Origin of the sequence: Oerskovia merdavium (genome assembly GCF_014836755.1) — a bacterium.
Taxonomy (GTDB): domain Bacteria; phylum Actinomycetota; class Actinomycetes; order Actinomycetales; family Cellulomonadaceae; genus Oerskovia; species Oerskovia merdavium.
This window is the reverse complement of the sequence record NZ_JACSQF010000015.1, coordinates 52,127-109,797: the sequence shown is the minus strand read 5'-3', so window position 1 is coordinate 109,797 and position 57,671 is coordinate 52,127. Positions and strand designations below refer to the sequence as shown.

Here is a 57,671-nt window from a genome sequence, read left to right as displayed (position 1 = left end):
CAGCCCCGAGTGTAGCCACAGGTGTGGCCCCGTATGACCTTGCGTGGAGGTACGAAAACCGCTCTGACCTGGGGTTATGCTATACGGCCAACCCTACACCGAGAAGTACTTCGCCTCTGCGTGGTGGAACACGAACGCGTCCGTCGACTGCTCCGGGTGCAGCTGCAGCTCGTCCGAGAGCACCACACCCGCTCGCTCGGGCCGCAGCAGCTCGACGACCTTGCGCCGGTCCTCCATGTCGGGGCACGCGGGGTATCCCAGCGAGAACCTCGCCCCGCGGTACTTGAGGTCGAACATCCCTTGGACGTCGTCGGGCTCCTCGTCCGCGAACCCGAGCTCGGTGCGCACGCGCGAGTGCCACATCTCGGCGAGCGCCTCGGTGAGCTGCACGGACAGGCCATGCAGCTCCATGTACTCGCGGTACTTGTTGGCTGCGAAGAGCTTGGCCGTGTGCACGTCGACGGTGTCGCCCATGGTCACGAGCTGGACGGGCAGGACGTCGTAGCGTCCGGTCTCCTCGACCCACGAGCGGGGCTTGACGAAGTCCGCGAGGCACAGGTGACGGTCGCGCCGTTGCCGGGGGAACGTGAAGCGCAGCCGCTCGGTCCCCACGGGACCGCCCGAGCCGCCGTCGGGCCCGTCGTGGTGCCCGACGACCACGTCGTTGCCCTCCGACCACACCGGGAAGTACCCGTAGATCACCGACGGGTCGACGATCCCGTCGGTGCGGATCTGCTCGAGCCACGCGTTGAGGCGCGGGCGCCCCTCGGTCTCGACGAGCTCCTCGTACGACGCCCCGGCGGCGCCTTCCGCACCGGACGAGCGCCCAGGCTTGAGCCCCCACTGACCCATGAACGTCGCGCGCTCGTCGAGGAACGCCGCGTAGTCGGCGAGCTGGATGCCCTTGACGATGCGCGTGCCCCAGAAGGGCGGGTCGGGGACCAGGTTGTCGGCCGCGACGTCCGAGCGGGCGGGCAGGTCCTCCTCGGGCGTCTGCGTCACGGTCACGGTCGCGTGCCGGCGCTTCTTGAGGGGAGGCAGCCCGACGGCGTCGCGCGCCTCTCCCCGCGCCACGCGGACGAGCGGTTCCATGAGTCGCAGGCCCTCGAACGCGTCGCGGGCGTAGCGGACCTCGCCCTGGTAGACGTCGGCCAGGTCGTCCTCGACGTACGTGCGCGTCAGGGCCGCGCCGCCCAGCAGGACGGGCCAGCGCTGCGCGTACCCGCGGGCGTTGAGCTCCTCGAGGTTCTCCTTCATGACCACGGTCGACTTCACGAGCAGCCCGCTCATGCCGATCACGTCGGCGTCGTGGGCCTCGGCGGCCTCGATCATCGCGGCGATGGGCTGCTTGATGCCGATGTTCACCACGGTGTAGCCGTTGTTGGTCAGGATGATGTCGACCAGGTTCTTGCCGATGTCGTGCACGTCGCCACGCACGGTGCCGATCACGATGGTGCCCTTGGACCGGCCGCTCGCGTCCTCGGACTTCTCCATGTGCGGCTCGAGGTAGGCCACGGCGGTCTTCATGGCCTCGGCCGACTGCAGCACGAACGGGAGCTGCATCTCGCCCTTGCCGAACAGCTCGCCCACGACCTTCATGCCCTCGAGCAGGTGGTCGTTGACGATGTCGAGGGCCTTCCAGCCCTCGTCGAGCGCAGCCTGCAGGTCGGTGTCGAGCCCCTTGAGCTCGCCGTCGACGATGCGCCGCTCGAGGCGCTCGCCCAGCGGCAGGGCCGCCATCTCGGCCGCGCGGGCGTCCTTGAGCGACGCCGAGTCGACGCCGGCGAACAGGTCGAGCAGCCGGGCCAGGGGGTCGACCGTCATGTTCCCCTCGGCGTCGAACTCGCGACGGTCCCACACGAGGTCGAGCGCGGCCTGGCGCTGCTCGTCGGGGATCTTCGCGAGCGGCAGGATCTTGGCCGCGTGCACGATCGCGGAGTCGAGCCCGGCCTCGACGGCCTCGTGCAGGAACACCGAGTTGAGGACGACGCGCGCGGCGGGGTTGAGCCCGAACGACACGTTGGAGACGCCGAGCGTGGTGTGCACGCCCGGATAGGCGGCCTTGAGCGCGCGGATGGCCTCGATGGTCTCGATCGCGTCGCGGCGAGTCTCCTCCTGCCCGGTCGCGATGGGGAACGTCAGGGTGTCGACGACGATGTCCTCGATGCGCATGCCCCAGGTGCCCACGAGGTCGTCGATCAGGCGGCTCGCGATGGCCACCTTCGCGTCGGCCGTGCGGGCCTGGCCGTCCTCGTCGATCGTCAGCGCGATGACCGCGGCGCCGTGCTCCTTGACGAGCGGCATGATCCGCGCGTAGCGCGAGGTCGGGCCGTCGCCGTCCTCGAAGTTCACCGAGTTCACGACTGCGCGCCCGCCGATGAGCTCGAGGCCCGCCTGGATCACGGGCGGCTCGGTCGAGTCGATCACGAGCGGCAGCGTCGAGGCGCTCGCGAGCCGCGAGACGACCGCGCGGGCGTCCGCGACGCCGTCGCGCCCCACGTAGTCGATGCACACGTCCAGCAGGTGCGCGCCGTCACGCGTCTGGGCGCGCGCGATCGCGACGCACTCGTCCCAGCTCTCGGCGAGCATGGCCTCGCGGAACGCCTTGGACCCGTTGGCGTTGGTCCGCTCGCCGATCGCGAGGAACGAGGCGTCCTGGTCGAAGTCGACGTGCGAGTACAGGCTCGCGACGCCGATCTCGCGGGCAGGGTCTCGCGGGGTCACGGGTCGGGCGCGGACGGCCTCGACGACCTGGCGCAGGTGCTCGGGCGTGGTGCCGCAGCACCCGCCCACGAGGCCCAGACCGAACTCGGTGACGAACTGGGCGTGCGCCGCCGCGAGCTCGCTCGGCGTGAGCGGGTAGGAGGCGCCGTTCTTGCCCAGCACGGGCAGGCCCGCGTTGGGCATGCACGTCACGGGGATCTCGGCGTGCTTGGACAGGTGGCGCAGGTGCTCGCTCATCTCGGCGGGTCCCGTGGCGCAGTTCAGGCCGATCGCGTCCACGCCGAGCGACTGGAGCGTGGTCAGCGCCGCGCCGATCTCCGAGCCCATGAGCATGGTGCCCGTGGTCTCGACCGTGACCTGCACGATGACCGGCACCGACCGCCCCTCCGCGGCCATCGCGGCGCGCGAGCCGTTGACCGCGGCCTTGGCCTGGAGCAGGTCCTGGCTCGTCTCGACGAGGATCGCGTCGACCCCGCCCTCGCGCAGGCCCGCGGCCTGCTCGGCGAACGTGTCGCGCAGGTTCGCGTACGTCGTGTGCCCCAGGCTCGGCAGCTTGGTCCCGGGGCCCATCGAGCCCAGCACCCAGCGCGGCTGCTCGGGGGTCGAGAACGCGTCCGCGCGCTCGCGCGCGATGCGTGCCCCGGCCGCGGCGAGCTCGCGGATGCGGTCCTCGATGTCGTAGTCCGACAGGTTGGACCAGTTGGCGCCGAACGTGTTGGTCTCGACGCAGTCGACGCCGACCTCGAGGTAGGCGTCGTGGACGGCGGCGATGATGTCGGGGCGCGAGACGTTGAGGATCTCGTTGCAGCCCTCGAGCTGCTGGTAGTCCTCGAGGCTCGGGTCCTGCTCCTGGATCATGGTCCCCATGGCGCCGTCGGCGACGACCACGCGGGTGCGCAGAGCCTCGGCGAAGGCGGCGGATCGGGCGTTGGCGACGTCGTGGGGCATGAGGCGAACTGTAGCGCCGGGCCGCGTGCGGGGACCCGGGCGTCCGGAAAACAGGATGCTGCGCGTCACCTCGCGACCTAGCGTGGTGCGCATGAGCACCGAACCGCCCGCCCCGCCCACGTTGGCCCCGATCGCCGAGCGCGTGGCCGCACCGGCCCACCTGCCGCTCCCCGAGGTCGACGGCCTCGTCTGGCGCTCCCTGACGCTCGAGGACGCCCCGGCCCTGTTCGGGCTGACCGCGGCCGTCGAGGAGCACGACCAGCACCCGTTCCGCACCTCGCTCGAGGAGACCGAGGAGATGTTCGAGGGGGAGTGGCGCGACCTCGCGCGCGACACCCTGGTGGGCCTGGACGCCGACGGCGAGCCGCGCGCCTACGCGTCGGTCGACACCCGTCCCGGGGACGCGAGCGTCGTCCGCGCGTTCGTCCAGGGTGCGGTCCACCCGCGGTGGCGGGGACGCGGTGTCGGTCGGCAGGTCCTGGCCTGGTCGACGGGGCGGGCCCGGCAGCTCCTCGCAGCCTCGGGCAAGGAGCTGCCCGCGCGCATCGCGGGCTACGTCCAGGACGACGACGCGTCCGAGTGCCGTCTGTTCGAGGCTGCGGGCTATACGGCCAACCGCTACTACTCGACCCTGCGCCGCGACCTGTCGCTGCCCGTCCCGGAGGTCGCGCTGGGCGACGGCCTGCGCGTCGTGCCATGGTCTCCCGAGCTCGACGAGGCCACGCGCCTGGCCCACAACGACGCGTTCCGCGACCACTGGGGCAGCGAGCCCGCGACGCCCGAGTCGTGGGTGCACGGGCGCAGCATGTTCGCCCCCGAGTGGAGCGTGCTCGTCGTCGACGACGTCGCCCCTGCTCCCGGTGCAGTCGACGGTTCGGAGTCGGTGAGCGAGACGCCCAACGGCGCGGCTCCCGCCCTCATCACGGCCGGCGGTCCCGTCGTGGCCGGCTACCTCCTGTCCGGCCGGTACGAGCAGGACTGGCCCGTCGCGGGGTACTCGAGCGGCTACACCGAGACCCTCGGGGTGCGCCGGGAGTACCGCGGGCGCAGGATCGCGCTCGCGCTGCTCAGCGCGGGCATGGCCGCGTACCAGGCGGGCGGGGTCGAGTACGCCGAGCTCGACGTCGACACCGAGAACCCGTCCGGCGCCCACGGGCTCTACGCGAGCCTCGGCTACGAGAAGAAGGACGGCTCCCGGATGTACTCGATCGAGCTCTGAGGCCCTACCGTGTCCCCAGGTCAGCGCGGCAACGGTGCCGCGCGCCAGGGCGCCCGTGACCCGGGTCGCCCTTCCTGGAAAGGGAACGACGTGGTCTCCTCGACTCCTCGCGTCTCGCACGCACCCACCTCGCACCGGACGGTCCCGATCATGACCGTGCTGCGGCGCCGCCCCCTGGCGGCGCTCGCGGCCGGTGCCTTCCTGCTGCTCTCCGTGGTGCACCTGGTCGCCCACCTGGCCGGAGCGGAGCAGGTCGCGAACGTGACCCAGTGGTTCGTCATGCCGCTCCTGGCGCTCGTCGTCTGGACCGCGACGGGATCGCCCCGCGGCGCGGCCGCCGCACCGGCCGCAGGGTCGCGCGGGCGGTCCCGGCTCGTGCGGTGGACGCTCGTCGCGCTCGGGTTCTCCTGGCTCGGTGACTCCGCGCCCGACCTGTCGAGCGGCGACGCCTCGTTCCTGACCATGGTCGGGTTCTTCCTGCTCGCGCAGCTCGCGTACGTCGCGGCCTTCTGGCCGTCGCGCGGGTCGAGCGTGCTGCGCCGCCCGGTCCTGCTCGTGCCCTACGCGCTCGCCCTCGTGGCGCTCGTGGTCCTGTGCGCCCCGCACGCGGGCGCGCTGCTGGTCCCGGTGGTGCTCTACGGCCTGTGCCTGACGATCATGGCGGTGCTGTCGACCGGCGTGCACCGGGTCGCGGGCATCGGCGGGGCGATCTTCCTGGTCTCCGACGCGCTCATCGCGCTCGGGGCGTTCGTCCCGGGCTTCGAGGTCCCGGGGCCGCTGTCGTCGGGGTTCTGGGTCATGCTCACCTACCTCGCGGGCCAGGCGCTGCTCGCGGTCGGGATCCTGCGCCGCGACGCGGGCGAGGCCGGGGAGTCCTAGTCGGCGTGCCCTGTGCGCCGTGCGGGCCGCACGAGACGGCCGAGGGGCCGACCGGAGACACCGGTCGGCCCCTCGGCCGTTCGCCGCGCGACGCGGCGAGGTCGTGCTGTGCTCAGCCGACGCCGATCGCGGTGATCGGGACGTCGAGCGGTGCGCCCGAGCCGTCGCGTCGCTGGTCGACCGGTGGGAGGTCGACCGGCTGCCCGGCGGACCCGACGGCCCGGCCGGGGCCGCGGCCCACCCACGCGAAGATGAGCGAGTCCTCGCCCTTGAGGAAGCGCTGGGCGCGGACGCCGCCCGTCGCGCGTCCCTTGCCCGGGTACAGCTCGTACGGCGTGACCTTCCCGGCGCCCGCCTGCGTGCCCGGCAGGGCGTCGGACGACCCGGCGATGGTCACGACGGTCATGAGGTCGCGGCTGTCGGCCTCGACGACCCCGAAGAACGTGACGCGCTGGTCCGGGCCGAGCTTGATGCCCGCCATGCCGGCCGCGCTGCGCCCCTGGGGGCGCACGGCCGACGCGTCGAAGTGCAGCAGGTTCGCGTCCGAGCTGACGAACACGAGCTCGTCCTGGTCGGTGACCGGTGCCGCTCCGACCACGCGGTCGCCCTCCTTGAGGGAGATGACCTCCCAGGCGTCGCGGTTGGTCGGCACGTCGCCTGCGATGACGCGCTTGACCACGCCGCCTGCGGTACCGAGCGCCAGGGTGGGCGCGTCGGGGTCGAGCGAGACGATCGTCAACGGCTCCTCGCCCGGCTCGAGGCTCACGATCTCGCTCAGCGGGACACCGCCGGACAGGCTCGGGGCGCCGTCGGTCGGGGGCAGGGTCGGCAGGTCCAGCACGGAGAGACGCACGATCCGTCCGCGGCTCGTGACGAGCCCGACGTCGCTGCGCACGCTCGCGAGCACGGTGCCGCGCAGCGCGTCGTGCGAGTGACGGCGCCCGCCCGTGCCGGGCTCGGTCGCGTCGCTCGTGCGGGCCAGGAGCCCCGTCGCGGACATGAGCGCCCAGCAGGGGGTGTCCTCGACCTCGAGGGGCACGGCCGAGACGGTCCCGAGCACGCCCTGGGCCGAGGTGGGCGAGGCGCCCGCCGACTCGAGCAGGATGGTGCGGCGGGGCGTGCCGTAGGTCTTGGCGACCTCCTTCATCTCCGCCGAGACGACCGCGCGCAGCTTGGCGTCGTCGCCGAGGATCTCCTCGAGCTGGGCGATCTCGAGGCGCAGGGCCTCCTGCTCCTTCTCGAGCTCGAGGCGCGAGAACTTGGTGAGGCGGCGCAGCCGCAGCTCGAGGATGTACTCGGCCTGGGGCTCGGAGAGGTCGAAGACCTCGCGCAGGCGGGTCCGGGCCGTGTCCGCGTCGTCGCTCGTGCGGATGACCTGGATGACCTCGTCGATGTCGACGATCGCGAGCAGCAGGCCCTCGACCAGGTGCAGCCGTTCCTTGCGCTTGGCGAGCCGGTACGCGCTGCGACGTCGCACGACGTCGATCCGGTGGTCGACCCAGACCTGGAGCAGCTCGCGCAGGCCCAGCGTGCGGGGCTGGCCCTCGACGAGCGCGACGTTGTTGATGCCGAACGAGTCCTCGAGCGGCGTGACCTTGTAGAGCTGCTCGAGCACGGCCTCGGGGTTGAAGCCCGTCTTGATCTCCACGACCAGGCGCAGTCCGTGCGCGCGGTCGGTCAGGTCGGTCGCGTTGGTGATGCCCACGAGCTTCTTCGACTTCACGCCCTCGGCGATCTTCTCGATGACCTTCTCCGGCCCCACGAGGTAGGGGAGCTCGGTGAAGACAATGCCCTTGCGCTTGGCCGTGATGTTCTCGATGCGCGCCGTGGCCCGCGTGCGGAACGAGCCGCGGCCCGTGCGGTAGGCGTCGCGGATGCCGTCGAGGCCGACGATCTTGCCGCCCCCGGGCAGGTCCGGGCCGGGGATGAAGCGCATGAGCGCCTCGAGGTCCGCGGTGGGGTGCTTGATGAGGTGCTGGGCCGCGGCGACGACCTCCACCAGGTTGTGGGGCGCCATGTTGGTCGCCATGCCGACCGCGATGCCCGCGGCTCCGTTGACCAGGAGGTTCGGGATGGCCGAGGGCAGGACCTCGGGCTGGGTCAGCTTGTTGTCGTAGTTCGGGATGAAGTCGACGACGTCCTCGTCGAGCCCGACGGTCATGGCCATGGCCGAGGTCGCGAGGCGGGCCTCGGTGTACCGGGGGGCCGCGGGGCCGTCGTCGAGCGACCCGAAGTTCCCGTGCCCGTCGACGAGGGGCAGCCGCAGCGAGAAGGGCTGGGCCAGACGGACCAGCGCGTCGTAGATCGCGGTGTCGCCGTGCGGGTGGAGCTTGCCCATGACCTCGCCGACGACGCGCGCCGACTTGACGTGGCCGCGGTCCGGACGCAGGCCCATGTCGGACATCTGGAACAGGATGCGGCGCTGGACGGGCTTGAGCCCGTCGCGCGCGTCCGGCAGGGCACGGGCGTAGATGACCGAGTACGCGTACTCGAGGAAGGACCCCTCCATCTCCGTCGTGACGTCGATGTCGATGATCTTCTCGTGGACCTCGCTCGGGTCGAGCGGGGCTTTCGAGGCGGACGGTCTGCGCGCCATGGGTCGTCGGGCTCCTGCGGGTCGGTGGGTCGGGGACAGCGGTCGTCGCGTGGCGAAGGCTCGGGTGCGGCACAGCGGGCACCGCGGGCACGGGTGCGGCCTGGTCGGGACGTGCTGCGGGTGCCCCGCAGTACCAGCGAACGATACTGCGGGGCACCGACACCCGGGCCTCATTCTCCCGCGAACCGGGCGTGCCGCTGACCAGCGGTGCCGCGACCCACGTAGCCTAGGGCGGGTGAGCGGACACGACGTCCCGGCGGAGCCCGACGCGGGGCCCCACGACGCCGGCCAGGGGGAGTACCCGGTCGAGTGGGAGGCAGACGTGGTGCTGCGCGACGGCAGCACGACGCACGTGCGCCCCATCCGCCCGTCCGACGCCCCGGCCCTCCAGCGCTTCCACATGGGGCAGTCCGAGCGTTCGACCTACCTGCGTTTCTTCGCGAACATCGAGCGGCTCTCGGACCGTGACCTCGCGCGCTTCACGGTCGTCGACCACGACGAGCGCGTGGCCCTGGTCGCGGTCAAGCGCGTGGGGGAGGGGTCGCGCGAGGACATCATCGGCGTCGCGCGCTTCGACAAGGTCACGCCGCACGAGGCCGAGGTCGCGTTCAACATCGCCGACGCCGAGCAGGGGCGCGGGCTGGGCTCGGTGCTGCTCGAGCACCTCGCGGTCGCCGCGAGGGAGCGCGGGGTGCGGAGGTTCAGCGCCGAGGTGCTGCCGCAGAACGGCAAGATGCTCGCCGTCTTCCAGGAGGCCGGGTACGCCACGAGCCAGCACGTCGACGACGGGATCGTCGCCGTCAGCGTCGACCTCGACCCGACCGAGCGCTCGCGGGCGGTCATGGCGGACCGTGAGCACCGCGCCGAGGCGCGCTCGATGCACGGCCTGCTCACGGCGCGTCGCGTCCTGCTCGTCGGACCGGGCCCGACGGCGGAGCCCGGCACCGCGAGCCGTCTCATGGCCGAGCGCGTGCTCGCCAACGCGCTGACGGACCCGGGGGACGGCACGTTCGACGTCGTGGGCGTGGCTCCCCCCGCAGGCTTCGACGACCCTTCCTCGGAGCCCACGGAGCCCACGGAGCGAGGGGCCGAGCCCGACAGCGCCGACAGCGCCGACGACGACGGTGCGGCAGGGAGTCCGGCCGTCCGGTTCTTCGCGCGCCTCGCGGACGTCCCCGGGCCCGTGGACCTCGCGCTCCTGGCGCTGCCCCCGCACGAGGCGATCGCGGCCACGGCCGAGCTCGAGCGCCTGGGCGTGCGCGCCGTCGTCGTGCTCTCGGCGGGCTACGCCGAGACCGGGCCCGAGGGCGTGGCCCTGCGGCGCGAGCTGCTGCGCACCGCGCACGCGGCGGGGATGCGCGTGGTCGGTCCCGCGACGTACGGGCTCTTCACGACCCACGTCGAGCACCGGCTCAACGCGAGCCTGGCCGAGGTGCTGCCGCCCGCCGGGAGCATCGGGATCTTCTGCCAGTCGGCGCCCACCGCGGTCACGCTCCTGGCGACCGCCCTGCGCCGCGGGATCGGGGTCTCGTCGTTCGTGTCGGCCGGGCACCGGGCCGACGTCTCGGGCAACGACCTCATGCAGTTCTGGCAGGACGACCCCGAGACCTCGGTCGTGTGCCTGTACCTCGAGTCGATCGGCAACCCCCGCAAGTTCTCCCGCATCGCGCGCAGGCTCGCGTCGGTCAAACCCGTCGTGGTGGTGACCGCGGGGCGCTCGGGGCAGGTCGTGCCGCCCGGGCACGCGGTGCGCTCGACGCGCGCCCCGCGCCGCACGCTCGACGAGATGCTGCGCCAGTCGGGCGTGATCCACGCCGAGAACACCCACCACCTGGTCGACATCGCCCAGCTCCTGGCGTACCAGCCGCTGCCGAGCGGCCGGCGCATCGGGCTGCTCACGTCCTCGGCGGCGCTCACCGCGCTCGTCGCGGAGGCCGTGGGGTCGGCGGGGCTCGTGGTCTCGGACCGGTCGGGCTTCGTGGCCGAGGACGCCGACGACGACGAGGTCGAGGCCGCTGTCGCGGCGATCTTCGCTCCCGACGCGTGCGACGTCGTGGTCGCGGTGCACGTGCCCACGGTGCGCCCGCGCGGGGAGGCGTTCTCGCGGGCGGTCGCGCGCGCGGCCGCGGCGAGCGGGCGCACCACGGTCGCGAGCGTCCTGGGCATGCACGGGCTCGCCGAGGAGCTCTCGGCCCCCGACCCGACGAACCCCGACGGACCACCCGTGCACGTGCCCGCCTACTCGACGCCCGAGGACGCGGTCGCCGCGGTCGGGGCCGTGGTCGGGTACGCCCGCTGGCGCGAGGCCGACCACGGCACGGTCGAGCGACCGACGGGCGTCGACTCCGACGGGGCGCGTGCCCTGGTCGAAGGGGCGCTCGTCGGGGACACCGTGGTGGACCTCGAACCCCAGGACGTCGGGCGCCTGCTCGCGGCCTACGGGATCGAGCTGTGGCCCTCGCGCCGCGTGCGCACGGCCGACGAGGCCGTCGCGGCAGCCCACGAGATCGGTTGGCCCGTGGCCCTCAAGAGCACCGCCGAGTCGCTGCGGCACCGTGCGGACCTGGGGGGCGTGCGCCTCGACATCGGCGACGAGGACGAGCTGCGCGACGACGTCGAGCAGATGCGCGAGACGCTCGCGGCCGTGCTGCCGGGGGTGCTCGGCCCGGGAGCCGGCACGGACGGGCACGGGGAGCAGGGCGGCCCCGCGCCCTTCGAGGTCCAGCGCATGAGCGACGCCGGCGTGGCGTGCGTCGTGCGCTCGACCGAGGACCAGCTCTTCGGTCCGGTCGTCTCGTTCGGGCTCGCGGGCGACGCGGTCGACCTCCTGGGCGACGTGAGCTACGGCGTGCCACCTCTCACGGACGTCGACGTCGCGACCATGGTCCGCTCGATCCGCGCCGCGCCCCGCCTGTTCGGGTACATGGGCGCGCCCGTCGCGGACACCGCTGCCCTCGAGGACCTGATCGCGCGCGTGTCCCTCATGGCGGACGAGCTGCCCGAGCTGCGCAGCGTCGAGATCTACCCGGTCGTGGTCGCCGAGCACGGCGCCGCGGTGCGGGCGCCCGGGTCCAGGTCGCGGGCGCCCAGCGCGCCGACACCCTGCGCAGGGCCCTGCCGGGCTGAGGCGTCCACAGGCCGCCGCGGGGCCCGGGCACCCACAGCCCGGGGCGGACTGGCCCCGCCGTGTCGAGCGGTGGGAGAATGCCCGGGTGCCATCTGCTGAATCTGCCTCCCGGACCGACCTGACCTCCCAGCTGCGCCGCGCGGGCTACTACCCCGAGCTGGTCCAGGACGTCCTCGACGTCGCGATCGCCGGCGAGGAGCTCGTGTCCCACCTGGTGTACGTCGAGACGACGTTCGACACCGAGGTCCGTCGCCACCTGACCGTCCTGGTCCTGACCCCGACGCGCCTCATCACGGCCCACGTCGACGACCACCCCGCGGACAGCGAGAACCCCTCGGCCTCCGCAGCGGCGACCACCGAGTCCGTGCCGATCACCGAGCTGCGCTCGGTCTCGCTCACGCACGTCGTCCTCGACCCGGAGAAGCACCGCAGCGGCACACCCCCCATCGAGGTCACGCTCGCGATCGGCTGGGGGGCGGTCTCGCGCGTGGACCTCGAGCCCGCGCAGTGCCCCGACCCGGGCTGCGAGGCCGACCACGGCCTGACGGGCCAGATCACGCCCGACGACATCGTGGTGCGTGTGAGCGCCGAGGCCGAGGGGCGTGACGCCGTCCGCAACGCGCTCGCGTTCGCGCGCGAGCTCTCGACGGCCACGGCCCGCCGCGACGCAGGCCGGGCGAGCCGGTGACGGTCCTGCCCGAGGTCCTGCCCGACGGCCTGCTCGCCCCCCGCTACGACGGCCTCGCGCTCAGCTCGGTCCTGCCCGCGGCGGCCGGCGCGCTCGGGGTCGACCTGACGACCGCCACGGGGACCCGCTCGACCCAGGCGCGCACCGACCTCGCGCTGCCCACCGCGGACAGGGTGTGCGTCGTCCTGGTCGACGGGCTCGGCCACGCCAACCTCACCGAGCGCGCGGGGCACGCCCCGTTCCTGCGCTCGCTCCTGGCGTCCTCGCGCGTGCTCACCTCGAGCTTCCCCAGCACGACCGCCGCGGCGATCGGGACCTTCGGCACGGGCACCTCGCCCGGGCGGACGGGCATGCTGGGGTACACCCAGCGCAACGCCGTCACGGGGCGCCTGGCGAACATGGTCTCGTGGGAGGGCGCCGCCCCGCCCCAGGAGCTCCAGCAGGAGCCGCCCGTCCTCGAGCAGGTCGCGGCCACGGGGCGCGAGGTCCTGTCGGTGGGCCCCGCGCGCTTCGCGGGCTCGGGGATGACGGTGGCCGCCCTGCGCGGCGCGCGCTACGTCGCGGCCGAGTCCATCGCGGACCGCGTCGACACGGTCGCCTGGGAGCTCACGGCCCCCGGGCTGGTGTACCTGTACTGGGGAGACGTCGACAAGGCGGGTCACCATCACGGCTGGCGCTCGCGGCAGTGGGGCGACGCGCTCTCGGACCTCGACCGCGAGCTCGGTCGCCTGGCCCGGGCGCTGCCCCACGGCACGCTGCTGCTCGTCACGGCCGACCACGGGATGGTCGACGTCGACCGCTCGCAGCGCTGGGACGTCGCGAGGACGCCCGCGCTCGACCGCGGGGTCGCGCTCGTGGGCGGCGAGCCGCGCGCCGTGCACGTCTACACGCACGCGGACCAGGCGTCGGCCGTGGCCGGTCGCTGGTCCGAGGTCCTCGGGGACGCGGCCCTCGTCGCGCTGCGCGAGGACGCGGTCGCTGCGGGCTGGTTCGGTCCCGTCGCAGAGCACGTGCTGCCGACGATCGGCGACGTCGTGGTCGCGATGCGGGGCAGGGCCACGGTCGTGGACTCACGGACCCAGACGCCGGCCTCGATGCAGCTCGTGGGCGTCCACGGCTCGCTCACCCGCACCGAGATGCAGGTCCCGCTGCTCGTCACGACCACCTGAGCACCACGCCTCCGCCCGGGCGTCGCGAGCCCCCGGGCGCCTCCTTCCGGGGACCTGTTCCCCCGCACCGAAAGGCCCACGACCGTGGCTGAGCTCGTCTTCTTCTCCGGGACGATGGACTGCGGCAAGTCCACCCTCGCCCTCCAGCTCGACCACAACCACACCGCTCGGGGTCGTTGCGGGCTGATCTTCTCGCGCAACGACCGCGCGGGGACCGACCGCCTGTCCTCGCGCCTGGGTCTCGAGGTCGCCGCGCACGAGGTCCGCGACGACACCGACTTCTGGTCCTTCGTGGTCGCCGAGCGCATGCGCGGCACCACGGTCGACTACCTGATCTGCGACGAGGCCCAGTTCTACTCGACGACCCAGGTCGAGCAGCTGGCCCGCCTGGTCGACGAGGTCGAGATCGACGTCTACGCGTTCGGCATCACGGCCGACTTCCGCACGCGGCTCTTCCCCGGCTCGGCGCGGCTCATCGAGCTCGCCGACCGCGTGGAGGTGCTCCAGGTGCAGTCGCTGTGCTGGTGCGGGGCCCGCGCGACGCACAACGCGCGCACGATCGACGGCTGGATGGTCGTCGAGGGGGCCCAGGTCGTGGTCGGCAACACGGGGGAGAGCGCGAGCGAGGTCGCGTACGAGGTCCTGTGCCGCCGGCACCACATGCGCCGCATGACGTCGGTCTCCGCGCGGCTGCGCTCGACGACCGGGGACGGGCTCGCGCTCGACCTGCCGGGGGCTGCGGGGTAGGGGCGGCACCAGGACGTCGTCGCACCCCGCGGCGCGGGGGAGAGCCGGTCAGTGCTCGGGCTTGGCGCCGAACACGATCTCGTCCCACGACGGGACGCTGGCCCGCGTCTTGCGCGGGCGTCGCGGCTCGCCCGTGCGCGGTGCGGGGCGTTCGCCGTGCTCACCGGTCGCGTCGGGCCCGTCGCGCCCGTCGCGCTCGTCGCGCACCGTCCCGACGACGTCGCGCCCTCCGTGCGAGGCCGCGCCAGGTCGGGTGGTGCTCGTCTCGGCGCCCCCTTCCCTCGCAGGGTGCGCGTCGGTCGAGCCGTGGTCGTCGTCGGTCTCGCGCGACCCCCGATGGCCCGTGCCCGCGGGGTGACCCGTGTCCCGGTGCGACGACGCCGCGTCGTGCGCTCCGCCGTCGGGCTCCGGACGCTGCTCCTTGCGGCTCGCCTTGCTCAGCGAGAAGACCTTGGCCCCCGCGGGCTCCTCGTCTTCCGGGGCCTCGTCCCGGCGCCCCGAGCGCTCGCCGAGGTCGAACGTCTGGGGCGGTCCGAACCCCTCGAACGGTGCCGAGGGCTCGTCGCGGTGCTGGCGGACGCCGCGACGCTGGCTGAGGTCGTCGAGCATCGACGAGGTCGAGTCGGTCTCCTCGCGCAGCGGGGAGGGCACGTCCTCGCGGTCCACCGGGTCCGCGGGTGACGAGGCGGACGGTGCCGACTGCGCTGTCGACGACGACGGTCCCGCCGACGCCTGCCCGCCCCGGGCCGAGTGGTCGAAGAGCGCGCCGCGGACCCCGCGGACGGGCTCCTCGGCGACGTCGGTGCCCGACAACCAGCGAGCCTCGTCCTCGAGCGCGTGCAAGGTGCGGTTCTGGGAGTCGTACGACCAGCGCGCGCTGCGCGCACGGTCGCCGATGAGGAAGAGCGCCGTGACGGTCCACGGGCCCGCGTGCGTGCGCGCGGCGGACCACTCGACGTCGTCCTCGGCGACGCCGCGCGCCGTGAGCCGCTCGGAGACCACCTCGCCCAGCGTGGGGGAGTCCTCGTCGTGGCCCGCGCGGTTCTTGAGCACCTGACCCACGACGTACTCCTGCTCGGCGAGCACGGGGCCCTCGAACCGATGGACCTGCTCGATCGGGATGCCGGCCTTCTCGGCCACCTCGCGGGCGCTGAGCCCCGCGCGCAGCTGCGCCTGGATCTCGCGCACGGGCAGCACGTCGGGGGACTGCGAGCGCAGCTGTTCGAGCTGGGCGCGGTCGCGGCGCATGGCGGCGCGGAGCGCGTCGTCGACGGGCAGGGTGAAGCGCGCACCGTCCGGTCCGGCGAGGACGAGATGCTCCCCGTCCTCGTGCACCCTCACCAGCTCAAGCTCACTCATGAATCCTCCAACGACGTCGCAGACCGGCTCGTCGCCGGTGGGCCTGCACTCCCGAGAGTGCCACCCCGGCGCGCCGGGACGGCGCAGGCGGCTCGGTGTGCCGCCCGGTGAGGTCTGCTGGGATGATTCTCCCCGTGATCGAGTTCCCCCTGGACGACGTCCTCGAGCTGGGCGCGGTGTTCTGCGCCGCGCTGTCCGGCGGGCTGGCCGCCATCCGCAAGTCGTTCGACATCTTCGGCGTCCTGGTGCTGGCCTGGGCGACCGGGCTGGGCGGCGGGATGCTGCGCGACGTGCTCATCGGCGCACTGCCCCCCGTGGGGATCTCGAGCTGGAAGCTCGTGGTCGCGGCGCTCGCGGCCGGAGTGTTCATCTACTTCTTCCACCCACGCCTCGAACGCATGCGCCGGGGCATCGTCGTGCTCGACGCGGGAGCGCTCGCGCTCTTCGTCGTGATCGGGACGACCAAGGGCCTGGACTACGGCGTCGGCATGATGGCCGCGGTCATCGTGGGCACGCTCACGGGGATCGGGGGCGGGATCCTGCGCGACCTGCTGAGCAGCGAGGCCCCGCTCATCCTCCAGGACCGCCAGCTCTACGCGGTCCCTGCGATCGTCGGTGCCTCGATCACGGCCGTGCTGTGGCACGAGGGGTGGCTCACGCTGTGGACCCAGCTCGCGACGATCGGCCTGGTGTTCGGCTTCCGGCTGGTCTCGCTCCGGCTCGGGTGGACGGTCCCCGGGCCGTGGTCGGGTCGTCGCGGGGGTGCGGGGTCGGGCAGGATGTGAGCCGTGACCTTCTTCATCGATGACCCCCGCCTGCCCGACGACGTCACGATCGCCGCACTGCGCGCGCTCGCCGAGAGCATGGCCAGGGAGGCGGGCGCGCTCGTGCGCGAGGGCCGTCCCGAGCACGTCGAGGTGGCCTCGACCAAGTCGAGCGCAGTCGACGTCGTGACGGCCATGGATGCCGAGTCCGAGGCCCTGCTGCGCCGGATCATCGCGCGCGAGCGGCCCGACGACGCCATCCTCGGCGAGGAGGAGGGGGCCTCCGAGGGGACGTCCGGTCTCACCTGGGTCATCGACCCGATCGACGGCACCGTGAACTACCTCTACTCGGTGGCCTCGTACGCGATCTCGGTCGCGGTCGTCGCAGGGCCTGCGGACCCCGCGCAGTGGACCGTGCTCGCCGGCGCCGTGCACTCGATCGTCGACGGCCGCACCTGGACCGCGGGGCTCGGGGCGGGTGCGACGCTCGACGGCGAGGCCGTGCACGTCAACCCTGCGGGCCCGCTCGCGACCTCGCTGGTCGGCACCGGGTTCGGGTACGACGCCGAGCGGCGCCGTCACCAGGCCGAGGTCCTGACGACGGTCCTGCCGCAGGTCCGAGACATCCGCCGGCTGGGGTCCGCGGCGATCGACCTGTGCCTGGTCGCGACCGGGAGCCTCGACCTGTACTACGAGCGCGGGCTCAACCCGTGGGACCTCGCGGCAGGGGCGCTCGTGGCCCAGGAGGCCGGGGCGCTCGTGACCGGCCTGCGGGGGCGCCCGGCAGGGACGGACATGACGGTCGCGGGGCCGCCCGCCGCGGTCGAGGCGCTGGTCGCGATCCTCGAGGCGGCAGGAGCCGATTCGGGGGTCTGATCCGCGGGCCTCCACGGGGGTGACGAGGAACACCCCGCGCTGAGGGTGCGCTCGCGCGGTATTTGGTGCAGAATCCGGGGGCCACCGGGAACAATTCCGGGTGGCGGAGCATTACACCGCGTACACCAGTCAGGACGTCTCGCGAAGCGTCCTACGGAGTGCCAGTTCGACGGCCTTCGCCGGACCGAACGACCCCCATGTTCGACCACGACGTTCCGGAGTGTGACCCCACAGATGGCAACTGACTACGACGCCCCCCGCAAGAGCGAAGAGGATCTCAGCGAGGACTCGATCCAAGAGCTGCAGGCTCGTCGCTCCGACAAGAGCTCGGGCGTTGTGGACGAGGACGAGACCGAAGCGGCCGAAGGGTTCGAGCTCCCGGGCGCGGACCTGTCCGGCGAAGAGTTCTCGGTTCGTGTGCTTCCTCGACAGGCTGACGAGTTCACCTGCTCGAGCTGCTTCCTCGTGCACCACCGCAGCCAGCTCGCGTACGAGAAGAACGGGCAGCAGATCTGCTCGGAGTGCGCGGCCTGAGCGCCGAACCCTCTCACGACGAACGGCCGTCACCCCTCGGGGTGGCGGCCGTCCGCGTGTCCTGGGTGGCGCCCGGTCTCCGGTGGCCCGGCCCGGCGTCGGCGGCTCAGGCCGAGGCGGACCGGGCCGTGGACGCGATCGCGGCGGCGAGCGCGGGGGCGTCGCGCGTGGAGACGAGCCAGTACGGCGTCGGGTCGGCCGGGTCGTCGACCTCGACCCGGACCCCGGTGCGGGCCCAGGCCCGCAGGCAGACGTACGCGCGCGCGTCGAGTCCCGGGCCGAGCTCGTGCGTCATCGCCTCGCGGTCCAGGACAGTGACGTCGCGCAGCAGCGAGGTGGGGATGACGGCCCGTCCGGCGCGCAGGTGGGGCGTGCCGTCGGCGCCCGGCCCGACCGAGACCACGGGCGACGTCCACCAGAGCAGGCCCACCAGGACCACCAGGGCGATGCCGGCGGTGACGTAGGACAGGACCTCGTCCACGGGCCACAGGGCGATGCCCAGGATGACGGCGAAGGCGAGGGCGGCGGACCAGCCGCCGGGTCCGGGCAGGAGGCGTTCGCGGTAGGCGGCGTCAGGCTGAGGCATGGGTCCATCATCCCAGGTCCGTGAGGTGCCCCGTGGTGGTGTTCGCCGCCCCGCCCGTCGAGCACTAGGCTCTGCGGGTGCCCATCGAAGAACCAGCGCCCTCGCGCGTTCCCGTTCCCTCGTCCGCCCGTCCGGGCGACGTCGAGGTGCTCGTCCAGCTGCTCGACGACGTCGCGACGGTCCCGTCGTACGCCCACCCGGGTGACGCCGGGGCGGACCTCGTGACGACCGTCGACGTGGAGATCGCACCGCAGGGCCGGGTGACCGTGCCCACGGGGCTCGCGATCGCGCTCCCGGACGGGTACGCGGCGTTCGTGCACCCGCGGTCGGGCCTCGCGGCCCGGCACGGCCTGACGATCGTCAACGCGCCCGGGACGGTCGACGCGGGGTACCGGGGCGAGATCAAGGTGATCCTGCACAACACCGACCCGTCCACGCCGGTCGTCCTGCACCGCGGGGACCGCATCGCGCAGCTCGTGATCCAGAAGGTCGAGCATGCACGCTTCCTCCAGGCGGAGAGGCTGCCGGGCTCGCACCGGGGCGAGGGCGGCTTCGGGTCGAGCGGCGGGTGGGCCGCCGGGCGGTGAGCCCGGAGCGGCGTCGTGTTCGCTGGTGGCCGAGGACGGTCACGGGAGCGGCGCGGCGGTCTAGTGTGGTGGGGACGGGGATCGGTGCACGCCGTCCCGTACGAGTCGCGGTCGATGGTCGACGCGGCGAAGAGCTGAAGGAGAGCTTCCGTGGGTTTGTTCCGGCGTAGTGCGTCGCAGCAGTCGAGCGACGAGGCGGTCGTCGCCGAGGGCTCCGGGTCCGTGGAGGCTCCGGCGGGTGCGGACGAGAGCTCGGCCCCCGTGGCCCCGGCCGCGGGCACCCGTGGCCCGTTCGACTCCTCGCAGGTCAGCGAGCTCGGTGCCCGTGCGGACCTCGGGGCCATCTGGCTCCCGGGCGTCCCGGGCATGGAGCTGCGCATGGAGGTCGACAAGAAGACCCAGAAGATCACGGGGGCGGCCGCGGCGGTCAACGGCTCGGCGCTCCAGGTCCAGGCGTTCGCCGCCCCCAAGACCATGGGCATCTGGGACGAGATCCGCGAGGAGATCGCCGAGTCGGTGACCCAGCAGGGCGGGACGGTCGACGACATCCCCGGCCCGTTCGGTCGCGAGCTGCTCGCGAAGCTCCCGGTCACGGGTCCGGACGGTCAGCGCGGCTTCCGCGCGGCCCGGTTCGTGGGCGTCGACGGCCCCCGCTGGTTCCTGCGCGGGGTCCTGACGGGCAAGGCTGCCGTGGACCCGGAGGCGGCGCGACTGCTCGAGTCGGTCTTCGCCAACATCGTCGTGGTCCGCGACAGCAACGCCCGCCCGCCGCGCGACCTGCTGGCCATGCACCTGCCCGGTCAGGCGCCGCGTCCTGCGGTCGCGGCCCCGGAGGGTGCGGCCCCGTCGCTCCCGGCCTTCGACCCGCTGACCCGCGGGCCGGAGATCACCGAGAGGCGCTGACCCGAGATGTCGCTACGTCAGGCGCTGCACTCCGTACTGGCCTCCCAGGAGGAGATCGCCGCGGACGAGGAACGTCACGAGGCCTCTCAGCAGACGGGGTGCTCGGCGGTCGCGGACCTCGCGAACCGCAAGCGCGCCCACGTCTCGGGGGTCCTTCGGTCCGTGATCCTGCGCCCTCGCGAGGGCGTGCCGACGGTCGAGGCCGAGCTGTACGACGGCTCGGGCTCGCTCGACCTGGTCTGGCTCGGGCGTCGGCGCATCGCCGGCATCGAGCCGGGGCGTCGCGTCCGTGTCGAGGGCCTGGTCTGCGAGATCGCCGGTCGGCGCACCATGTTCAACCCCCGTTACGAGCTGCGCCCTCGCGCCGGCGAGTGAGCCCGTGTCCCACCCCGCAGGCGAGAGAGACGACATGACGCACGAGCACCCTGCCGCCCCCGAGCCGCTCGCCCGGGAGGTGGAGGAGGTCGCGGACGCGATCGACGACGTCGTCCCCCCGGACGAGGGCGCCGCGCGGGGCGTGCGCGCCCTGACGGGTGAGTCGTTCTCGCTCGCCGACTCGATCGGCGGGGTGCGCGGGCTCGTGGAGTCCATGGCCCCGGGGCTCGTGTTCGTGGTCGTGTTCATCGCGACGGGCAACACGCTCCAGCCGGCGCTGATCGCGTCGGTCGCGGTGGCGCTCGTGGCCGTGGCGGCGCGGCTGGTGCAGCGCACCCCCATCACGCAGGCCTTCGGAGGCTTCCTGGGGGTCGCGATCGGCGTGCTGTGGGCGTGGAAGTCGGGCGAGGCGCAGAACTACTACGCCGCGGGCCTCCTGACGAACGCGGCGTACCTGGTCGCCATGGCGGTCTCGGTGCTGGTGCGCTGGCCCGTGGTCGGGCTGGTCGTCGAGGCGCTGCGCAGCGGGTGGACGGACGGGGACAAGGTCAAGGCCGCGGTCGCGGCGAACGAGGAGCCCGACGCCGGAGCCGCCTCGGCAGCGCCGGTCACCCCGGGCGAGACACCCGTCCCGCGCGGGGAGGACGGCGAGCCCGCCCCGGGGGCCTTCACGGTGTGGGCCCGTCGCTGGCGCGGGGACCCCGCGCTCATGCGCCGCTACGCGCTCGCGACGTGGCTGTGGGTCGGCATGTTCGCGCTGCGGCTGGCCGTGCAGGTCCCGCTGTTCATGGCCGGCGAGGACGCGGTCGCATGGCTCGGCACGGCTCGCCTCGTCATGGGCATCCCGTTGTGGGCGCTCACGCTCTGGGTGACCTGGCTGCTGGTCCGGCGCCCGCGGGTCGCGGACGAGGAGCCCGCAGCCCCTGCGTCCGCCTGAGCCGAGCCGCTGCTGCGACCCGTGAACTGAACCGCGCGCCTTGCACGAGGATTCGACGCGATGACGCGATGACGCGATGACGCGATGACGCGACCCGCGCCCGAACGGTCCGGGCGCGGGCCGTTCACCCGTCGTCAGACGGGCAGGCCGGTGGTCTCGTCGATCACCCCGGTGCCGCCGTCGTCGTCGGTCGGGTCGACCAGCACCCGGAGGAGCGCGGCCTCGTCGACGTCGCGACCCGTCACGATGAGCAGCTCGTCGCCCACCTCGAGGGTGTCGTCGATGCTGGGCGTGATGGGCTGGGTCCCGCGCACGATCGCCGCGAGCACGGTGTCCTGGGGCCACGCGACCTGACCGACCCTGGTGCCGATGAGCGGGGAGTCCGGGGGGAGCGTGAGCTCGAGGATGTCCGCCCCCGACTGGTGGAACGTGAAGATCCGCACCAGGTCGCCGACCGCGACGGCCTCCTCGACCATCGACGTCATGATGCGCGGGGTCGACACCGCGACGTCCACGCCCCACGACTCGTCGAACATCCACTCGTTCTTGGGGTTGTTGACGCGGGCGACCGTGCGCGGCACGCCGAACTCGGTCTTGGCGAGCAGTGAGACGACGAGGTTGACCTTGTCGTCGCCGGTCGCGGCGACGATCACGTCGCACTCGTCGACCTTGGCCTCCGACAGGGTCGAGAGCTCGCACGCGTCCGCGAGGAGCCAGTCCGCGTCGGCCACCTGCGCGACCCGCATCGCCGCGGGCTGCTTGTCGATGATGGTGACCTCGTGGTCATGGCTGAGCAGCTCGCGGGCGATCGAGCGCCCGACCGAACCTGCTCCGACGACGACGACGCGCATCAGTTCTCCTTGAGTGAGGGGGCGTGCGTGAGGACGCGCTCGACCGTGGGGGCGTCGGTGCTTCGCATGAGCACGTGCAGCACGTCGTTCTCCTGCAGGACGGTGCTGGGGGTCGCCAGGACCCCCTCGCCGAACCGGCCGAGGAACGCGACACGGGCGCCGGTCGCCGACTCGATGGTCCCGACCGCGTGGCCGACCCAGCCCGGGTGGAAGTCGGTCTGCGCGAGGCGGACCTGGCCCGAGGGGTCGCGGTACTCGTCGGTCGCGCCGAGCGGGAGCATTCGACGCAGGACCTGGTCCGAGGTCCAGCGGACGGTCGCGACCGTCGGGATCCCCAGCCGCTGGTAGATCTCGGCGCGGTGAGGGTCGTAGATGCGGGCCACGACGTTGTCGACGCCGTACGTCTCGCGCACCACGCGCGCGGCGAGGATGTTCGAGTTGTCGCCGTCGGAGACCGCGGCGAACGCGTAGGCGTCCTCGATGCCCGCCTGGACGAGCGTGTCGCGGTCGAACCCGAGGCCCGTGACCTTCTTGCCGGAGAACTCCGCGGACAGCCGTCGGAAGGCGTCGGGGTTCTGGTCGACCACGGCCACCGAGTGGCCGCGGTTCTCGAGAGACTGGGCGAGGGTGGCGCCGACACGGCCACATCCCATGATCACGAAGTGCACGAGCGAAACGCTACCGTGACGGCGTCGCGTCCACGTACAGGAGCGAGCGGCAAGATCCGTGGGGCCGTGGACGCGTCAAGGGCCCTCCGAGGGCCTAGCATGGACCAACGTGTCGGATATCGCTGATGCCGCCAAACGATTGCTGCTCGGACGTCCCGTCCGCAGCGACGACCTGGGGCACACCCTGCTACCGAAGCGCATCGCGCTCCCGGTCTTCGCCTCGGACGCGCTCTCGTCCGTCGCGTACGCCCCGGACGAGATCCTGCTGACCCTCTCGATCGCCGGCCTGGCTGCCACGACCATCTCCCCGTGGGTCGGGCTGGCCGTCGTCGTCGTCCTGCTGACCGTGGTGGCGTCCTACCGCCAGAACGTGCACGCCTACCCCTCGGGGGGCGGGGACTACGAGGTCGCCACGGTCAACCTGGGACCGACCGCGGGCGTCGGTGTCGCGTCGGCGCTCATGGTCGACTACATCCTGACGGTGGCGGTCTCGATCTCCTCGGGGACCCAGTACGCCGCGGCCGCGCTGCCGTTCCTGCGCGGCCACGAGGCTGCGTTCGCGATCACCCTGGTCGTGCTGCTGACCCTGATCAACCTGCGTGGGGTCAAGGAGTCGGGCTCGTTCTTCGCGATCCCTGTGTACCTGTTCATGTTCGCGATCGGGATGACCGCGGTGGTCGGCTTCGTCCGGTCGGCCATGGGTACCCTGCCCATGGCCGAGAGCTCGACCTACGAGCTCGTCGCCGAGAGCCACTTCGACCAGGGGCTGACCGGCCTCGCGGGGGCGTTCCTCGTGGCGCGCGCCTTCGCGTCGGGCTGTGCGGCCCTCACGGGCGTCGAGGCGATCAGCAACGGGGTGCCGGCGTTCAAGAAGCCCAAGTCGCGCAACGCCGCCACGACGCTCGCGCTGCTCGGCACGATCTCCGCCTTCATGATCATGGCGATCCTCTTCCTCGCGCAGAAGACCGGTGTCCACTTCGCCGAGAACCCCTCCGAGCAGCTCACGATCAACGGCCAGCCCGTGCCCGACGACTTCGTGCAGGACCCGGTCATCGGCCAGCTCGCGCAGGTCGTGTTCCAAGGCTTCCCGATCGCGTTCTACGCCGTGGCAGCGGTCACCGGGCTCATCCTCGTCTTCGCCGCCAACACCGCGTTCAACGGCTTCCCGGTCCTGGCCTCGATCCTCGCCAAGGACGGCTACCTCCCGCGCCAGCTCCACACGCGGGGCGACCGTCTCGCGTTCTCGAACGGCATCGTGACGCTCGCGGTCGCGGCGATCGCCCTCATCTGGGCGTTCGACGCCCAGGTCACGCGACTGATCCAGCTCTACATCGTGGGCGTGTTCGTGTCCTTCACGCTGTCCCAGCTCGGGATGATCAAGCACTGGACCCGCGAGCTGCGCACCACCCCCGACCCGCGCTTCCGCACCAAGATGAAGCGCTCGCGGGTCGTCAACGCGATCGGCTTCGGGATGACCGGGACCGTCCTGGTCATCGTGCTGCTCACCAAGTTCACGCACGGGGCCTGGATCGCGATCCTCGCGATGGCGGTCGTGTTCGTGCTCATGCGGGCGATCCGCAAGCACTACGACTCGGTGCGCGACGAGCTCACCCTGGGCGAGGACCCTGCGGCGGCACGCGCTCTGCCGAGCCGGGTCCACGCGCTCGTCCTGGTCTCCAAGCTCCACAAGCCCACCATGCGTGCCCTGGCCTACGCGCGGGCCTCGCGACCCTCGGTGCTCGAGGCCGTGACGGTGGGTGTCGACGCGGACGAGGTCGCCGAGTTCACCGCGGAGTGGGAGGCGCTCGACATCCCGGTCCCGCTGCGCGTCCTGGACTCGCCGTTCCGTGAGATCACCCGACCGATCCTGTCCTACGTGCGCTCGATCCACCGCGAGAGCCCGCGCGACCTGGTCGTGGTCTACATCCCCGAGTACGTCGTGGGGCACTGGTGGGAGCACCTGCTGCACAACCAGAGCGCGCTGCGCCTCAAGGGGCGGCTCCTGTTCACCCCGGGCGTGGTCGTGGCCTCGGTGCCGTGGCAGCTGTCCTCGACCAAGGGACAGACCGGCCTCGAGAAGGAGAGCTTCGCGGCGCAGAAGCGGATCAACCGCCGCTACTGAGCCGGACGTGTGCGGTCCCACGCAGCGCCCGGGACCGGATCGGGGACGAAGTCCGTCCGCGTCCGGGATACTAGGGGAGTGTCTGAAACCCTGAACTCCACTCCCACCGCCCCTGAGTCTCAACCTCTGGTCGAGCTCGAGGTCGGGCCGGTCGCGCACGGTGGCCACTGCGTCGCGAGGCTCGACGGGCGCGTCGTCTTCGTCCGGCACGCGCTGCCGGGGGAGCGGGTGCTCGCGCGACTCACCGAGGACGGCGACTCCGCGAAGTTCTGGCGCGCCGACGCGATCGAGATCCTCGAGCCCTCGCCGGACCGCGTTCCCGCGGCCTGGCCCGCGGCCGGTGCCGGGGGTGCAGGGGGCGGCGAGCTCTCGCACGTCTCCCTGCCGGCCCAGCGTCGCTGGAAGGCCGCGGTCCTCCAGGAGCAGCTCAAGCGCCTGGCCGGGCTTGACCTTCAGGTAGAGGTTGAGGGTGCGCCGGGTGACGACGAGCGCGGGGGCCTCGGCTACCGCACGCGGATCGACCTGGTCGCGGACGACGAGGGTCGCGCGGGCATGCGTGTCTTCCGCTCGCACGCCGTCGTCCCGCTCGACGAGATGCCGCTCGCGACCCCGGAGGTCGCGGCGCTCGCCGAGGCCGAAGAGGTCTTCACGCGCCGCTGGCGTCCGAGCACCCGGCTCGAGCTCGTCGCCCCGGCCGGGGGCAGCGACCCGATCCTGCTCGTCGACGGGGTCGTCTGGCACTCGGGTCACATCGACCGCCGCCCCCACGCGCGCCGCGCAGTGACCGAGTCCGTCACGGTCGCCGGCACCGAGCACACCTTCCGCGTCGCGGCCGACGGGTTCTGGCAGGTCCACCGTGAGGCGCCCGCGCTGCTCGCCGAGGCCGTGCTGGCTGCCGCGGGACCGCTCGAGGAGGCGACCGTCGTCGACCTGTACTCGGGGGCTGGACTCTTCACGCTCCCGCTCGCCGACGCCGTCGGCGAGACGGGACGCGTCGTCGCGATCGAGGGTGACGAGCGGGCCGTCAAGGACGCGCGTCGCAACGCGTTCGAGAAGCCCCAGGTCGAGCTGCACCACGGCCCGGTCGAGAAGGTCCTCGCGGCCAAGGACCACGCGGCGCCCACGGCCGACGTCGTGGTGCTCGACCCGCCGCGGACCGGGGCGGGCCGCAAGGTCGTCGACGCGGTCGCCGCGCTGAAGGCCCCGCGCGTCGTGTACGTCGCGTGCGACCCTGCCGCGCTCGCACGCGACATCGCCTACTTCGCGAAGCACGGCTACACCGTCGAGTCCGTCAGGGGATACGACCTGTTCCCCCACACCCACCACGTCGAGGCGATCGCGGTCCTGACGCGCTGACCGCCCCGGGCAGACCGCACAGGGGCCGTACAGGCGCGCCCCAGGTCCGCCCGGAAGACTGTCGTCAGCGGTGGTTCACCTGTCGCCCGGACCGGATCCGGGCGACGATGGACTGATGTGCGCCGGGAGCCACCGGCGATGGGCAGAGCGGAAGAGGGCGCATGCAGGTCACCGTGGTCGTGCCGACGTTCAACGAGGGGCCGAACGTCGAGGAGCTCGTGGGGCGGCTCGCCGTCGCGGTCGAGAGGATCGACGCGGAGGTGCTTTTCGTCGACGACTCGACGGACGACACGCCCGCGGTGGTCGACCGCGTGGCCGAGGCCTCGGCCCTGCCGGTCCGCCTGCTCCGTCGCGACGAGCCGGTCGGTGGTCTGAGCGGGGCGGTCGTCGAGGGCTTGGGGCAGGCGCGCGGGGAGTGGGTCGTGGTCATGGACGGCGACCTGCAGCATCCGCCGGAGATGGTGCCGGTCCTGCTCGAGACGGCGGCGTCCACGGGCGCGGACCTCGTGGTGGCCTCGCGGTACACGGGCAACGGCGACGCAGGTGGCCTCGACGGGAGGTGGCGGCACCTCGTCTCGTCGGCGTCCTCGTTGCTCGCTCGCTCGATGTTCCCGGTGCGGCTGCGCAACGTGACCGACCCCATGACGGGGTTTTTCGCGGTGCGTACGGCCGCGATCGACGTCGCGGCGCTGCGGCCGCGGGGGTTCAAGATCCTGCTGGAGATCCTGGCGCGCAACAAGGTCGAGGTCGTCGAGGAACCGTTCGTGTTCGGGGAGCGGTTCGCGGGGGAGTCCAAGGCGACGTTCGCGAACGGGCTGCGGTACCTGCAGCAGCTCACCGCGCTGCGGTTCGGGCGGATGTCCACGTTCGCGCTCGTCGGTGCGTTCGGGGCCGTGCTGAACCTGGCGATCATGTGGGGTCTCGAGCAGTTCGGGGTGCACTACATGCCCGCCGCGGTGGTCTCGGCGGCCGTCACGATCGTGACGAACTTCCTGCTGCTCGAACACTTCGTGTTCCACGACCTGCGCGACGAGGGGCGCAACGTGTGGAAACGTGCCGCGCAGTCGTTCACGTTCAACGGCATCGAGGCCGCGGTACGTCTGCCGTTCCTGCACTGGCTCGTGGTCCTGACGGGCATGCCGCCGGTCCTCGCCCAGGCGTTGACCCTGGTGGTCGCGTTCCTGCTGCGCTTCGTCTTCCACGCCCAGGTCGTGTACCGGCCCCGCAAGAGCGAGCCCGCGCCCGTCGTCCCGCTCACGGGGGAGAAGGCGGCCCCCGCGGCCGACGAGGACTAGGCGGCCGCTCAGGCGGTGCGCACGGGCGCGCCCGCCGTGGGACCCGGACCGCGAGGGCCGGCACGGCTGTCATGATGGTCGCCACGGCCGGCCCCCGGCCGCGGCGACCTGAGGAGGGCCACCAGCATGGGCATCGTCGACAACGCGGTCTACGTCGACGGGCGGCGCACGGCCAAGCCGTCGAGCCTCGACGAGACGTTCGAGACCATGCGTGAGCGGCACGGGCTCGCATGGGTCGGTCTGTACCGGCCGAGCGAGGCCGAGATCCGCGCGGTCGCCGAGGAGCTCTCGCTGCACCACCTCGCGGTCGACGACGCGATCGCAGCCCATCAGCGCCCCAAGCTCGAGCGCTACGACGACAACCTCTTCGTGGTCCTGCGCCCGGCCCGCTATCTCGATGCCGAGGAGCGGGTCGAGTTCGGTGAGCTGCACGTCTTCGTGGGCCCAGACTTCGTCGTCACGGTCCGGCACGCCGAGTCGCCGGACGTGGGGGCCGTCCGCCGTCGGCTCGAGTCGACGCCCGAGCTCCTGCGGCTCGGTCCCGAGGCCATCCTCTACGCGGTGCTCGACCAGGTCGTCGACGAGTACGCCCCCGTGGTCGCGGGGCTGCAGAACGACATCGACGAGATCGAGGACCAGCTCTTCAGCGGGGACCCGGCCGTCTCTCGGCGCATCTACGAGCTCTCGCGCGAGGTCATCGCCTTCCAGCGGGCCACCCATCCCGTCGTGGGCATCCTCCAGTCGCTCGAGCGCGGCTCGGAGAAGTACGGCGTCGACATCGAGCTCCAGCGCAACCTGCGCGACGTGCTCGACCACTCGCTGCGCCTCGCCGAGCAGGCCGACTCGTTCCGGGTCCTCCTGCAGAACGCGCTCATGGTCCAGGCCACGCTCGTGGCCCAGCACCAGAACGAGGAGATGCGCCGCCTGTCGGAGACGAGCCTCGCCCAGGGCGAGGAGGTCAAGAAGATCTCGTCCTGGGCGGCGATCCTCTTCGCGCCCACGCTCGTCGGCACGATCTACGGCATGAACTTCGAGCGCATGCCCGAGCTCGGCTGGGGCCTCGGCTACCCGGCGGCGGTCGCGGCCATGGTCGCCATGGGGTTCGCGCTCTACCTGATCTTCAAGCGCCACAAGTGGCTCTGACCCGCTCCGGCGGGCTGCACCCCGCTCCGACAGGGCAGAACCGGCGCTGACGGGCACAATCGACGGGTGAGCACCTCTGCCGACGACGGCGCCCCCGCGACCGGACCCGACCGCCCACCGGGCGCTCCGTCGTCGGGCACCGTGACCGCCGGCCACCGCGGGCTGAGCGCCCAGGAGGTGGCAGCGCGCGTCGAGGCCGGGCAGACCAACCGCACCTCGCAGGCGACCTCGCGCTCGCTGAGCGCGATCCTGCGGTCCAACGTCTTCACGCTCTTCAACCTGATCCTCGCGATCGCCGTGACCCTCGTGCTCCTCACGGGCCGCTGGCCCGACGCGGTCTTCGGGTTCGTCGTGGTCATCAACGCGGGGATCGGGATCGTCACCGAGTACCGCGCCAAGCGGACCCTCGACCGGCTCTCGATCCTCACCGCCCCCTCGGCCCGCGTCGTGCGCGACGGGACCGAGCAGGAGGTCGCGCTCGACGAGGTGGTGCTCGACGACGTGATGCTCGTGAGCATCGGCGACCAGGTGCCGGCCGACGCCCAGGTCCTCGAGGTCACGGGGCTCGAGGTCGACGAGTCCATGCTCACGGGCGAGTCGCGCCCCGTGCACAAGGCGGTCGGCGACGAGGTGCTCTCGGGCTCGTCCGTGGTGGCGGGGCACGCGGTGTGCCGTGTGGTCCGCGTGGGCGAGGCCGGGTACGCGCAGCGCATCACGGCCGAGGCCAAGAAGTTCTCGGTCGTGCGCTCGGAGCTGCGCGAGGGGGTCGACAAGATCCTCAAGGTCGTCTCGATCGGGATCGTGCCCATCTCGCTCCTGCTGTTCTGGAGCCAGCTCTACTACACGGGCGGCGTGCGCGAGTCGATCGCGGACGGGACGTGGCGCGACGGCGTGGTCGCGGCCGTCGCGGGCGTCGTCGGGATGATCCCCGAGGGGCTCGTGCTGCTGACCTCGCTCAACTTCGCGATCGCCGCGATGCTCCTCGCGCGCCAGGAGGTCCTGGTCCAGGAGCTGCCCGCGGTCGAGATCCTCGCGCGCGTCGACGTGCTGTGCCTCGACAAGACCGGCACCATCACCGACGGGCACGTGGCACTGGACGAGCTGCGCGCGCTCGCGCACGTCGAGGGGGCCCGGGAGGCGCTCGCGGCCGTCGCGGCCGACCCCGAGGGCAACGCGACGTCGCAGGCTCTCGCCGAGGGGCTCACGGACGTCGAGGCCGCAGCGGTGCTCGACTCGGTCCCGTTCTCCTCGGCCCGCAAGTGGAGCGCGCTGCGCACGGGCGCGGGCGCGTTCGTGCTGGGCGCCCCCGAGATCCTGCTCGCGGGGCGTGCGGACGCCCCCGCGACCGCGGCGCTCGCGGAGGTCCGCGAGGCTGCCGACACCGGCGCGCGCGTGGTCCTGCTCGCGCACGCCCCGTCCGGGCTCCCGGCGACCGAGGCGCCGCTCCCGGACGACCTGGTGCCCGCGCTGCTCGCGGTGCTGGGCGAGCGCATCCGCCCCGACGCGGCCCAGACCCTCGAGTACTTCCGGCGTCAGGGCGTCCGGGCCAAGGTCATCTCGGGCGACAACCCGGACACGGTCGCGGCCATCGCGACCAAGGTCGCGCTGCACGGCGACGGCGAACGGGTCGAGGGCTTCGACGCGCGCCGGCTCCCCGAGGACCCTGCCGAGCTCGCCGAGGTCGTCGACGCGCACGACGTCTACGGGCGCGTGACGCCCGAGCAGAAGCGCGCGATCGTGCACGCGCTCCAGTCGCGCGGCCACGTGGTCGGCATGACGGGCGACGGCGTCAACGACGCCCTGGCGCTCAAGGACGCCGACCTCGGGATCGCGATGGGCAACGGTGCCCCGGCGACCAAGGCCGTCGCCCGGGTCGTGCTGGTCGACGGGCGGTTCGCGACGCTGCCCGGCGTCCTGGGACAGGGGCGGCGGGTCATGGCCAACATGGAGCGGGTCGCGAGCCTGTTCCTCGCGAAGACGACGTACGCGGCGATCCTCGCGGTGGCCGTGGTGCTGCTCGTGTGGCCCTACCCGTTCCTGCCGCGCCACATGACCATCGCCGGCTCGCTGACGATCGGCATCCCGGCGTTCTTCCTCGCTCTGCCGCCCAACAACCGGCGCTACGTCGCGGGCTTCCTGCGCCGGGTGCTGAGCTTCGCGATCCCCGCGGGGGTCGTGATCGGGGCGGTCATCCTGCTCGTCTACGGGTACCTGCGGCCGCTCGTGGGGACGGGCGACGCACGCTCGGCCTCGACGCTCGTGCTGATCGGCGTCTCGCTGTGGGTCGTGGGCATCCAGGCGAGGCCGCTCAACGGGTGGAAGCTTCTCCTGATCGCGGCGCTCGCGGCGTGCGCGGCGCTCGCCGTGGCGGTCCCGTGGGTCCGGGACTTCTTCGCGCTGCAGGTCCCGACGGCGCAGGAGGCCGTGGTCATCACCGTCGCCGTGCTCGTGGGCTGGGCCGCGATCGAGGCCGTGTACCGGTTCCTGGTCCCGTTGCTCCTGCGGTGGCACCGCGCGTGAATATCTTGACGTCAAGATAAATGCGGTATGCTGTGTGTCGGCGGCATTTCGGTGCGTCGCCCGGCCCGGCGTACGCTGGGCAAAGCCCCCAGAACCATCTTGATCGTCATCCGACGACCTGCCACGTCGGGCGTGCGACGTGGGCCACAGAGCCCGCGCGGTGCCCCAGGCGAGGTGGTCGTCACCCACCCTCGCCAGGTAGAAGGAGCAACCGTGAGCAGCGTCGACACGTTCGGGTCGAAGGGAACACTGGAGGTCGGTGAGAACTCGTACGAGATCTTCCGCCTCTCCGCGGTAGAAGGCGCCGAGCGCCTCCCGTACAGCTTGAAGATCCTCGCCGAGAACCTCCTGCGCACCGAGGACGGCGCGAACATCACCGCGGACCACGTGCGCGCGATCGCCGCCTGGGACCCGGACGCTCAGCCTGACACCGAGATCCAGTTCACCCCGGGTCGCGTCATCATGCAGGACTTCACGGGCGTCCCGTGCGTCGTGGACCTCGCGACCATGCGCGAGGCCGTCGCGGACCTCGGTGGCGACCCGTCGCGCATCAACCCGCTCGCTCCCGCCGAGATGGTCATCGACCACTCGGTGCAGATCGACGTCGCGGGTCGCCGTGACGCGTTCGAGCGCAACGTCGAGTTCGAGTACCAGCGCAACCACGAGCGCTACCAGTTCCTGCGCTGGGGCCAGACGGCGTTCGACGACTTCAAGGTCGTCCCCCCGGGCACCGGCATCGTCCACCAGGTCAACATCGAGTTCCTGGCGCGCACCATCATGACGCGCGAGGTCGGCGGTGTGCTCCGTGCGTACCCCGACACGTGCGTCGGCACCGACTCGCACACGACCATGGTCAACGGCCTGGGCGTGCTCGGCTGGGGCGTGGGCGGCATCGAGGCCGAGGCAGCGATGCTCGGCCAGCCCGTCTCGATGCTCATCCCGCGCGTCGTCGGCTTCAAGCTCAGCGGCCAGATCCCCTCGGGCGTCACGGCGACCGACGTGGTCCTCACGATCACGCAGATGCTGCGCCAGCACGGCGTCGTCGGCAAGTTCGTCGAGTTCTACGGCGCCGGTGTCGCGGCCGTGCCGCTGGCCAACCGCGCCACGATCGGCAACATGAGCCCCGAGTTCGGCTCGACCGCCGCGATCTTCCCGATCGACTCGGTCACGGTCGACTACCTGCGCCTGACGGGTCGTTCCGAGGAGCAGCTCGCGCTCGTCGAGGCCTACGCCAAGGAGCAGGGCCTCTGGCTCGACCCGACCGACCCGAGCTACGTCGAGCCGGTCTTCTCCGAGTACCTCGAGCTCGACCTCTCGACGGTCGTCCCCTCGATCGCCGGTCCCAAGCGTCCCCAGGACCGCATCGAGCTGTCGAACGCCAAGTCGGCTTTCGCCCGCGACCTGCCGACCTACGCCCCCGAGGTCGTCGACGTGGTCGACGAGGCCGAGAAGGAGTCCTTCCCGGCCTCCGACTCGCCCGCGATCCACGCCAACGGGCGCCGGACCGTCCCGGTCACGGACACCAACGGCAAGCAGTTCGACCTGTTCCACGGCGCGGTCGCGATCGCCTCGATCACGTCGTGCACCAACACGTCGAACCCGTCCGTGATGCTCGCCGCGGCGCTGCTCGCGAAGAAGGCCGTCGAGAAGGGCCTGGAGGCCAAGCCGTGGGTCAAGACCTCCATGGCACCGGGCTCGCAGGTCGTCACGAACTACTACGAGAAGGCGGGCCTGTGGCCCTACCTCGAGAAGCTCGGCTTCCACCTCGTGGGCTACGGCTGCGCGACCTGCATCGGTAACTCGGGCCCGCTCGACGAGAAGGTCTCCGAGGCCGTCAACGAGCACGACCTGTCCGTCGTCTCGGTGCTCTCGGGCAACCGCAACTTCGAGGGTCGCATCAACCCCGACGTCAAGATGAACTACCTGGCCTCCCCGCCGCTGGTCATCGCGTACGCCCTCGCGGGCACCATGGAGTTCGACTTCGAGCACGACCCGCTGGGACGCAACGAGGACGGCTCGCCGATCTTCCTGCGCGACATCTGGCCCACGCCGGAAGAGGTCCAGGCGACGATCGACTCCTCGATCGACCGTGCGATGTTCACCAAGGACTACGCGGACGTCTTCACGGGTGACGAGCGCTGGCGTGCCCTGTCGACCCCCGAGGGCAACACGTTCGAGTGGGACGAGCAGTCCACCTACGTGCGCAAGCCCCCGTACTTCGAGGGCATGTCGGCGCAGCCGTCGCCGGTCACCGACATCTCGGGTGCCCGCGTGCTGGCGAAGCTGGGCGACTCGGTCACGACCGACCACATCAGCCCTGCCGGGTCCATCAAGGCGGACTCGCCGGCCGGTGTGTACCTGGCCGAGCACGGCGTCGAGCGTCGCGACTTCAACTCCTACGGCTCGCGCCGCGGGAACCACGAGGTCATGATCCGCGGCACGTTCGCGAACATCCGTCTGCGCAACCAGCTCCTCGACAACGTCGAGGGCGGCTTCACGTTCAACTTCGTGAAGAACGCTCAGGACACGATCTACGACGCCGCGCAGGACTACGCCGCGGCCGGCACGCCGCTCGTGATCCTCGGTGGCAAGGAGTACGGCTCCGGGTCGTCGCGCGACTGGGCCGCCAAGGGCACCGCGCTCCTGGGCGTCAAGGCCGTCATCACCGAGAGCTTCGAGCGCATCCACCGCTCGAACCTGATCGGCATGGGCGTCCTGCCGCTGCAGTTCCCGGCCGGGGAGTCCGCGGGCTCGCTGGGCCTGGACGGCACCGAGACGTTCGACATCTCGGGCGTCACGGCGCTCAACGAGGGCACGACGCCCTCGACGGTCAAGGTCACCGCGACCAAGACCGACGGCACCTCGGTCGAGTTCGACGCGGTCGTCCGCATCGACACCCCCGGAGAGGCCGACTACTACCGCAACGGCGGCATCCTGCAGTACGTGCTGCGCTCGCTCGTCAACGACTGACGAGCGTCCGCCGCGGGGGCGGCGGCGTCGGGCCCGGGTTCTCCCCGGCTGCCCGACGGTGCCGCGCACCCCGCCCAGGACGTACGACGACGGGGCGTCCCACCTTCGGGTGGGGCGCCCCGTCGTCGTGCTCCGGTCAGGACGAGGACTCGCGCGCCCGCTGGGTGAACGTGCCCGCGGTCACGGCCGCGTAGGAGCGGCGCACGATCTCCTCCAGGACGTCGAGGTCGTTCTTCGACAGGTCCTTGAGGTACACGCACACGAGGCTCGCGGTGTGCGGGCCGAGGCGAGCCAGCAGGTCCTGGTGCGCGGCCGTGCCGTCGGGCAGGTAGACCGTGGACGCGGCCTTGCGCGGCGAGAACCCGGCCGCCCCGGCGTCGCCCTGGCGCCCGCTCGCGTATTCGTAGTGGTACTGGCCGAACCCGATGATCGACGGCCCCCACATCACGGGCGGTTCGCCCGTGACGCGCTGCATGAGGGCCAGGAGCGTGTCCGCGTCGCGGCGCCGGACCTTGTGGGTGACGGTCGCGAGGAAGGCGTCCACGTCGCCGTCGTGCGGGCGGGTCTTGGTGGTCGAGGTCATACACCATGATGGCTGACGCCTGGGTTTCGTGAGCAGGGGCGCCCGGCGCCGATCTCTCAGACGCGAGAACCGACCAACAAGTCCGTTTGGGCCGGTTTGCCTAGTATTAGTCTAAATGCTAGTTTCGCACGGCGGAGCAGAGTTGCCCGGCCAACGGTGAGACTGACCGACAGGGAGACGAGAGATGCGGCACGCGAAGAAGCTGGCCTCAGTGGCAATTGGTGCGTTCCTGGTGATCTCCATGGGAGTGAGCGCTGCGAGCGCTGCCTCGGTGACCACAGCAGGAGCGAAGGTGGAGGATCGTCGGCAGTACTGGAGCGGGCCGAAGGAGTGGCGCCATGAGCTCAAGGTCACCGACACCGCCGGCGATGGCCATTTCGTGAGTGGTCCCTGGGAGAGCAACCTGGGATCGAGCGGTTCAGTGACGAACAAGGGCGGTGACTTCACGGCGACCACCTGGGTGTCGGTGACCCGCCATGCCGAGAAGGTCTCCCGGATCAAGGCGTGCCGTTCGAACACAGGACTCAAGCCGATGACCTGCTCGTCCTGGAAAGACACCGGGTACTGATCGTTGTTTCCCGTCGGGGCGAAGGCGCCCCCGACGGGTCGAGCCGGATGAGCCTCTTGAATCACGAAAGAAGGAATCGCGTGCCGAGCAGGAAGAATCTTGTCGCAGTCGCCGTTGGCGTCGTCCTCGTCGTAGGGATGGGTGTGAGTTCAGCGCACGCCGTCTCGATCTCGACCGCTGGCGCCAGGGCGGAACATGTCGGGTCGTCCCTTGGAGCCCAGTGGCACAGCGTCTACGCGCACGACACCGTCAAGGACGGGAAGTTCGTCAGTGCCCCGTGGCGGAGCAGCTACGGATCGAAGGGTTCGGTCGTCAACAAGTCCGGAGACATGACGAGCATCGTACAGAGCGTGACGAACGGTGGAGAGAAGGTGACTCACATCAGCGCCTGTCGGTCCAACGGCGGTGTCAAGCCGATGACCTGCTCGGCCGAGAAGAAGACCGGATGGTAGGGAGTGAGGACGGAGGGTAGGGAATCGTGGTGATCGCGCTCGACGTCCAAGGGCTCTCGGTGGCCCTGGGTGGGCGCCTCGTCCTCGACGCGTTCGACGTACGGGTCGAGCGCGGTGAGTCGGTGGCGATCGTCGGCCCCTCGGGTACGGGAAAGACGACCCTGCTGAACTGCGTCCTCGGCACGGTCCGGCCGCTGTCCGGCCGCGCTCTCGTCGCGGGCCACGACGTCACCAGGCTCAGCCGGTCGAGGTTGGCACGGCTACGTGCGGAGCATCTGGGAGTGGTCTTTCAGCACGGCGAGCTGCTGGGAGAGCTGACCCCGGTCGAGAACGTCGCACTCCCTGCCCTCATCGTCGGTCGCCCCCGCGAACCTGCTGTCGCGCGGGTGACCGAGCTGCTGGAAGCCTTCGGTGTGCCCACCGACCGCGAGGCCACCGACCACCTCTCCGGTGGGGAGCGTCAGCGCACCGCCCTGGCCCGTGCGCTCGTCAACGAACCGACGCTCGTCCTCGCGGATGAACCCACCGGCTCGTTGGATCCAGCGATCCGGGACCGCGTCGCGGACGTCCTGTTCGACACGCCTGCCCGTCGGGAGTGTGGACTTCTCGTCGTGACGCACGATCCGTTCATCAGTGCGCGCGCGGACCGAGTCGTCCACCTGGAGCGCGTGCTCGCCACCGACGAGGTTCAGGCGTGACCGCACTGCGCGTCGTCGGGGCCTCTCTCCGGCGGGCTTCACGCTTCGAGCCGCTGCGCGGCGCGATCCTGGCTGCGGGAGTCGCAGCCTTCGTGCTCAGCGTGGTCTCGTTGGCGATCACGACGGCGACGTACGCCGGGTGGGACTCGAGGGCCGAGGAGCGCGCGGGGCGGATCGCCGCGCTCTTTCCCGACGAGGAGCCCCGAGCGCTGTGGCGGCACGGTTTCGACCTGGTGGACGGCAGGCAGGTCGACGTCGTCTATCTCGCGCCTCTCGTCGAGGATCCGCCACTCCCTCCGGGGCTCGCCCGATGGCCGAGAGCGGGCGAGGTCTTCCTTTCCCCGGCTGTCGCGGAGGCACTCGGTGTGTCGGTCGGGGACCGGACACGGCACGGCACGCTGATCGGTCTCGTCGACCGAGAAGGACTCGTGGAACATGGCGAGGGGCTGGTCTACGTCGGCGCCGAAGGTCGTCTCGCGCCCGAGTCCGCCGAGCTGATCACCGGCTTCGGCAGCGACCGGTTCGAACAGCCCCGGGCGATCGCCGACCGACGACCGTTGGCGACCTTCCTCGGCGTCCAGATCGCGCTCCTGGTCGTTCCTGCGACGTGGCTCCTGTTCACCGGGATCCGCATCGGGGCCGTCCAACGGGCGCGCAGGGTCCGGATCGTCACGATGCTGGGCATGCGGCCGCGGCAGGTGCGAGCGTTGCTGTGGGGCGAGTCGAGGTCCCCGTGGGGGCTCGGTGCGCTCGTCGCGCTCCTCGGCACCGTGCTGTTCCTGGTCGTCGACGTGGCCCTGCCAGGGGCGTCTCTCGCCGTGGATGCGCAGGACGTCAGGTCCGGAGGTGTGCTCGTCGTCGTGGCGTTCGTCGCCGCCCTCGTCCTGAGTGCCTGGGCCTGCTCGTCGCGTGTCGGCCTGAAGGCCGAGCGGCGCAGAGACCGTCCCCGGTCGTCGTCAGGGCCGTCGTGGTTGGCGCGGACCCTGGCCGTCGCCCGCGTCGCCCGGGGTGGTCTGTCGCTCGTGCTCGCAGCGATCACGGTGATCGGCCAGAACATCGCGGTGGGTGAAGGGCGGGTGGACCTCGTGCCGATCATCGCTCTCGTGGGGACGACTCTCACGCTGGCGGCACTGCCTGCGGACGCCGTCGTGTGGATCGAGCTGTACGCCCGCCGCCGCCGCGCCGTGGCGTGGGGTGCAGGAGACGCGGCAGGTCTCACCGGGGCGGCACAGCTGCTGGCACGGCCGCGGCCCGCCGCGCGATTCGGGGCCACCGCGGCGATCATCGTCGTGATCGTGACGGTGACGAGCGGGTTGCTCACCACTCTGGGGCAGGACGCAGCTCAGGCACTGGCGGTGCAGCGACACCTCGGCGGCTCGGTGGCGACGATCCAGACCTTTCGACAAGCCGGGGCCGAGTCGAGGGAGCTCACCCTCGACGCCCTGCGGCGTGACTACGTCGTGGCCGCGATCCAGCCGGACGGGGAGGGGATGTCGGTCGTGGCGCCGCGTGGCGAGGACGTCGAGACCTTCGTCCCGGGCGGCCGACCGCCTTCATGGCTCGCCTACGTCGCGGGGACGGAGGTCGGTCACCGCGTGGACGAGATCGAGGACGGCCCGGGGGCCACGGTGCTTGTCACCCGTCGAGATGGCACCCCGATCGAGATGGAGGCACTGCGCGACCAGCTCGGGGCGCTGAGCGTTCCGATGTGGCAGGCCGAGCTTCCCGGGGAGGGCTTCGTCGTCGGGACGGCGTCGTCCCTGTACCAGATGCGATGGCTCACGTGGTTCGGCTCGATCGGTCTGGTCCTGACGTTGGTCGCCCTCTGGTCGAACTACTCGAACGAGCTGTTGCGGGCGGTGCGATCGCTGCTCGCGATCCAGATGTTGGCTCCGAGCGACGCGTTCGTCAAGAGAGTGCTCGCGGGTCGGATCGTTGCACCGGTCGCCGTCGCGGTGTTCGGGGGTGGTGTCCTGGCCCTGGTCCTCTCGATCCCTCCGGTCCCGGGAGAGACGATGAGCCTGCCGTACGGGATCGTCCTCGCGTGCGTCGTGGCATCCTTCGTGACCGGAGTGATCGCGTGGAGCGTCACTTGGCGGGCCTGCGTCCGCGGTGCTCGTTCCCTGTCGCTCGGAGTGCCCGAGGAGTAGGCGTCTCGCCGCCGGCAGCACATGAGCCGCCGACGGCGCGGTCAGTCGTCGCCGAGCACCTGCGCGAGCGTGTGTGCGCCCAGCTCGGCGAACGCGGGGTCGTCGTCCGAGTGGGCCGCGAAGGCTGTGCCGAGGACGAGCGCCCAGGCGCGGGCCCGCTCCCACGTCGCGTCGTCGGTCCCGCAGCGGGCTGTCATGGCGTCGCGGAACACGCGGCGACCCACGGCGTCGAACGTGATCCAGGCGGTCGCGAGATCCGTGGCGGGGTCCCCGCTCGTCATGTCCCCGAAGTCGACCACGGCGCCCAACCGGTGGCCGCCCGGCGCGAGCACCAGGTTCGCCGGGTGCAGGTCGCCGTGCAGCCACAGCGCCGGCCCGTCCCAGGCCGGGACCTCGACGAGGTGGGACCACAGGTCGAGGAGAGAGCTGCCGTCGGGCACCTGGCCCGACGTGAGGCGCTCCCGGACCGACTCGTCACGCGCGGCCAGGGGGACGCCCCGGTACGGGTTGACGGGCGCCTCGGGAGGGGCGGAGACGTGCAGGGCCGCGAGGAACGCGGCGAGGTCGGGGGCGAACGCGCGGCGCAGCGCTCGATCGACGGAGAGGGCGCTCAGACCGTCGAACCACGGGACCACGCTCCAGGCCCAGGGGAAGAAGGGATCGGCGCACGGGGTCCCCACGCGCACGGGTGCCGGGACGGGCAGGGGGAGGCGCGGCGCGAGGCCTGGCAGCCACTCCTGCTCGTGCGCCACGAGCCCGGCCGCGGCCTCACGGCGCGGAACCCGCACGGCCAGGTCGTCACCCAGGCGCAGCACGACGTTGTCCCAGCCGTTCGCGACGAGGTCCAGGGGCAGGGCGGCCAGGTCGGGGTGCTGGGCGGTGAGCAGGGCGCGCACGAGCTCGACGGTCACGTCGACCTCCGCGACGGGCCGCAGCGCCACTAGACCGGCACCTCGACCGTGCGCGCCGCGTCCCACGGCTCTGCCCAGCCGAGCCGGTCCAGGAGCGCGTCGAGGATCGCGCCCGTGAACCCCCACACGAGGTGCTCGCGCCCGTCCGCGGACACCAGGAAGGCGGGGCTCTTGTGGACGTTCCGGCCCCGGCGCACGACGGCGGTCCGCCGGTTCGCGGGGTCCGTCAGGTCCGCGACGGGCACCCGGAAGACGTGCGCCGACTCGGCCGAGTCGACGACCGCGACCGGGGTCGGCCGCGCCCACCACGCGATCACGGGGGTCACCACATGATTGCTCACGGGCAGGGGGAGCGGGTCCAGGGCGCCGAGGACCTCGACCCCGTCGCGGTCCAGCCCCGTCTCCTCGACGGCCTCGCGCAGGGCCGCGTCGACAAGGTCCGTGTCCGTGTCGTCGAGCCGTCCACCGGGGAACGAGACCTGGCCCGGGTGGTGACTCAGCGTCGAGGCACGGGCGAGCAGGAGCACGTCGAGGTCGGCGGGCACGGGCGAGGCCGGCGCGTCGTCCGGCGCGTCCTGCCCGGACGTGTCACGAGCCGCCAGGACGTCGTCGAGCACCCCGAACAGGACCAGGACCGCGGCCTGCCGCACGCGCGACTCGTCGAGCGTGCCGATCGCGTAGCGCCACGGGTGCGGCCACGGGGCCGGGTCCTGGGCGAGGGCCGCGAGGTCGGCGTGGGCCGAGCTCGCGGACGGGGAGACGGTCACCAGCCCGCGGGCAGCGGGCGCCCCTCCTCGTAGCCGGCCGCGGACTGGATGCCCACCACGGCCCGCTCGGCGAACTCGGTGAGCGAGGCAGCGCCCGCGTACGTGCACGAGCTGCGCAGCCCGGCGGTGATCTCGTCGATCAGGTCCTCGACGCCCGGGCGGGCCGGGTCGAGGTACATGCGCGAGGACGAGATGCCCTCCTCGTACAGGCCCTTGCGGGCCTGCTCGAACGGGGAGCCGCCCGCGCCACGGGCCGCGACCGCGCGGGCCGAGGCCATGCCGAACGACTCCTTGTAGAGGCGACCCGTGCCGTCGTCGTGCAGGTCGCCCGGGGACTCGTGCGTCCCGGCGAACCACGAGCCGATCATGACCTGGGACGCGCCCGCCGCGAGGGCGAGGGCGACGTCGCGCGGGTGGCGCACGCCGCCGTCGGCCCACACGTGCTTGCCCAGCTCACGGGCCGCGGCCGCACACTCCAGGACGGCGGAGAACTGGGGACGGCCCACGGCCGTCATCATGCGCGTGGTGCACATGGCGCCCGGGCCGACGCCGACCTTGACGATGTCCGCGCCTGCGGCCACGAGGTCGCGCACACCCTCGGCCGTCACGACGTTGCCCGCGACGATCGGGACCTGCGGGTCCAGCGACCGCACGGCCTCCAGGGCCTGGATCATCTTGACCTGGTGACCGTGGGCCGTGTCGACCACGAGCACGTCGACGCCCGCGGCGAGGAGCTCGGCGGCCTTGGCCTTGACGTCGCCGTTGATACCGACGGCCGCCGCGATGCGCAGGCGGCCCTGGGCGTCCAGGGCGGGGGAGTAGACGCTCGAGCGCAGCGCGCCGCGACGCGTCAGGACGCCCACGAGGCGTCCGTCGCGCACGACCGGGGCGACCTTGCGCCGCGAGCGGTGCAGCTCGTCGAACGCGGCCTGCAGACCGCCGGGACCTGACACGACCGACGCGTCGACGGTCTGCGGCTGCGCGGACATGACCTGCTGGACCTGCGTGAAGCGGTCGACGCCCAGGCAGTCGGCCTCGGTCACGACCCCCACGGGCCGGTCGCCGTCGAGCACCACTGCCGCGCCGTGCGACCGCTTGCCGATCAGGGTCAGCGCGGTGTGCACGGTGTCCGTGGGGGAGACCACGACCGGGGTCTCGATGACCGGGTCCTTGCCCTTGACGTCGGCGACCACGTCCGCGACGACGTCGGTCGGCACGTCCTGCGGGATCACGACGATCCCGCCGCGCCGCGCGACGGTCTCGGCCATGCGGCGGCCCGCGACCGCGGTCATGTTGGCCACGACGAGGGGGATCGTGGTGCCCGTACCGTCGTCGGACGCGAGGTCCACGTCGAAGCGCGAGGTGATCTCGGAGCGGGACGGGACGAGGAAGACGTCGCCGTAGGTCAGGTCGGTGGTGGGCTGCTGGCCCGGCAGGAAGCGCACCTCTGCAGTCTACGGAGGCTGTCGAGAGAGCGAGCGTGGATCGGGTGCCCGGCGCGTGCAGAGGTCGTGATCGGGTCTCTCCGGGCGCGAGCACCCGTCCGGACGGCCTAGAGTTGTCGGGCTAGTCGAATGGCAGGCGGAACGGAGCGGTTATGACCCTGTTGAGCAGCATCACGTCACCGGAGGACCTCCGGCGGCTGACCCCCCAGCAGGTGGAGACCCTCGCCGCGGAGATCCGCGAGTTCCTCGTCTCCGCCGTGTCCCGCACGGGCGGGCACCTCGGACCGAACCTCGGTGTGGTCGAGCTGACGCTCGCGATGCACCGCGTCTTCGACTCGCCCAAGGACTCGTTCGTGTTCGACACGGGCCACCAGGCCTACGTGCACAAGCTGCTCACGGGCCGCCAGGACTTCTCCGCGCTGCGCAAGCGCGACGGCATGTCCGGGTACCCGAGCCGCGCCGAGTCCCCGCACGACATCGTCGAGAACTCGCACGCCTCGACCGCGCTGAGCTGGGGCGACGGGATCGCCAAGGCCAACGTCGTGCGCGGCCTGCGGGACCGGCACGTCGTCTCGGTCATCGGCGACGGTGCGCTCACGGGCGGCATGGCCTGGGAGGCGCTCAACAACATCGCCGAGAGCCAGGACCGGCGCCTGGTGATCGTCGTCAACGACAACGGCCGCTCCTACTCGCCGACCATCGGCGGCATGGCGCACCACCTGTCGACGTTGCGCACCACGCGCGGCTACGAGAACTTCCTCGACTGGGGCAAGCGCACGCTCTCGCGCTCGGGCGCCCCCGGACGGTTCGCGTACGAGTGGCTGCACGGGCTCAAGAAGGGCCTCAAGGACGTCGTCGCGCCCCAGGGCATGTTCGAGGACCTGGGCATCAAGTACGTCGGCCCCGTCGACGGCCACGACATCGAGGCGCTCGAGCACGCGTTCGTGCGGGCCCGCTCGTACGGGGCTCCCGTGATCGTGCACGTCATCACCGAGAAGGGCCGCGGCTACACCCCGGCCGAGCAGGACGTCGCGGACCGCTTCCACGCGGTGGGGCAGATCCACCCGGAGACCGGCCTGCCCGTCGCTCCCTCGCGCTTCGGCTGGACCTCGGTGTTCGCCGACGAGATCGTCAAGATCGGGCGCCGGCGCACCGACGTCGTCGCGATCACCGCGGCCATGCTGCACCCCGTGGGCCTCGCGCCCTTCGCCGAGGCGTTCCCCGAGCGCACGTTCGACGTGGGCATCGCCGAGCAGCACGCCGCGACGTCGGCCGCGGGCATGGCCTTCGCGGGCCTGCACCCGGTCGTCGCGGTCTACGCGACGTTCCTCAACCGTGCGTTCGACCAGGTCCTCATGGACGTGGCCCTGCACAAGGCCGGCGTGACGTTCGTGCTGGACCGCGCCGGGATCACGGGCGAGGACGGCGCGAGCCACAACGGCATGTGGGACATGGCCATGCTGCGCATCGTGCCGGGCCTGCACCTGGCTGCCCCGCGCGACGAGGCCACGCTGCGCGAGGCCCTGCGCCACGCGGTCGACATCGACGACGCCCCCTCGGTCGTGCGCTACCCCAAGGGCGCGGTCGTCGCGCCCATCCCCGCGATCGAGACGCTCGACGGCGTCGACGTGGTCGCGCGCCACGACGCCGCACCGGCCAAGAAGACCAAGGCCGCGGCCGCGGCGACCCGCAAGGTCCTGCTCGTGGGCGTCGGCTCCATGACGGGCACCGCCATGGCCGCGGGCGAGGCGCTCGCGGCCCACGGCGTCGAGGTCACGGTCGCGTCCCCGACCTGGGTCCTGCCGCTGCCGTCGGCGCTCGTCAAGCTCGCGGGCGAGCACGACCTGGTGGTCACGATCGAGGACGGCATCGCCGACGGCGGCGTGGGCTCGCTCCTGGGCCAGCGCGCGGTCGAGGCCGGGATCACGGTCCCCGTGGTCCCGCTGGGGCTGCCCACGGTCTTCCTGGACCACATGACGATCGACCAGGTGAGGACGACGCACCGCCTGACGGCGCAGGACGTCACGCGGGACGCGCTCACGGCGCTCGCGCTGCTCTGACCGAGCGGGTCGAGACGAGGACGGGGCACGGGCCGCGCGGGCCGTGCCCCGTCCCGCGGGCCCGGTGGGCGCGGCCGACGGCCCGGCGGGCCCGGGGGGGGCGGGGCCCCGTCCTGCGTCCCGGGTCGGCTCGACCTACGGCCCGGCTGGCCCGGCTGGGCCGGGTCGCGCAGCGCCTCAGACGAGCGTCGCCTCGGCGGCCCGCTCGATCACGGCGCGCAGGTCGCCCGACGCGGCGAACCACGCCCGCTGGCGCCCCGCGCCGCCGCCCGTCGACCACAGCCGTCCGAGGAGCTCGGTCACGGCGTCGAGGTCGCCCGCGTCGACGAGCGCCTCGCGCACGTGGGCGACGAGCTGCCCGACGACGTCGTGCGCGGTCGCAGGCTTCCAGGTGAGCGGCGAGACGAGGTCTCCGGCGATCCCGGAGCGACCGGCCCGCCAGGACGCGGTGCGCAGGAGCTCGGGGTGCAGCATGGGCGCCGCCAGGCCCGCGTCCGCCTCGCGGGCCGCGGTCTCCACGAGCCCGCGGGCCAGGGCCGCGAGCAGGGTCGCGGTGTCCGCGTCGAGGCACACGTCCGCGACGCGGATCTCGACCGTCGGGTAGGACGCCGAGAGCCGGGCGTCGAAGTAGATCATCGCGGTGTCGAGGATGGTCCCGGTGCCGACCAGCGCGTCGACCGTGGCGCGGTACGCCTCGGGCGTGCCGAACGAGGGCGCGGGGCCCGCCGTCGGCCACCGCGACCACACCTGGGAGCGGAAGCTCGCGTACCCGCTGTCCTCGCCCTGCCAGTAGGGCGAGTTGGCGCTCAGGGCGAGCAGCGGGGCGAGCCAGGGGCCGATCCGGTCGAGGACCGCGACGCCCTCTGCGTCCGAGCCGACCGCGACGTGGACGTGGCAGCCGCCCGTGAGCTGCTCGCGTGCCGTGAGGCCGAACGCGGCGCGCGCCTCGAGGTAGCGGAGCTTCCCGACGGTCGTGGGGGACACGGGCACGGGTGAGGTGCCGAGCGCGACGATGCGCGCGTCGCGCTGCTCGGCGGCCTTGTTGGCCCGCGCGCGCCCGTCGCGGATCTCCTGGGCGAGGTCCGCCAGGTCGGCGCACGGGTGGGTGCCGGTCTCGAGCTGTTCCTCCATGAGCTCGAGCTCGAGCTCCCCGCCGGGAGCGTCGCCGGGCCGGTCCGGCCCCGAGCCGCCCGATGCTCCGAGCCCCGCCTGGGTGGGCTCGCTCGTGCTCGCGGCCTCGATGACCTCGGCGGCGACGGCGGTCGGGACGCCGTCCGGTCCGATGAGGAGGAACTCCTCCTCGACTCCCATGGTTCGCATCGAGGCAGTCTCACACGCGCCGGGGTCTCCTCGCACGCAGGGAGCCCGACGGCGTCGCGCGCCCTGGCCGGGAGGGTGACGGTGCCGCGCGGGGGAGGGCCGGGCGCCGATTCCGAGAATGGTCGGTGCGGAAATGCCGCGCCGGTGTTCTCTCCGTATCGTGGGTGCTCGTGGCGAGGTGGCGGAAGAAAGTGCTCGAGGTGCATTCCGCAAGGGACTTTGGTCCCGAGTAGTCACTTGTCGAACGCCCAAGGAAGGGTCATGTGAAGACTGTCACAAGCGGGAATGCCGGGCCCTGCGGAGGTGTTCCAGCAGACAGAAAGGTTGCAATCCCGCCGTTTTGCGGGGTGTGGCCCGGTGTCCGACGGTTCACCCTGTGAGCCAGGTGACAGCGTCTTGACCACCCCCGGACCCTCTCGGGGTCGTAGCCTGAAAGGGCGAAGGAGAACGGCAGGACGGCACGGATTTCCCGCGTCGACCAAGGTCTTTACCCCCGCCGCGCAGGCTGCGCGGCGTGGACGTCGAGGAGAGTGATATGACCAGCATTTCCGAGGCTCGCAGCACCACTGGCGGCCAGGACGACGCGACCGTCCCCGCTTGGGCCGGCTTCACCGCGGGTCCCTGGCAGGACACGGTCGACGTGCGCGACTTCATCCAGCGCAACTACACCCCGTACGAGGGTGACGACTCCTTCCTCGCCGGGCCCACGGAGCGCACCACAGGCATCTGGGCCAAGCTCTCCGAGATGTTCCCCGCCGAGCGCGAGAAGGGCATCTACGACGTCGACCCGCACACGCCCGCGGGCATCACGGCCCACGCGCCCGGGTACATCGACAAGGACGCCGAGGTCATCGTCGGCCTCCAGACCGACGCCCCGCTCAAGCGCGCGATCATGCCGAACGGCGGATGGCGCATGGTCGAGGGTGCGCTCGAGACCTACGGCTACCCGGTCGACCAGGAGCTCAAGAAGGTCTTCAGCGAGTACCGCAAGACCCACAACCAGGGCGTGTTCGACGTCTACCCGCCCAACGTCCGTGCCGCCCGCAGCTCGCACATCATCACGGGCCTGCCCGACGCCTACGGCCGCGGCCGCATCATCGGCGACTACCGCCGCGTCGCGCTCTACGGGGTCGACCAGCTCGTCGCCGCCAAGAAGCTCGACAAGCTCGACCTCGACACGCAGCCGTTCAGCGAGAAGATCGTGCGCGAGCGCGAGGAGCACGCGGAGCAGATCCGTGCGCTCGGCGAGCTCAAGGCCATGGCCGCCTCGTACGGCTACGACATCTCCGGCCCGGCCACGAACGCCCGCGAGGCCGTCCAGTGGCTCTACTTCGGCTACCTCGCCGCGGTCAAGGAGCAGAACGGCGCCGCGATGTCGTTGGGCCGCACCTCGACCTTCCTCGACGTGTACCTCGAGCGCGACCTGGCGAACGGTGTCATCACCGAGGAGCAGGCGCAGGAGATCATCGACGACTTCGTCATCAAGCTGCGGATCGTGCGCTTCCTGCGCACCCCCGAGTACGACTCCCTGTTCTCGGGCGACCCGACGTGGGTCACCGAGACCATCGGTGGCATGGGCGACGACGGTCGTCCGCTCGTCACCAAGAACTCGTTCCGCTTCCTGCAGACGCTCTACAACCTGGGTCCGGCCCCCGAGCCCAACATGACGGTCTTCTGGAGCCCGCGCCTGCCCCAGGGCTTCAAGGACTTCTGCGCCAAGGTCTCGATCGACACCTCGGCCGTCCAGTACGAGTCGGACGAGCAGATCCGCCCGGCCTGGGGTGACGACGCCGCGATCGCCTGCTGCGTCTCGCCCATGGCGGTCGGCAAGCAGATGCAGTTCTTCGGTGCCCGCGTGAACCTGGCCAAGACGCTCCTGTACGCGATCAACGGCGGCAAGGACGAGGTCACGGGCAAGCAGGTCTCGCCCGTCGTGGCCCCCGTGCCCGAGGGCCAGCCGCTCGACTACGACGACGTCCGTGCCCGCTTCGACAAGACCATGGACTGGCTCGCCGAGACCTACGTCGAGGCGCTCAACTGCATCCACTGGTCGCACGACAAGTACGCGTACGAGCGTCTCGAGATGGCCCTCCACGACAAGGAGGTGCTGCGGACCATGGCCTGCGGCATCGCCGGCCTCGCGGTCGCGGCGGACTCGCTGTCGGCCATCAAGTACGCGAAGGTCACGCCCGTCTTCGACGAGCGCGGCATCGTCGTGGACTACGTGACCGAGGGCGAGTACCCCGCCTACGGCAACGACGACGACCGGGTCGACGCGATCGCGGTCGAGCTCGTCGAGTCGTTCATGGCGAAGATCCGCTCGCACAAGATGTACCGCGACGCGCTGCCCACGCAGTCCGTCCTGACCATCACGTCGAACGTCGTCTACGGCAAGGCCACGGGCAACACGCCCGACGGTCGTCGTGCGGGCGAACCGTTCTCCCCGGGGGCCAACCCGATGAACGGCCGCGACACGCACGGCATGCTCGCCTCGGCCCTGTCGGTCGCGAAGCTGCCGTACAACGAGGCGCAGGACGGCATCTCGCTGACCAACACGGTCGTCCCCAGCGGCCTGGGCCGCACCCGGGACGAGCAGGTCGCGAACCTCGCGGGTCTGCTCGACGCGTCGGTCGGTGGCGACGGCTACCACATGAACGTCAACGTGCTGGTGAAGGAGACCCTCGAGGACGCCATGGAGCACCCCGAGAACTACCCTCAGCTCACGATCCGTGTCTCCGGGTACGCCGTGAACTTCGTCCGGCTGACCCGCGAGCAGCAGCTCGACGTCCTCTCGCGGACCTTCCACGGCGCTCTCTGAGCGCAGAACGGCGGAACCATCATGACGACTCTCTCGACGCCCGCAGCCGGCCAGGTGCCCGCGCGTGCCGCCGCCCGCTACGGGGTCGACGGGGTCGCCTCGGCTCCGCTGCCGTGGCGGACCTCCGGTGACGCCCTGGGCCACGACAGTGACCTGGACGCACCGGAGGCCCCCCGCCGCCGGACGGGGGCCGGGGTCTCCGGCCTCTCGACGGCCGAGGACCTCGACCGGCACGACAAGCTCGCGATGATGCGCTCGGGCGAGCTCGGCTCGGTCCACTCGTGGGAGCTCGTGACCGCGGTGGACGGGCCGGGCACGCGCCTGACGGTCTTCCTCAACGGGTGCCCGCTGCGGTGCCTGTACTGCCACAACCCCGACACGCTGCAGATGAAGGACGGCGAGCCGGTCACGGCCGACGAGCTGCTGGCCCGCGTCAAGCGGTACCTGCCGGTCTTCCGCGCCACCAAGGGCGGGCTGACCCTCTCGGGTGGCGAGGTGCTCATGCAGCCCGCGTTCGCCGCGCGCATCCTGGCGGGCGCCAAGGAGATGGGCGTGCACACCACGCTCGACACCTCGGGCTTCCTCGGGGCGAACCTGAGCGACGAGATGCTCGCGAACACCGACCTGGTGCTCCTCGACGTCAAGTCGGGCGACCCCGCGACCTACGAGAAGGTCACGGGTCGTGCGCTCGAGCCCACCCTGAAGTTCGGGCGACGGCTCGCCGAGTCGGGCCTGCCCGGCGGTGTCACGGCCGAGCACCCGGTCGAGGTCTGGATCCGCTACGTGCTGGTCCCCGGACTGACCGACCAGGCCGAGCACGTCGACGTCGTCGCGGACTACGCGGCCTCGCTCAACGAGATCCGGCCCGGCACGGTCACGCGCGTCGAGGTCCTGCCCTTCCACCAGATGGGCCGGGACAAGTGGGAGACGCTCGGGCGCGAGTACGAGCTCAACGACACCCCCGCTCCCGACGTCGAGCTGGTCGACCGCGTGCGCGACCAGTTCCGTGCGAAGGGCCTCACGGTCTACTGATCGTCCCGCCCCCGAGACGTGGCCTGCGGCCCCTGGATCCTGTGATCCGGGGGCCGCTTCTCATGCCCCGGTGAGCACCGAGGTCAGCCACGGCCCCAGCACCGGCAGCACCGCGTCGGGCTGCATGGCCCGGGTGTGGTCGAGCCCGTCGAGCAGCTCCACGTCCCAGCCCGCGGCGCGCAGCTCGTCGGCGTGCGCGGCGAGCGCACCGCCGATGCTCACGTGCACCCCGCCCCACCTCTCGCCGTACTCGATCTCGTCGGCCGTCCCGGCGAACGCGAGGCGCGGGCACGTCACGCGGTCCAGGACGCGTCGGTCGTCGAACGAGTCGAGGGCCTCGTAGAGCGTCACGAACTGGCGTGTCTGCTCCTCGCCGAGCGTCATGTCGAAGCTCTCCCAGTCGAAGTCCTCGGGGTCCGTCGCCGCGTCGCCCCCTGCACGGGGTGCGGTGTCCGTCTCCCGCGCTCGCTCCTCCTGCCCGACGACGTCGCTCGCCTCACGCTCCGCCGTCGGGCCGGTCGCGGGCTCGGTAGGGGGCGCCGCGGGGGAGGCGGACGTCATGCCGTGCGTCGCACGCGTGACCGCGAGCATGCCCGCGTACGGTCCGTCGAGGGGCGGGAAGCCGCCCATGGCCAAGGCCGTCAGACGGTCCGTGCGCAGCGCGAGCTGGAGTCCGCTCAGCGCGAGCCACGAGTAGCCGTAGTACGCGAAGGTCTCGGCCCCCGCGGCGTCGGCGATCGCGAGCAGGTCGGCCGTGACGTTCTCCGGGGTCAGCGTGCCGGCCGCCGGGCGGGCCATGCGGTGACCCTCGTAGTCTGCCGCGACCACGCGGAAGGTGGGGGAGAGCGCGTCGATCAGCGTCCGGCCGAGCGCAGGGTCGACACCCCACTTCCTGAGCTCGTCGGCCGCGGGGCCCGTGGCCGGGACGGGGTTGACCGGGAGCACGACCGCCCGGCCCGTGCCGGTGACCTCGACAGTGAGGGAGCTGCCGTCGTGGAGTGTCGCGGTGGTCTCGCGGGAGGTGCGGGCGCTCGGTCCGAGGGGCATGGCGGGAATCCTTCCGATGCTGCGGCGAGGTGGACGTCCACGCTATCGCGGACGCGACGAGCCCGACCGACCGGGGCCACTCCGCGCCGGCACGCCGCATCGGACCTACCGTGGGAGGCATGGAGCAACCACCGCAGACGCCCCTGACCCCACTCGACGAGGACTGGACGCGGGCGCTCGCGGTCGTCGCCCATCCCGACGACATGGAGTTCGGCGCGGCCGCCGCGGTCGCGCGGTGGACCGGGCAGGGCAAGACCGTTGTCTACGTCATGGTCACGAGCGGCGAGGCCGGGATCGACGGGCTCGCCCCCGACGAGGCACGCGGGGTGCGCGAGGCCGAGCAGGTGGCGTCGGCAGCGATCGTCGGCGTCGACGAGGTCGAGTTCCTGGGCCTGCCCGACGGCGTGCTCGAGTACGGCCTGCCGCTGCGGGCGGCCGTCGCGGCGGCGATCCGGCGGCACCGCCCGGAGGTCGTCATCACGGGCAACTACCGCGAGACCTTCCCGGGCGGGATGCTCAACCAGGCGGACCACATCGCCACGGGCCGCGCGGTCGTCGACGCGGTGCGCGACGCAGGCAACCGCTGGGTCTTCCACGACCAGGTCGAGGCGGGCCTGGAGCCGTGGGGAGGCGTACGGCAGGTCTGGGTCGCCGGATCCCCCGACGCGGCCCACGGCGTCGACGTGACCGGGACGTTCGAGGCGGGCGTCGCCTCGCTCCGGGCGCACGCCGCCTACATCGCCGGTCTCGGGTGGGAGCACTTCGACCCGTCCGAGTTCCTCGCGACCATGAGCCGGGCAGGCGGGACGCGCATGGGCGTCGAGCACGCCACGTCGTTCGAGGTGCTGAGGATGGGCTGGGACGACTAGCCCCGCACCGTGCCCCGCCGGATCGCGCGTTCGGCAGGAGCGCCGCGATCATCTGCCCTACCGTGTGTGAGGGGTACCTGCCCCAGCCGGTCACGGGAAAGGCAGTGCGATGAGCGACGCTGCGCAGGTTGGTGGGAAGGTCGGGGCCAGAGCGGGCGGGGTCCTCGCGGCCACGTGCATCTCGACGCTGGTGGTGAACGCGAACACGTCGGCGGTCAGCATCCTGCTCCCGGCGATCTCCGCGGACACCGGGACGTCCGTCACCACGCTGCAGTGGGCGGTGACCGGGTACTCGCTGGTCGGTGCGGCGGTCATCGTCACGTCGGGCTCGTTGGGTGACGTGTTCGGCCGGCGCAGGGTCTTCCAGCTGGGGCTGCTGCTGTTCGTGGTGTCCTGCGTGATGATCGCGCTGGCCGGGTCCGGGGGCATGGTCATCGCCGGCCGCGTCATCCAGGGAGCGGCGGGGGCGACCATCCTCGCTTGTGGGCTCAGCCTCCTCTCGGTCGCGAACTCGGGCGACGCCCAGCTCCGGGCCGTCTCCCTGTGGGGAGCCGCGGCTGCCGTGGGGGCCGCGGCCGGTCCGTTGGTGGGCGGGCTGCTCGTCGACGCGACCGGATGGCAGGGGTTGTTCTGGATCGACGCGGGCATCGCGGTCCTCTGCATGGTCCTCACGGCGTTGACGGTCGCGGAGTCGAGGGACCCCGACAGGCCGCGGACGATCGACTACGCGGGCACGGTCCTGATCGCCCTGACCCTCACACCCCTCATCCTCGGCGTGACCAAGAGCGGCGACTGGGGCTGGATCTCGCTCGCCACGCTGGGCTGCTTCGCGATCTCGATCGGGGCTGCGGTCGGGTTCGTCGTCGTCGAGGGTCGGGTGGCCGTCCCGCTCGTGGACCTCGCGCTCCTGCGCAACCGCGTCCTGGTGGGTTCGACCATCGCGATCCTGATCGGTGCAGGCACGATCAACGGGCTCATGTACCTGTTGAGCCTGTACTTCCAGGACCCTGCCACCCTGGGCTTCACCCCGCTCCAGGCGGGGCTCGCGACGCTCCCGGCGACCGTGGGGCTCGTGGTGATCGCCCCGCTAGTGCCGCGGCTCGCGGCGCGGATCGGTGGTCGGCAGACGATCGGCTTCGGCTTCGCCCTGACGACGGCCGGGTTCGTGATCGTGGGCTTCGTCGACTCGGCGTGGGCGTACACCGCGTTCCTGCTGCCGCTGGTCGCGATCGCGGTGGGCATGGGCCTGTCCAACGGCCCTGCGTCGGCCGCGGCCACGGCCGCTGTGCCCGAGAACCAGGTCGGCGGGGCCTCGGGCATCTCCAACATGGCCAGGTACGTCGGGGCCGCGGTCGCGACGGCCTTGGCCGCCTCGATCTACGGGAACGCGATCGCGACGCAGACGGCCGCGGGGGCCGCACAGAGCGACGCCCTGGCCTCCGGGCTGGCGGCTGCCGCGTGGATGATGGCGATCTTCAGCTTCCTCGGCGTGCTCATGGCCTTCGTGATCGGCCGCCACCGCGCGACGAAGGGGACGCTCGACGACGCCGCTGCGGCGGCGGCTGCCGTCTCCTTCACCCTGCCGACCTCGGCCACGGCCGGGCAGACCAGCCCAGACCGGGGCTGAACGGCAGATATCGCCCCTCGACGGCGGGCACGGTTCACGCGATCTGGATGAGGTGCCCCGGGTTCCGTGGGCTGCACACTCGAACAAAGGCCTGACCGACGACGTCGACGGAGGCACTCATGACCATGCAAGCCCTGCTCCTGGACGCGCGATGAGCGCCGCCGACGTCCCGGCCGACCTCCCCGTCGACGGGGCAGCGGCGGTCCCGGCCGCCCGCACCCGCGCGACGAGCACCCAGTGGATCTCGTGGGTCGCGCTGGCGATGATGACGACCAGCTCGGTCGCGAGCCTGCGCGCCGCGCCGACCATGGCCGTCTACGGCCTGGCCTGCGTGTTCCTGTACCTGCTGCCCGCGGTCGTCTTCCTGCTGCCCACCTCGCTGGTCTCGGCCGAGCTCGCCTCGGGGTGGACCGGCGGCATCTACAAGTGGGTCTCGGAGGGCATCTCCAAGCCCATGGGCTTCCTCGCGGTGTGGTGCCAGTTCGCCATGACGATCTTCTACTACCCGAGCCTGCTGGGGTTCGTCGCGAGCACGCTCGCCTACGTCATCAACCCCGCCCTCGCGAGCAGCGGTGTCTGGACGGCCGCCGTGATCATCGTCGTGTACTGGTCCGGCGTGTGGGTCTCCTCGCGCGGGACCAAGGGGGTCGCGGGTCTCGCGAGCGGTGGGCTCATCATCGGGACCTTGATCCCGGGGGTCGTCCTGGTGACCCTCGGCGTCGTCTTCCTCGGTCAGGGGAACGAGTCCGCGGCGCCCATGACGGCCGACAACCTGCTGCCGGCCTGGGCCGGGCTCTCGAGCCTCGTCCTCATCGTCAACAACTTCCTGTCCTACTCCGGGATGGAGATGAACGCGGTCCACGTGTCGTCGCTGAAGAACCCCGGGAAGCAGTTCCCGAAGTCGATGTTCCTCGCGATGGGCATGGTGCTGGCGATCTTCATCCTTCCCGCGCTGGCGATCAGCTGGATCGTGCCGGCCGAGGAGCTCTCGCTCACGGCCGGGGTGATGCAGGCTTTCGACGCGGTGTTCGCCAACTTCGGGTGGCAGTGGCTGACCCCGATCGTCGGGATCATGCTGGTCACGGCGTCGCTCGGTGGCATGCTCACCTGGCTCGCCGGTCCCTCCAAGGGCCTGCTGCTGATCTCCCGTCAGGAGGGGTACCTGCCACCGTTCCTGCAGCGGCTCAACAAGAACGGTGTCCAGCAGAACATCCTGGTGGTCCAGGGGATCGTGACCACCGTGATCGGCCTCGCCTACGCGCTGATCCCCGACGTCTCGAGCGCGTACTGGATCTTCTCGGTCATCACGACGCAGGTGTACCTGATCATGTACCTGCTGATGTTCGTGGCGGCGACCAGGCTGCGCCGCAGGCAGCCCGACCACCCGCGGGGGTTCCGGGCGCCGATGCTCGTCAGCATGTGCGGGGTCGGCTTCGCGGCCTCCTTGGCGGCGCTGCTGGTCGGGTTCATCCCGCCGTCGCAGTTCTCTTCGGGCAGCCCGCTGGTCTACTTCCTCATCGTGGGCGGCGGGGCCCTGGGCCTGGGCCTGTTCGTGCCCTTCCTGTTCTACCGGTTCCGCAAGCCGTCCTGGAAGCACGCGGAGTCGACGGAGGTGGCGTCGTGAGCACCCCGGCAGAGAGCCAGCCGCGACACGAACGTCGGTGGATCTACATCGGCGCGTGCGTGATCCTGATCGCCCTGGGCGTCTGGGCCGTGCTCGCGTTCAGCGTCGTCCGGGAGACGGCGCGGGCGGACGAGAAGGCCGACCAGCTGATCGCCGCGCTCGAGGAAGCCGGGGCACGGACCCCCGACAAGGACCAGGTCGTGCGGGTCCTCGGCGAGGACGGCGGAGCGGCCTGCGCGAACCCCAACGAGGCGCTCAGCCGGGCGACTCTCCTCGCGCAGCTCGCGAACGGGGCCACCGGCCCCGGGGCCAGGCCCGTCGTCGCCGACAGCCGCGTGGTCCAGGGGCAGCTGCTCATCATCGAGATCTACTGCCCCGAGGAGCTCGACGAGTTCCGGGCGTTCGTCGAGGACCTCAAGACCGACGAGGTGGCGGGGACCTGACACGCTCCACAGCGTCCGCGAGCCGGCAGGTCGGCGATCCCGCCCGCATCCCGGCGGGTGCTCGTCAGGCGCCGCCGTCGCCCCAGGGCGCGTCGACCGGCGCGTCCTGCACGTCGAAGTCCCGCACCTCGTCGTCCGTGGCGATCCCCTGGGCGACCGTCGGGCCCGTCCCCGCCACGACCGGGGCCCCGCCCAGCCAGCGTGCCTGCTCGGCCGCGACGATCGTCTGCGCGAGCCGTGCCTCCGACACGTCGACCGCGCCCGGTAGCGCGTCGGCCAGGACGCTGCGCCGCGCGTAGGCGTCGAACAACCGGGCCTTGGTGCCGAGGATCTCGACCATGCGCTCGTCGACCGTGTCGGCGACGAGCAGCCGGTGGACCTGCACCGTGCGGACCTGACCCATGCGGTGGGCGCGTGCGACGGCCTGCGCCTCGGTCGTGGGCTTGACCTGCGGCTCGCACAGGATCACGACGGAAGCGGCCTGGAGGTTGACCCCGACCCCGCCCACCTCGATCTGGCTCACGAGCGCCCGGGGCACGGGCGAGGCCGTGAACTCGTCGAGGATCGTCTGGCGGTTCGTGGCGCTCACCGAGCCCGTGAGCGGTCCGGCGGCGAGGTCGCCCAGCGCGCGCACCACGAGGTCGACGACGTCGCGGAAGTACGTGAACACGACGACCTTGCGGCCGTTCCCCGTGGCCTCCTCGACGAGCTCGACGAGCCGGCGCACCTTGGCCGAGTCCTCGGGGTGGTCGACGGCGTACGCGGCCCGGCGCATGGCCATGAAGCTGCCCTCGCGCACCGCGTCGCGGTAGGCGGCGCCGTCGGCCGGACCGAACGACTCCCATTCCTCGACCTGCAGCAGCTCGGGCAGCTCCTCGAGCACGTCCTCCTGGTTGCGCCGGAGGTAGACGGGGGCCACGGCGAGTCGGAACCTCTCGGCCCCCGCGGCGCCGTGCGCGGCGCTGACCTGCTCGGCGACGTCGGGCTGGAGGTAGGACACGAGGCGTCGGAACTCCTCGACGCGGTTCTCCATGACCGTGCCGGTCAGGAACAGCACGCGCTCGGTCCGTCCGGCCCAGGCGGCCACGGCCTGCGACCTCTTGGCCTCGGGGTTCTTGACGTAGTGCGCCTCGTCGACCACGAGCATCGCGGGCGCGGGCAGGTCGAGCGGCAGGAGCCCGACCTGCTCGAACGTCGTCACGGCCACGCCGCCCTCGCGCGCCCACTGCGCGGCCTCCTCGGCGCGCTCGGGCCCGTGGACGTCGAGCGAGCGCAGCGTGGAGTGCCGCCCCACCTCGCGCACCCAGCTCGTCATGACGCTCGCGGGGCACACCACGAGGAAGTGCGTCGCCCCGCCCGCGGCGAGGTGCGCCATCGCGGCGATGGCCTGCACGGTCTTGCCGAGCCCCATTTCGTCGCCCAGGATCGTGCGCCGTTGCGCGAGGGCGTAGCGTGCCCCGAACACCTGGTACCCGCGCAGCGAGGCGGTCAGGAGCGACTGGTCGAGCGGCTGGTCGTCCACGCGGGCCAGGAGCTCGGGCGGCAGGTGGCCCTCGGTCGCCTGGAGGTCGCGCCCGATGTCCACGACGTCGTCGAGCAGCGCGTAGTACGTCGCCGAGCGCGCCCGGAAGTCGGTCCACGCCTCGAAGGCGTCGACGGGTGCGGTGTCGAGGGCGCCGACGCGCCCGGCGGCCGCGACGGCCCCGGACCGTTCGGCGTCCTGGGTGAGCCGGGCGAGCTCGTGCACGGCGTCCGCTGCCCGACGGCGTCGCGCGGGCAGCGAGAAGAAGGACCGGACCGCTCGGGTCGCCTCCTGGGCCGCGACCCGGTGCTCCGAGCGCCCCTCGAGGAACGTGACGACCACCTGCCGGTGGACCGTGGCGGCCGTGCGCGCGGCGTCGAGCCCCGCGAGCGCCTGGACGAGGCCGGTCGTGAACGGGTCGCCCGGGGCGTCGTCGATCCGGAACCGCAGGGTCTCCTGGACGGCCTGGGCGATCTGGGCTGCGGCAGCGAGGCAGTGCGTCGCGGTCTGCGGCCCGATCCCGGGGAGACGTTCGAGCCCGGCGGGTCCCGCACGGAGCACGTCGCCCACGGTCGTGACGCCCCCGTCGACCAGGCGGCCCACGCGCAGTCGTTCGCCGCTGACCTCGCGCAGGCGTTCGACCCCGATCGCCGAGAGCTCGCCCAGGACCTTGTCCTGCTGGCTCGACCCGAACGCGGTGCGCACGTGCTCGCGGAACCGGGCAGGCGCCCCGGCGAGTCCCGAGAGCAGCGCGGCGACCTCGTCGGCCCGCGCGGCGACCTCGCGGGCCTGCTCGGGCGTGGGGCGGGGAGCGTCGGGCGCGGTCATCGGGCGGAGCTCCTGGGGACGTCGGCGGGGGAGCACGGTCGCTGAGCGAGGACCGGCGGCCTCGTGACGCTATCACCGGTCCTGCGCTGGTCCGCGCCGTCCTGACGCCTTGTCGGACCCACTGGGTAGCCTCGCACGCATGCAGCTGTGGACGCCCACCTGGACCATCACGCCACCGCGCGCGGACCCGTCGAGCGTGAGCCATTTCGGTGGCGTCCCCTACGGCTTGCCCGCCGAGCGCTGGCCTGTGTGCGCCCAGTGTGGCGTCGTCATGACGCCGCTGCTGTGCCTGGAGCCCGGCCCGTGGCTTCCCCGGGTCCCCGAGGACCACGTGGCGCTCGTCTTCAAGTGCGAGGACGAGGGGATCTGCGATTTCTGGGACGGCGAGTCGGGCGCTAACGCGTGCCTGCTCGTCTCCCGCGCTGAGCTCGCGGCGCAGCCGCTCCTGCTGCCCGCTGACGTCGTCGACGGGCGGACTCGCCTGCTGCCGCAGGTGTGGGTCGGCACGTGGGAGCCGTCGGACGACGGCCTCACGGCCGAGCAGTCCGAGGCGCTCGACGACCCGGTGCGATTCTGGGACCTGCCCGAGGCGATCCAGTTCTCGCACGGCTTCCAGACAGCACGGCTGACCAAGGCGGGGGGAGCCCCGTACTGGACCGGCAACGGTCCTGACGACGACCCACCCCGCCCTCGTCACCTGCTGTTCCAGATCGACAGCGCGATCATGGTCTCTGACTCCCGCGACGCACTGGTCGAGCACGTCGCTGGCGACGGCTTCTCGGAAATCGACGACGACGGGGCTCTCAGCGCCGCGAACCTGGCGCTCGATGGCATTGCCTACCTCTTCGACATCACGCCGCAGGCGGCACGGCCGACGCTCCGGCTCGTCGTCAAGCGGTAGGAGAACCTGGGCGCGGTCTGACGAGCACCGGGGGGGGGGGGGGGGGGGGGGGGGGGGGGGGGG

44 protein-coding genes are annotated in these 57,671 nt (G+C 72.1%); 31 read left to right on the top strand and 13 right to left on the bottom strand.

Features of this window, described 5'->3' with window-relative positions; all coding sequences use genetic code 11:
• Positions 1-93 precede the first annotated feature (93 nt).
• Positions 94-3,672, bottom strand: coding sequence for a methionine synthase (metH, locus tag H9641_RS14705; protein ID WP_191805042.1), 3,579 nt, complete (start codon positions 3,670-3,672; stop codon positions 94-96).
• A 91-nt stretch (positions 3,673-3,763) separates the two neighbouring features.
• Here metH and H9641_RS14700 point away from each other — a divergent pair, with 91 nt between their 5' ends.
• Both H9641_RS14700 and H9641_RS14695 read left to right on the top strand, forming a co-directional pair.
• A complete protein-coding gene (locus H9641_RS14700) occupies positions 3,764-4,891 on the top strand; it encodes a GNAT family N-acetyltransferase (RefSeq protein ID WP_191805040.1) in 1,128 nt (375 codons plus the stop codon).
• A gap of 90 nt (positions 4,892-4,981) precedes the next feature.
• Positions 4,982-5,770: a lysoplasmalogenase gene (locus H9641_RS14695; RefSeq protein ID WP_318244610.1), complete on the top strand. Its 789-nt coding sequence runs from the start codon at positions 4,982-4,984 to the stop codon at positions 5,768-5,770.
• 112 nt (positions 5,771-5,882) lie between these two features.
• Here H9641_RS14695 and H9641_RS14690 read toward each other — a convergent pair whose 3' ends face one another.
• Positions 5,883-8,366, bottom strand: a complete 2,484-nt coding sequence (locus tag H9641_RS14690; protein WP_191805037.1) for a DNA gyrase/topoisomerase IV subunit A — start codon at positions 8,364-8,366, stop codon at positions 5,883-5,885.
• Between the two features lie 235 nt (positions 8,367-8,601).
• Between H9641_RS14690 and H9641_RS14685 the strand changes: the two genes are divergently transcribed.
• From H9641_RS14685 to H9641_RS14670, 4 genes are all read left to right on the top strand, one after another.
• On the top strand, positions 8,602-11,592 hold the full coding sequence (locus H9641_RS14685) for a bifunctional acetate--CoA ligase family protein/GNAT family N-acetyltransferase (protein ID WP_404821951.1): 2,991 nt from the start codon (positions 8,602-8,604) through the stop codon (positions 11,590-11,592).
• Positions 11,579-12,181 carry a DUF5998 family protein gene (locus H9641_RS14680; protein ID WP_056650182.1) on the top strand — a complete coding sequence of 201 codons (603 nt, stop codon included), beginning with the start codon at positions 11,579-11,581 and terminating at the stop codon, positions 12,179-12,181. Before H9641_RS14685 ends, H9641_RS14680 begins: the two co-directional genes overlap by 14 nt.
• Positions 12,178-13,350, top strand: a complete 1,173-nt coding sequence (locus H9641_RS14675) for an alkaline phosphatase family protein (protein WP_191805035.1) — start codon at positions 12,178-12,180, stop codon at positions 13,348-13,350. The genes H9641_RS14680 and H9641_RS14675 overlap by 4 nt, the downstream gene beginning before the upstream one ends.
• Before the next feature lie 84 nt (positions 13,351-13,434).
• Positions 13,435-14,097 carry a thymidine kinase gene (locus tag H9641_RS14670; protein ID WP_191805033.1) on the top strand — a complete coding sequence of 221 codons (663 nt, stop codon included), beginning with the start codon at positions 13,435-13,437 and terminating at the stop codon, positions 14,095-14,097.
• 48 nt (positions 14,098-14,145) lie between these two features.
• Here H9641_RS14670 and sepH read toward each other — a convergent pair whose 3' ends face one another.
• On the bottom strand, positions 14,146-15,456 hold the full coding sequence (sepH, locus tag H9641_RS14665; RefSeq protein ID WP_191805031.1) for a septation protein SepH: 1,311 nt from the start codon (positions 15,454-15,456) through the stop codon (positions 14,146-14,148).
• Between the two features lie 134 nt (positions 15,457-15,590).
• Between sepH and H9641_RS14660 the strand changes: the two genes are divergently transcribed.
• The 3 genes from H9641_RS14660 to H9641_RS14650 all read left to right on the top strand — a co-directional run bounded on the left by H9641_RS14660 (position 15,591) and on the right by H9641_RS14650 (position 17,630).
• Positions 15,591-16,241, top strand: a complete 651-nt coding sequence (locus tag H9641_RS14660; protein ID WP_318244609.1) for a trimeric intracellular cation channel family protein — start codon at positions 15,591-15,593, stop codon at positions 16,239-16,241.
• 3 nt (positions 16,242-16,244) lie between these two features.
• Positions 16,245-17,096 (top strand): inositol monophosphatase family protein, encoded by an 852-nt coding sequence (locus H9641_RS14655; RefSeq protein ID WP_318244608.1) that lies wholly within the window; start codon positions 16,245-16,247, stop codon positions 17,094-17,096.
• 234 nt (positions 17,097-17,330) lie between these two features.
• On the top strand, positions 17,331-17,630 hold the full coding sequence (locus tag H9641_RS14650; RefSeq protein WP_056650168.1) for a DUF4193 domain-containing protein: 300 nt from the start codon (positions 17,331-17,333) through the stop codon (positions 17,628-17,630).
• Between the two features lie 106 nt (positions 17,631-17,736).
• Here H9641_RS14650 and H9641_RS14645 read toward each other — a convergent pair whose 3' ends face one another.
• The gene (locus tag H9641_RS14645) at positions 17,737-18,216 is read right to left on the bottom strand and encodes a DUF3093 domain-containing protein (RefSeq protein WP_191805026.1); all 480 of its coding nucleotides are present in this window, start codon (positions 18,214-18,216) and stop codon (positions 17,737-17,739) included.
• Positions 18,217-18,299: 83 nt separating this feature from the next.
• On the opposite strand from H9641_RS14645, the gene dut reads away from it, so the two are divergent.
• The 4 genes from dut (at position 18,300) to H9641_RS14625 (ending at position 21,018) form a co-directional block, all read left to right on the top strand.
• On the top strand, positions 18,300-18,803 hold the full coding sequence (gene dut, locus H9641_RS14640) for a dUTP diphosphatase (protein ID WP_318244613.1): 504 nt from the start codon (positions 18,300-18,302) through the stop codon (positions 18,801-18,803).
• Positions 18,804-18,953: 150 nt separating this feature from the next.
• Positions 18,954-19,706 carry a DUF3710 domain-containing protein gene (locus H9641_RS14635; RefSeq protein WP_191805024.1) on the top strand — a complete coding sequence of 251 codons (753 nt, stop codon included), beginning with the start codon at positions 18,954-18,956 and terminating at the stop codon, positions 19,704-19,706.
• Positions 19,707-19,712: 6 nt separating this feature from the next.
• Positions 19,713-20,081, top strand: coding sequence for an OB-fold nucleic acid binding domain-containing protein (locus H9641_RS14630; protein ID WP_191805022.1), 369 nt, complete (start codon positions 19,713-19,715; stop codon positions 20,079-20,081).
• A gap of 34 nt (positions 20,082-20,115) precedes the next feature.
• Positions 20,116-21,018, top strand: coding sequence for a DUF3159 domain-containing protein (locus H9641_RS14625; protein WP_191805020.1), 903 nt, complete (start codon positions 20,116-20,118; stop codon positions 21,016-21,018).
• A 134-nt stretch (positions 21,019-21,152) separates the two neighbouring features.
• On the opposite strand, the gene H9641_RS14620 is transcribed toward H9641_RS14625, so the two are convergent.
• Entirely contained in the window at positions 21,153-21,869 is a 717-nt protein-coding gene (locus H9641_RS14620; protein WP_191805018.1) for a potassium channel family protein, read from the bottom strand.
• Positions 21,869-22,522, bottom strand: coding sequence for a potassium channel family protein (locus H9641_RS14615; RefSeq protein ID WP_191805089.1), 654 nt, complete (start codon positions 22,520-22,522; stop codon positions 21,869-21,871). Before H9641_RS14615 ends, H9641_RS14620 begins: the two co-directional genes overlap by 1 nt.
• A gap of 124 nt (positions 22,523-22,646) precedes the next feature.
• Between H9641_RS14615 and H9641_RS14610 the strand changes: the two genes are divergently transcribed.
• The 6 genes from H9641_RS14610 to acnA all read left to right on the top strand — a co-directional run bounded on the left by H9641_RS14610 (position 22,647) and on the right by acnA (position 33,943).
• Positions 22,647-24,659: an APC family permease gene (locus H9641_RS14610; RefSeq protein WP_191805015.1), complete on the top strand. Its 2,013-nt coding sequence runs from the start codon at positions 22,647-22,649 to the stop codon at positions 24,657-24,659.
• 78 nt (positions 24,660-24,737) lie between these two features.
• On the top strand, positions 24,738-26,015 hold the full coding sequence (locus H9641_RS14605; RefSeq protein ID WP_191805012.1) for a class I SAM-dependent RNA methyltransferase: 1,278 nt from the start codon (positions 24,738-24,740) through the stop codon (positions 26,013-26,015).
• Between the two features lie 161 nt (positions 26,016-26,176).
• Positions 26,177-27,310 carry a glycosyltransferase gene (locus H9641_RS14600; RefSeq protein ID WP_191805010.1) on the top strand — a complete coding sequence of 378 codons (1,134 nt, stop codon included), beginning with the start codon at positions 26,177-26,179 and terminating at the stop codon, positions 27,308-27,310.
• Positions 27,311-27,436: 126 nt separating this feature from the next.
• A complete protein-coding gene (locus tag H9641_RS14595; RefSeq protein WP_191805008.1) occupies positions 27,437-28,453 on the top strand; it encodes a magnesium and cobalt transport protein CorA in 1,017 nt (338 codons plus the stop codon).
• Between the two features lie 66 nt (positions 28,454-28,519).
• Entirely contained in the window at positions 28,520-30,973 is a 2,454-nt protein-coding gene (locus H9641_RS14590; protein ID WP_318244607.1) for an HAD-IC family P-type ATPase, read from the top strand.
• A 213-nt stretch (positions 30,974-31,186) separates the two neighbouring features.
• Positions 31,187-33,943: an aconitate hydratase AcnA gene (gene acnA / locus H9641_RS14585; RefSeq protein WP_191805006.1), complete on the top strand. Its 2,757-nt coding sequence runs from the start codon at positions 31,187-31,189 to the stop codon at positions 33,941-33,943.
• Between the two features lie 136 nt (positions 33,944-34,079).
• Here acnA and H9641_RS14580 read toward each other — a convergent pair whose 3' ends face one another.
• Positions 34,080-34,526 carry a DUF1801 domain-containing protein gene (locus H9641_RS14580; protein WP_191805004.1) on the bottom strand — a complete coding sequence of 149 codons (447 nt, stop codon included), beginning with the start codon at positions 34,524-34,526 and terminating at the stop codon, positions 34,080-34,082.
• Between the two features lie 184 nt (positions 34,527-34,710).
• On the opposite strand from H9641_RS14580, the gene H9641_RS14575 reads away from it, so the two are divergent.
• The 4 genes from H9641_RS14575 (at position 34,711) to H9641_RS14560 (ending at position 38,394) form a co-directional block, all read left to right on the top strand.
• The gene (locus H9641_RS14575) at positions 34,711-35,094 is read left to right on the top strand and encodes a hypothetical protein (protein WP_191805002.1); all 384 of its coding nucleotides are present in this window, start codon (positions 34,711-34,713) and stop codon (positions 35,092-35,094) included.
• Positions 35,095-35,174: 80 nt separating this feature from the next.
• Positions 35,175-35,546 carry a hypothetical protein gene (locus H9641_RS14570; protein WP_191805000.1) on the top strand — a complete coding sequence of 124 codons (372 nt, stop codon included), beginning with the start codon at positions 35,175-35,177 and terminating at the stop codon, positions 35,544-35,546.
• 26 nt (positions 35,547-35,572) lie between these two features.
• On the top strand, positions 35,573-36,244 hold the full coding sequence (locus H9641_RS14565) for an ABC transporter ATP-binding protein (RefSeq protein ID WP_318244606.1): 672 nt from the start codon (positions 35,573-35,575) through the stop codon (positions 36,242-36,244).
• The gene (locus H9641_RS14560; protein ID WP_191804996.1) at positions 36,241-38,394 is read left to right on the top strand and encodes a hypothetical protein; all 2,154 of its coding nucleotides are present in this window, start codon (positions 36,241-36,243) and stop codon (positions 38,392-38,394) included. The genes H9641_RS14565 and H9641_RS14560 overlap by 4 nt, the downstream gene beginning before the upstream one ends.
• A 41-nt stretch (positions 38,395-38,435) precedes the next feature.
• Here the strand turns inward: H9641_RS14560 and H9641_RS14555 are convergent, their stop codons facing one another.
• Genes H9641_RS14555 through guaB1 form a run of 3 tightly spaced genes read right to left on the bottom strand, consistent with a single transcriptional unit; the run spans position 38,436 to position 41,517 of the window.
• Positions 38,436-39,335: an aminoglycoside phosphotransferase family protein gene (locus H9641_RS14555; protein ID WP_191804993.1), complete on the bottom strand. Its 900-nt coding sequence runs from the start codon at positions 39,333-39,335 to the stop codon at positions 38,436-38,438.
• Positions 39,335-40,072, bottom strand: a complete 738-nt coding sequence (locus H9641_RS14550) for an NUDIX hydrolase (protein WP_191804989.1) — start codon at positions 40,070-40,072, stop codon at positions 39,335-39,337. Before H9641_RS14550 ends, H9641_RS14555 begins: the two co-directional genes overlap by 1 nt.
• Entirely contained in the window at positions 40,069-41,517 is a 1,449-nt protein-coding gene (gene guaB1, locus H9641_RS14545) for a GMP reductase (protein WP_056650132.1), read from the bottom strand. Before guaB1 ends, H9641_RS14550 begins: the two co-directional genes overlap by 4 nt.
• Positions 41,518-41,669: 152 nt before the next feature.
• On the opposite strand from guaB1, the gene dxs reads away from it, so the two are divergent.
• Complete coding sequence (gene dxs / locus H9641_RS14540) at positions 41,670-43,577, top strand: 1-deoxy-D-xylulose-5-phosphate synthase (protein WP_191804987.1); 1,908 nt, start codon at positions 41,670-41,672, stop codon at positions 43,575-43,577.
• 177 nt (positions 43,578-43,754) lie between these two features.
• On the opposite strand, the gene H9641_RS14535 is transcribed toward dxs, so the two are convergent.
• Entirely contained in the window at positions 43,755-44,897 is a 1,143-nt protein-coding gene (locus tag H9641_RS14535; protein ID WP_225220518.1) for a carboxylate-amine ligase, read from the bottom strand.
• A gap of 535 nt (positions 44,898-45,432) precedes the next feature.
• On the opposite strand from H9641_RS14535, the gene pflB reads away from it, so the two are divergent.
• A complete protein-coding gene (pflB, locus tag H9641_RS14530; RefSeq protein WP_191804985.1) occupies positions 45,433-47,715 on the top strand; it encodes a formate C-acetyltransferase in 2,283 nt (760 codons plus the stop codon).
• Between the two features lie 21 nt (positions 47,716-47,736).
• Entirely contained in the window at positions 47,737-48,747 is a 1,011-nt protein-coding gene (pflA, locus tag H9641_RS14525) for a pyruvate formate-lyase-activating protein (protein WP_191804983.1), read from the top strand.
• A 60-nt stretch (positions 48,748-48,807) separates the two neighbouring features.
• Here the strand turns inward: pflA and H9641_RS14520 are convergent, their stop codons facing one another.
• Positions 48,808-49,794 carry an alpha/beta hydrolase gene (locus tag H9641_RS14520; protein WP_191804981.1) on the bottom strand — a complete coding sequence of 329 codons (987 nt, stop codon included), beginning with the start codon at positions 49,792-49,794 and terminating at the stop codon, positions 48,808-48,810.
• 119 nt (positions 49,795-49,913) lie between these two features.
• Here H9641_RS14520 and H9641_RS14515 point away from each other — a divergent pair, with 119 nt between their 5' ends.
• The 4 genes from H9641_RS14515 (at position 49,914) to H9641_RS14500 (ending at position 54,357) form a co-directional block, all read left to right on the top strand.
• Positions 49,914-50,663: a PIG-L deacetylase family protein gene (locus H9641_RS14515; RefSeq protein WP_191804979.1), complete on the top strand. Its 750-nt coding sequence runs from the start codon at positions 49,914-49,916 to the stop codon at positions 50,661-50,663.
• A gap of 109 nt (positions 50,664-50,772) precedes the next feature.
• Positions 50,773-52,290, top strand: coding sequence for an MFS transporter (locus H9641_RS14510; RefSeq protein ID WP_191804977.1), 1,518 nt, complete (start codon positions 50,773-50,775; stop codon positions 52,288-52,290).
• Positions 52,291-52,441: 151 nt separating this feature from the next.
• Positions 52,442-53,914: an APC family permease gene (locus H9641_RS14505; protein ID WP_191804975.1), complete on the top strand. Its 1,473-nt coding sequence runs from the start codon at positions 52,442-52,444 to the stop codon at positions 53,912-53,914.
• Positions 53,911-54,357 carry a hypothetical protein gene (locus H9641_RS14500; RefSeq protein ID WP_191804973.1) on the top strand — a complete coding sequence of 149 codons (447 nt, stop codon included), beginning with the start codon at positions 53,911-53,913 and terminating at the stop codon, positions 54,355-54,357. Before H9641_RS14505 ends, H9641_RS14500 begins: the two co-directional genes overlap by 4 nt.
• 64 nt (positions 54,358-54,421) lie before the next feature.
• On the opposite strand, the gene H9641_RS14495 is transcribed toward H9641_RS14500, so the two are convergent.
• Complete coding sequence (locus H9641_RS14495) at positions 54,422-56,707, bottom strand: DEAD/DEAH box helicase (RefSeq protein WP_225220517.1); 2,286 nt, start codon at positions 56,705-56,707, stop codon at positions 54,422-54,424.
• Positions 56,708-56,846: 139 nt separating this feature from the next.
• Between H9641_RS14495 and H9641_RS14490 the strand changes: the two genes are divergently transcribed.
• Positions 56,847-57,608, top strand: a complete 762-nt coding sequence (locus tag H9641_RS14490) for a YwqG family protein (RefSeq protein WP_191804972.1) — start codon at positions 56,847-56,849, stop codon at positions 57,606-57,608.
• Positions 57,609-57,671 lie beyond the last annotated feature (63 nt).

Coding starts and splice junctions, on each gene's coding strand:
- H9641_RS14535 (WP_225220518.1), bottom strand. CDS start 44,897: ATGCGAACCATGGGAGTCGAGGAGGAGTTCCTCCTCATCGGACCGGAC.
- H9641_RS14505 (WP_191804975.1), top strand. CDS start 52,442: ATGAGCGCCGCCGACGTCCCGGCCGACCTCCCCGTCGACGGGGCAGCG.
- metH (WP_191805042.1), bottom strand. CDS start 3,672: ATGCCCCACGACGTCGCCAACGCCCGATCCGCCGCCTTCGCCGAGGCT.
- H9641_RS14575 (WP_191805002.1), top strand. CDS start 34,711: ATGCGGCACGCGAAGAAGCTGGCCTCAGTGGCAATTGGTGCGTTCCTG.
- sepH (WP_191805031.1), bottom strand. CDS start 15,456: ATGAGTGAGCTTGAGCTGGTGAGGGTGCACGAGGACGGGGAGCATCTC.
- H9641_RS14600 (WP_191805010.1), top strand. CDS start 26,177: ATGCAGGTCACCGTGGTCGTGCCGACGTTCAACGAGGGGCCGAACGTC.
- H9641_RS14595 (WP_191805008.1), top strand. CDS start 27,437: ATGGGCATCGTCGACAACGCGGTCTACGTCGACGGGCGGCGCACGGCC.
- H9641_RS14620 (WP_191805018.1), bottom strand. CDS start 21,869: ATGCGCGTCGTCGTCGTCGGAGCAGGTTCGGTCGGGCGCTCGATCGCC.
- H9641_RS14490 (WP_191804972.1), top strand. CDS start 56,847: ATGCAGCTGTGGACGCCCACCTGGACCATCACGCCACCGCGCGCGGAC.
- pflA (WP_191804983.1), top strand. CDS start 47,737: ATGACGACTCTCTCGACGCCCGCAGCCGGCCAGGTGCCCGCGCGTGCC.
- dxs (WP_191804987.1), top strand. CDS start 41,670: ATGACCCTGTTGAGCAGCATCACGTCACCGGAGGACCTCCGGCGGCTG.
- H9641_RS14690 (WP_191805037.1), bottom strand. CDS start 8,366: ATGGCGCGCAGACCGTCCGCCTCGAAAGCCCCGCTCGACCCGAGCGAG.
- H9641_RS14650 (WP_056650168.1), top strand. CDS start 17,331: ATGGCAACTGACTACGACGCCCCCCGCAAGAGCGAAGAGGATCTCAGC.
- H9641_RS14700 (WP_191805040.1), top strand. CDS start 3,764: ATGAGCACCGAACCGCCCGCCCCGCCCACGTTGGCCCCGATCGCCGAG.
- H9641_RS14580 (WP_191805004.1), bottom strand. CDS start 34,526: ATGACCTCGACCACCAAGACCCGCCCGCACGACGGCGACGTGGACGCC.
- H9641_RS14615 (WP_191805089.1), bottom strand. CDS start 22,522: ATGGGATGTGGCCGTGTCGGCGCCACCCTCGCCCAGTCTCTCGAGAAC.
- H9641_RS14625 (WP_191805020.1), top strand. CDS start 20,116: ATGACGCACGAGCACCCTGCCGCCCCCGAGCCGCTCGCCCGGGAGGTG.
- H9641_RS14520 (WP_191804981.1), bottom strand. CDS start 49,794: ATGCCCCTCGGACCGAGCGCCCGCACCTCCCGCGAGACCACCGCGACA.
- H9641_RS14645 (WP_191805026.1), bottom strand. CDS start 18,216: ATGCCTCAGCCTGACGCCGCCTACCGCGAACGCCTCCTGCCCGGACCC.
- H9641_RS14630 (WP_191805022.1), top strand. CDS start 19,713: ATGTCGCTACGTCAGGCGCTGCACTCCGTACTGGCCTCCCAGGAGGAG.
- pflB (WP_191804985.1), top strand. CDS start 45,433: ATGACCAGCATTTCCGAGGCTCGCAGCACCACTGGCGGCCAGGACGAC.
- H9641_RS14495 (WP_225220517.1), bottom strand. CDS start 56,707: ATGACCGCGCCCGACGCTCCCCGCCCCACGCCCGAGCAGGCCCGCGAG.
- H9641_RS14515 (WP_191804979.1), top strand. CDS start 49,914: ATGGAGCAACCACCGCAGACGCCCCTGACCCCACTCGACGAGGACTGG.
- H9641_RS14510 (WP_191804977.1), top strand. CDS start 50,773: ATGAGCGACGCTGCGCAGGTTGGTGGGAAGGTCGGGGCCAGAGCGGGC.